This window comes from Klebsiella sp. GG_Kp173 (assembly GCF_040062415.1).
Classification (GTDB): Bacteria; Pseudomonadota; Gammaproteobacteria; order Enterobacterales; family Enterobacteriaceae; genus Klebsiella; species Klebsiella quasipneumoniae.
Genome location: NZ_JBEAFZ010000077.1, coordinates 1 through 53,952 on the forward strand (window position 1 = coordinate 1; position 53,952 = coordinate 53,952).

The 53,952-nt window shown below is 55.2% G+C and carries 61 protein-coding genes, 1 tRNA gene and 4 pseudogenes (1 of these 66 only partly in view); 34 read left to right on the top strand and 32 right to left on the bottom strand.

Annotated elements, in window-relative coordinates; genetic code table 11:
• Positions 1-185: 185 nt before the first annotated feature.
• On the bottom strand, positions 186-1,169 hold the full coding sequence (gene ebgR / locus ABLU50_RS16245) for a transcriptional regulator EbgR (protein WP_009485173.1): 984 nt from the start codon (positions 1,167-1,169) through the stop codon (positions 186-188).
• A gap of 207 nt (positions 1,170-1,376) precedes the next feature.
• Here ebgR and ABLU50_RS16250 point away from each other — a divergent pair, with 207 nt between their 5' ends.
• Complete coding sequence (locus tag ABLU50_RS16250; protein WP_087833160.1) at positions 1,377-1,709, top strand: tRNA-binding protein; 333 nt, start codon at positions 1,377-1,379, stop codon at positions 1,707-1,709.
• Between the two features lie 41 nt (positions 1,710-1,750).
• Here ABLU50_RS16250 and ygjG read toward each other — a convergent pair whose 3' ends face one another.
• Both ygjG and ABLU50_RS16260 read right to left on the bottom strand, forming a co-directional pair.
• Positions 1,751-3,130, bottom strand: a complete 1,380-nt coding sequence (ygjG, locus tag ABLU50_RS16255) for a putrescine aminotransferase (protein ID WP_323083823.1) — start codon at positions 3,128-3,130, stop codon at positions 1,751-1,753.
• Positions 3,131-3,387: 257 nt separating this feature from the next.
• Positions 3,388-3,942, bottom strand: coding sequence for a PadR family transcriptional regulator (locus tag ABLU50_RS16260; protein WP_004206098.1), 555 nt, complete (start codon positions 3,940-3,942; stop codon positions 3,388-3,390).
• A gap of 238 nt (positions 3,943-4,180) precedes the next feature.
• Here ABLU50_RS16260 and ABLU50_RS16265 point away from each other — a divergent pair, with 238 nt between their 5' ends.
• Entirely contained in the window at positions 4,181-4,957 is a 777-nt protein-coding gene (locus tag ABLU50_RS16265; RefSeq protein ID WP_072140370.1) for a siderophore-interacting protein, read from the top strand.
• Between the two features lie 154 nt (positions 4,958-5,111).
• Here ABLU50_RS16265 and ABLU50_RS16270 read toward each other — a convergent pair whose 3' ends face one another.
• The 5 genes from ABLU50_RS16270 to ABLU50_RS16290 all read right to left on the bottom strand — a co-directional run bounded on the left by ABLU50_RS16270 (position 5,112) and on the right by ABLU50_RS16290 (position 10,340).
• Positions 5,112-6,761 (bottom strand): glycerone kinase, encoded by a 1,650-nt coding sequence (locus ABLU50_RS16270; protein ID WP_087833159.1) that lies wholly within the window; start codon positions 6,759-6,761, stop codon positions 5,112-5,114.
• Between the two features lie 74 nt (positions 6,762-6,835).
• On the bottom strand, positions 6,836-8,257 hold the full coding sequence (gene dhaM / locus ABLU50_RS16275; protein WP_080841430.1) for a dihydroxyacetone kinase phosphoryl donor subunit DhaM: 1,422 nt from the start codon (positions 8,255-8,257) through the stop codon (positions 6,836-6,838).
• Between the two features lie 10 nt (positions 8,258-8,267).
• Entirely contained in the window at positions 8,268-8,900 is a 633-nt protein-coding gene (gene dhaL / locus ABLU50_RS16280) for a dihydroxyacetone kinase subunit DhaL (protein WP_017899726.1), read from the bottom strand.
• 10 nt (positions 8,901-8,910) lie between these two features.
• A complete protein-coding gene (gene dhaK / locus ABLU50_RS16285; RefSeq protein WP_004206091.1) occupies positions 8,911-9,981 on the bottom strand; it encodes a dihydroxyacetone kinase subunit DhaK in 1,071 nt (356 codons plus the stop codon).
• A gap of 173 nt (positions 9,982-10,154) precedes the next feature.
• Positions 10,155-10,340 (bottom strand): hypothetical protein, encoded by a 186-nt coding sequence (locus tag ABLU50_RS16290; protein ID WP_087833158.1) that lies wholly within the window; start codon positions 10,338-10,340, stop codon positions 10,155-10,157.
• Positions 10,341-10,591: 251 nt separating this feature from the next.
• Between ABLU50_RS16290 and ABLU50_RS16295 the strand changes: the two genes are divergently transcribed.
• Both ABLU50_RS16295 and dhaR read left to right on the top strand, forming a co-directional pair.
• Positions 10,592-11,689 (top strand): glycerol dehydrogenase, encoded by a 1,098-nt coding sequence (locus ABLU50_RS16295; RefSeq protein WP_087833157.1) that lies wholly within the window; start codon positions 10,592-10,594, stop codon positions 11,687-11,689.
• Between the two features lie 101 nt (positions 11,690-11,790).
• Positions 11,791-13,716, top strand: a complete 1,926-nt coding sequence (dhaR, locus tag ABLU50_RS16300; RefSeq protein WP_087833156.1) for a dihydroxyacetone kinase operon transcriptional regulator DhaR — start codon at positions 11,791-11,793, stop codon at positions 13,714-13,716.
• Here the strand turns inward: dhaR and ABLU50_RS16305 are convergent.
• From ABLU50_RS16305 to ABLU50_RS16315, 3 genes and pseudogenes are all read right to left on the bottom strand, one after another.
• Positions 13,694-13,792 (bottom strand): annotated as a pseudogene (locus ABLU50_RS16305) (cobalamin adenosyltransferase); the annotation flags it as partial. The gene dhaR and the pseudogene ABLU50_RS16305 overlap by 23 nt on opposite strands.
• Positions 13,793-13,905: 113 nt before the next feature.
• Positions 13,906-14,211 (bottom strand): acid-activated periplasmic chaperone HdeB, encoded by a 306-nt coding sequence (hdeB, locus tag ABLU50_RS16310; RefSeq protein WP_004206087.1) that lies wholly within the window; start codon positions 14,209-14,211, stop codon positions 13,906-13,908.
• Positions 14,212-14,237: 26 nt separating this feature from the next.
• Entirely contained in the window at positions 14,238-14,813 is a 576-nt protein-coding gene (locus ABLU50_RS16315; RefSeq protein WP_004206086.1) for an HdeD family acid-resistance protein, read from the bottom strand.
• 239 nt (positions 14,814-15,052) lie between these two features.
• Here ABLU50_RS16315 and ABLU50_RS16320 point away from each other — a divergent pair, with 239 nt between their 5' ends.
• Complete coding sequence (locus tag ABLU50_RS16320) at positions 15,053-15,715, top strand: YfdX family protein (protein WP_072140371.1); 663 nt, start codon at positions 15,053-15,055, stop codon at positions 15,713-15,715.
• An 89-nt stretch (positions 15,716-15,804) separates the two neighbouring features.
• Here the strand turns inward: ABLU50_RS16320 and ABLU50_RS16325 are convergent, their stop codons facing one another.
• Positions 15,805-19,047, bottom strand: a complete 3,243-nt coding sequence (locus ABLU50_RS16325; RefSeq protein WP_087833155.1) for a transporter substrate-binding domain-containing protein — start codon at positions 19,045-19,047, stop codon at positions 15,805-15,807.
• Between the two features lie 4 nt (positions 19,048-19,051).
• On the bottom strand, positions 19,052-19,666 hold the full coding sequence (gene evgA / locus ABLU50_RS16330) for an acid-sensing system DNA-binding response regulator EvgA (protein WP_004205283.1): 615 nt from the start codon (positions 19,664-19,666) through the stop codon (positions 19,052-19,054).
• A 300-nt stretch (positions 19,667-19,966) separates the two neighbouring features.
• On the opposite strand from evgA, the gene ABLU50_RS16335 reads away from it, so the two are divergent.
• A complete protein-coding gene (locus ABLU50_RS16335) occupies positions 19,967-20,332 on the top strand; it encodes an HdeA/HdeB family chaperone (RefSeq protein WP_165453231.1) in 366 nt (121 codons plus the stop codon).
• A 68-nt stretch (positions 20,333-20,400) separates the two neighbouring features.
• Here the strand turns inward: ABLU50_RS16335 and ABLU50_RS16340 are convergent, their stop codons facing one another.
• Complete coding sequence (locus ABLU50_RS16340; protein WP_004205279.1) at positions 20,401-20,673, bottom strand: hypothetical protein; 273 nt, start codon at positions 20,671-20,673, stop codon at positions 20,401-20,403.
• A gap of 761 nt (positions 20,674-21,434) precedes the next feature.
• Between ABLU50_RS16340 and ABLU50_RS16345 the strand changes: the two genes are divergently transcribed.
• From ABLU50_RS16345 to ABLU50_RS16360, 4 genes are all read left to right on the top strand, one after another.
• On the top strand, positions 21,435-22,856 hold the full coding sequence (locus ABLU50_RS16345) for an integrase family protein (RefSeq protein WP_064157973.1): 1,422 nt from the start codon (positions 21,435-21,437) through the stop codon (positions 22,854-22,856).
• Entirely contained in the window at positions 22,843-23,439 is a 597-nt protein-coding gene (locus ABLU50_RS16350) for a hypothetical protein (protein ID WP_139988936.1), read from the top strand. The genes ABLU50_RS16345 and ABLU50_RS16350 overlap by 14 nt, the downstream gene beginning before the upstream one ends.
• Positions 23,440-23,531: 92 nt before the next feature.
• The gene (locus ABLU50_RS16355; RefSeq protein ID WP_040968888.1) at positions 23,532-23,732 is read left to right on the top strand and encodes a helix-turn-helix domain-containing protein; all 201 of its coding nucleotides are present in this window, start codon (positions 23,532-23,534) and stop codon (positions 23,730-23,732) included.
• Positions 23,733-24,032: 300 nt separating this feature from the next.
• Entirely contained in the window at positions 24,033-24,845 is an 813-nt protein-coding gene (locus ABLU50_RS16360; RefSeq protein ID WP_348864864.1) for an antA/AntB antirepressor family protein, read from the top strand.
• A gap of 133 nt (positions 24,846-24,978) precedes the next feature.
• On the opposite strand, the gene ABLU50_RS16365 is transcribed toward ABLU50_RS16360, so the two are convergent.
• Entirely contained in the window at positions 24,979-25,320 is a 342-nt protein-coding gene (locus ABLU50_RS16365; protein ID WP_106925473.1) for a hypothetical protein, read from the bottom strand.
• A 42-nt stretch (positions 25,321-25,362) separates the two neighbouring features.
• Entirely contained in the window at positions 25,363-25,545 is a 183-nt protein-coding gene (locus tag ABLU50_RS16370) for a YlcI/YnfO family protein (protein WP_331432932.1), read from the bottom strand.
• Positions 25,546-25,681: 136 nt separating this feature from the next.
• On the opposite strand from ABLU50_RS16370, the gene ABLU50_RS16375 reads away from it, so the two are divergent.
• From ABLU50_RS16375 to ABLU50_RS16430, 12 genes and pseudogenes are all read left to right on the top strand, one after another.
• The gene (locus ABLU50_RS16375; RefSeq protein WP_072061051.1) at positions 25,682-25,894 is read left to right on the top strand and encodes a host cell division inhibitor Icd-like protein; all 213 of its coding nucleotides are present in this window, start codon (positions 25,682-25,684) and stop codon (positions 25,892-25,894) included.
• Complete coding sequence (locus ABLU50_RS16380) at positions 25,887-26,336, top strand: hypothetical protein (RefSeq protein ID WP_228136723.1); 450 nt, start codon at positions 25,887-25,889, stop codon at positions 26,334-26,336. Before ABLU50_RS16375 ends, ABLU50_RS16380 begins: the two co-directional genes overlap by 8 nt.
• The gene (locus tag ABLU50_RS16385) at positions 26,329-26,535 is read left to right on the top strand and encodes a hypothetical protein (protein WP_072061010.1); all 207 of its coding nucleotides are present in this window, start codon (positions 26,329-26,331) and stop codon (positions 26,533-26,535) included. The genes ABLU50_RS16380 and ABLU50_RS16385 overlap by 8 nt, the downstream gene beginning before the upstream one ends.
• Entirely contained in the window at positions 26,528-26,728 is a 201-nt protein-coding gene (locus tag ABLU50_RS16390) for a hypothetical protein (RefSeq protein ID WP_048294170.1), read from the top strand. The genes ABLU50_RS16385 and ABLU50_RS16390 overlap by 8 nt, the downstream gene beginning before the upstream one ends.
• Positions 26,721-26,999, top strand: coding sequence for a host cell division inhibitor Icd-like protein (locus ABLU50_RS16395; RefSeq protein WP_048294171.1), 279 nt, complete (start codon positions 26,721-26,723; stop codon positions 26,997-26,999). The genes ABLU50_RS16390 and ABLU50_RS16395 overlap by 8 nt, the downstream gene beginning before the upstream one ends.
• Positions 26,992-27,189 carry a hypothetical protein gene (locus ABLU50_RS16400; RefSeq protein WP_048294172.1) on the top strand — a complete coding sequence of 66 codons (198 nt, stop codon included), beginning with the start codon at positions 26,992-26,994 and terminating at the stop codon, positions 27,187-27,189. Before ABLU50_RS16395 ends, ABLU50_RS16400 begins: the two co-directional genes overlap by 8 nt.
• Positions 27,182-27,553 (top strand): hypothetical protein, encoded by a 372-nt coding sequence (locus ABLU50_RS16405; protein WP_040968884.1) that lies wholly within the window; start codon positions 27,182-27,184, stop codon positions 27,551-27,553. Before ABLU50_RS16400 ends, ABLU50_RS16405 begins: the two co-directional genes overlap by 8 nt.
• Positions 27,550-29,298: a DUF5906 domain-containing protein gene (locus ABLU50_RS16410; RefSeq protein WP_048294173.1), complete on the top strand. Its 1,749-nt coding sequence runs from the start codon at positions 27,550-27,552 to the stop codon at positions 29,296-29,298. Before ABLU50_RS16405 ends, ABLU50_RS16410 begins: the two co-directional genes overlap by 4 nt.
• Positions 29,299-29,627: 329 nt before the next feature.
• Positions 29,628-29,834, top strand: a complete 207-nt coding sequence (locus ABLU50_RS16415) for a hypothetical protein (RefSeq protein WP_041165486.1) — start codon at positions 29,628-29,630, stop codon at positions 29,832-29,834.
• A 190-nt stretch (positions 29,835-30,024) separates the two neighbouring features.
• Positions 30,025-30,240 (top strand): excisionase family protein, encoded by a 216-nt coding sequence (gene xisR, locus ABLU50_RS16420; protein ID WP_048294174.1) that lies wholly within the window; start codon positions 30,025-30,027, stop codon positions 30,238-30,240.
• A gap of 57 nt (positions 30,241-30,297) precedes the next feature.
• Positions 30,298-30,435, top strand: a pseudogene (locus tag ABLU50_RS16425) (single-stranded DNA-binding protein); the annotation flags it as partial.
• Positions 30,431-30,598 (top strand): annotated as a pseudogene (locus tag ABLU50_RS16430) (capsid portal protein); the annotation flags it as partial. The pseudogenes ABLU50_RS16425 and ABLU50_RS16430, both read left to right, overlap by 5 nt.
• 62 nt (positions 30,599-30,660) lie before the next feature.
• Here ABLU50_RS16430 and ABLU50_RS16435 read toward each other — a convergent pair.
• Entirely contained in the window at positions 30,661-32,094 is a 1,434-nt protein-coding gene (locus tag ABLU50_RS16435) for a TIR domain-containing protein (RefSeq protein ID WP_048294175.1), read from the bottom strand.
• A 416-nt stretch (positions 32,095-32,510) separates the two neighbouring features.
• Here ABLU50_RS16435 and ABLU50_RS16440 point away from each other — a divergent pair, with 416 nt between their 5' ends.
• The 6 genes from ABLU50_RS16440 (at position 32,511) to ABLU50_RS16465 (ending at position 37,377) form a co-directional block, all read left to right on the top strand.
• The gene (locus ABLU50_RS16440; protein WP_162921943.1) at positions 32,511-32,687 is read left to right on the top strand and encodes a hypothetical protein; all 177 of its coding nucleotides are present in this window, start codon (positions 32,511-32,513) and stop codon (positions 32,685-32,687) included.
• Positions 32,688-32,713: 26 nt separating this feature from the next.
• Positions 32,714-33,490: a hypothetical protein gene (locus ABLU50_RS16445; protein ID WP_348864867.1), complete on the top strand. Its 777-nt coding sequence runs from the start codon at positions 32,714-32,716 to the stop codon at positions 33,488-33,490.
• Between the two features lie 20 nt (positions 33,491-33,510).
• The gene (locus tag ABLU50_RS16450) at positions 33,511-33,993 is read left to right on the top strand and encodes a hypothetical protein (protein WP_114444012.1); all 483 of its coding nucleotides are present in this window, start codon (positions 33,511-33,513) and stop codon (positions 33,991-33,993) included.
• The gene (locus ABLU50_RS16455; RefSeq protein WP_348864869.1) at positions 33,990-35,864 is read left to right on the top strand and encodes a hypothetical protein; all 1,875 of its coding nucleotides are present in this window, start codon (positions 33,990-33,992) and stop codon (positions 35,862-35,864) included. The genes ABLU50_RS16450 and ABLU50_RS16455 overlap by 4 nt, the downstream gene beginning before the upstream one ends.
• 301 nt (positions 35,865-36,165) lie before the next feature.
• Positions 36,166-36,750: a hypothetical protein gene (locus ABLU50_RS16460; RefSeq protein ID WP_064180721.1), complete on the top strand. Its 585-nt coding sequence runs from the start codon at positions 36,166-36,168 to the stop codon at positions 36,748-36,750.
• Positions 36,751-37,188: 438 nt separating this feature from the next.
• Entirely contained in the window at positions 37,189-37,377 is a 189-nt protein-coding gene (locus ABLU50_RS16465) for a hypothetical protein (RefSeq protein ID WP_012540057.1), read from the top strand.
• Between the two features lie 296 nt (positions 37,378-37,673).
• On the opposite strand, the gene ABLU50_RS16470 is transcribed toward ABLU50_RS16465, so the two are convergent.
• Entirely contained in the window at positions 37,674-37,961 is a 288-nt protein-coding gene (locus tag ABLU50_RS16470) for a DUF3892 domain-containing protein (RefSeq protein WP_071891521.1), read from the bottom strand.
• Positions 37,962-38,298: 337 nt separating this feature from the next.
• Here ABLU50_RS16470 and ABLU50_RS16475 point away from each other — a divergent pair, with 337 nt between their 5' ends.
• Positions 38,299-38,577: a hypothetical protein gene (locus ABLU50_RS16475; protein ID WP_048965094.1), complete on the top strand. Its 279-nt coding sequence runs from the start codon at positions 38,299-38,301 to the stop codon at positions 38,575-38,577.
• Positions 38,578-38,686: 109 nt separating this feature from the next.
• Here the strand turns inward: ABLU50_RS16475 and ABLU50_RS16480 are convergent.
• A tRNA-Ile gene (locus ABLU50_RS16480) sits at positions 38,687-38,762 on the bottom strand.
• A 124-nt stretch (positions 38,763-38,886) separates the two neighbouring features.
• On the opposite strand from ABLU50_RS16480, the gene mug reads away from it, so the two are divergent.
• Positions 38,887-39,393: a G/U mismatch-specific DNA glycosylase gene (gene mug / locus ABLU50_RS16485; RefSeq protein WP_004205266.1), complete on the top strand. Its 507-nt coding sequence runs from the start codon at positions 38,887-38,889 to the stop codon at positions 39,391-39,393.
• Positions 39,394-39,492: 99 nt separating this feature from the next.
• Here the strand turns inward: mug and rpoD are convergent, their stop codons facing one another.
• The 3 genes from rpoD to rpsU form a co-directional block, all read right to left on the bottom strand.
• Positions 39,493-41,334 (bottom strand): RNA polymerase sigma factor RpoD, encoded by a 1,842-nt coding sequence (rpoD, locus tag ABLU50_RS16490; protein WP_004174339.1) that lies wholly within the window; start codon positions 41,332-41,334, stop codon positions 39,493-39,495.
• Positions 41,335-41,553: 219 nt separating this feature from the next.
• Positions 41,554-43,299 (bottom strand): DNA primase, encoded by a 1,746-nt coding sequence (gene dnaG, locus ABLU50_RS16495; RefSeq protein ID WP_017899733.1) that lies wholly within the window; start codon positions 43,297-43,299, stop codon positions 41,554-41,556.
• A gap of 111 nt (positions 43,300-43,410) precedes the next feature.
• Positions 43,411-43,626 carry a 30S ribosomal protein S21 gene (gene rpsU, locus ABLU50_RS16500; protein WP_001144069.1) on the bottom strand — a complete coding sequence of 72 codons (216 nt, stop codon included), beginning with the start codon at positions 43,624-43,626 and terminating at the stop codon, positions 43,411-43,413.
• A gap of 237 nt (positions 43,627-43,863) precedes the next feature.
• Between rpsU and tsaD the strand changes: the two genes are divergently transcribed.
• Positions 43,864-44,877, top strand: coding sequence for a tRNA (adenosine(37)-N6)-threonylcarbamoyltransferase complex transferase subunit TsaD (gene tsaD / locus ABLU50_RS16505; RefSeq protein ID WP_002916879.1), 1,014 nt, complete (start codon positions 43,864-43,866; stop codon positions 44,875-44,877).
• Between the two features lie 44 nt (positions 44,878-44,921).
• Here tsaD and ABLU50_RS16510 read toward each other — a convergent pair whose 3' ends face one another.
• The 8 genes from ABLU50_RS16510 to ABLU50_RS16545 form a co-directional block, all read right to left on the bottom strand.
• Positions 44,922-46,529: a cytosine permease gene (locus ABLU50_RS16510; RefSeq protein ID WP_004205264.1), complete on the bottom strand. Its 1,608-nt coding sequence runs from the start codon at positions 46,527-46,529 to the stop codon at positions 44,922-44,924.
• A gap of 152 nt (positions 46,530-46,681) precedes the next feature.
• On the bottom strand, positions 46,682-47,299 hold the full coding sequence (gene ureG / locus ABLU50_RS16515) for an urease accessory protein UreG (protein WP_002916877.1): 618 nt from the start codon (positions 47,297-47,299) through the stop codon (positions 46,682-46,684).
• A gap of 8 nt (positions 47,300-47,307) precedes the next feature.
• A complete protein-coding gene (locus ABLU50_RS16520; protein WP_017899735.1) occupies positions 47,308-47,982 on the bottom strand; it encodes an urease accessory protein UreF in 675 nt (224 codons plus the stop codon).
• A 1-nt stretch (position 47,983) separates the two neighbouring features.
• Complete coding sequence (gene ureE, locus ABLU50_RS16525) at positions 47,984-48,460, bottom strand: urease accessory protein UreE (protein ID WP_017899736.1); 477 nt, start codon at positions 48,458-48,460, stop codon at positions 47,984-47,986.
• 9 nt (positions 48,461-48,469) lie between these two features.
• Positions 48,470-50,173: an urease subunit alpha gene (gene ureC, locus ABLU50_RS16530; RefSeq protein WP_087833154.1), complete on the bottom strand. Its 1,704-nt coding sequence runs from the start codon at positions 50,171-50,173 to the stop codon at positions 48,470-48,472.
• A complete protein-coding gene (locus ABLU50_RS16535; protein ID WP_022064951.1) occupies positions 50,166-50,486 on the bottom strand; it encodes an urease subunit beta in 321 nt (106 codons plus the stop codon). Before ABLU50_RS16535 ends, ureC begins: the two co-directional genes overlap by 8 nt.
• A 9-nt stretch (positions 50,487-50,495) precedes the next feature.
• Positions 50,496-50,798: an urease subunit gamma gene (locus tag ABLU50_RS16540; RefSeq protein WP_002916871.1), complete on the bottom strand. Its 303-nt coding sequence runs from the start codon at positions 50,796-50,798 to the stop codon at positions 50,496-50,498.
• Positions 50,799-50,807: 9 nt separating this feature from the next.
• Positions 50,808-51,632 (bottom strand): urease accessory protein UreD, encoded by an 825-nt coding sequence (locus ABLU50_RS16545; RefSeq protein WP_065802860.1) that lies wholly within the window; start codon positions 51,630-51,632, stop codon positions 50,808-50,810.
• On the opposite strand from ABLU50_RS16545, the gene ABLU50_RS16550 reads away from it, so the two are divergent.
• On the top strand, positions 51,622-51,768 hold the full coding sequence (locus ABLU50_RS16550) for a hypothetical protein (protein ID WP_032426100.1): 147 nt from the start codon (positions 51,622-51,624) through the stop codon (positions 51,766-51,768). The genes ABLU50_RS16545 and ABLU50_RS16550 overlap by 11 nt on opposite strands.
• 10 nt (positions 51,769-51,778) lie before the next feature.
• Here ABLU50_RS16550 and ABLU50_RS16555 read toward each other — a convergent pair.
• Positions 51,779-51,880: pseudogene (locus ABLU50_RS16555) on the bottom strand (hypothetical protein); the annotation flags it as partial.
• 149 nt (positions 51,881-52,029) lie between these two features.
• Positions 52,030-52,647 carry a glycerol-3-phosphate 1-O-acyltransferase PlsY gene (gene plsY / locus ABLU50_RS16560; RefSeq protein ID WP_004205257.1) on the bottom strand — a complete coding sequence of 206 codons (618 nt, stop codon included), beginning with the start codon at positions 52,645-52,647 and terminating at the stop codon, positions 52,030-52,032.
• A 107-nt stretch (positions 52,648-52,754) separates the two neighbouring features.
• On the opposite strand from plsY, the gene folB reads away from it, so the two are divergent.
• Positions 52,755-53,138 carry a bifunctional dihydroneopterin aldolase/7,8-dihydroneopterin epimerase gene (gene folB / locus ABLU50_RS16565; protein ID WP_004150923.1) on the top strand — a complete coding sequence of 128 codons (384 nt, stop codon included), beginning with the start codon at positions 52,755-52,757 and terminating at the stop codon, positions 53,136-53,138.
• Between the two features lie 198 nt (positions 53,139-53,336).
• On the top strand, positions 53,337-53,952 hold the 5' portion of the coding sequence (gene bacA, locus ABLU50_RS16570; RefSeq protein ID WP_004205255.1) for an undecaprenyl-diphosphate phosphatase. 206 nt of this gene lie beyond the right edge of the window; only the first 616 of its 822 coding nucleotides appear in the window; the start codon lies at positions 53,337-53,339; the stop codon falls past the right edge of the window.

The window sequence follows — 53,952 nt, forward strand, 5'->3', positions numbered from 1 at the left end:
GGCCTACAGAGTGGCGTTCCGGCCAGGACCGGTAGCCCGGCTAAGCGTAGCGCCGTCGGGGAAGTGGATGGGGGATGAAGCCGCTTTGTGCCGGGTGGCGGTTTCGCATTACCCGGCCTACAGAGTGGCGTTCCGGCCAGGACCGGTAGCCCGGCTAAGCGTAGCGCCGCCGGGATGTGATTGGATTAACGGGTGGTTCCGCGCAGCTTCAACACGCTGGGAACAAAAACGTTAAGCGGCAGGGCGCGGCCATCGCGGGCCTTCTCGATAAGCAGGTTCACCCCCTGGCTGCCCATCATTTCGGAGTGGATCCGCACCGTCGACAGCGGCGGGAAGGTAAAGCGCGCGGTGGGGATATCGTTGACGCTAATCAGCGAAATATCTTCCGGGATCGCCAGCCCGCGTTCGTGAATGGCGCGCAGCACGCCGATGGCGATGGAGTCCGAGGCGACAAACAGCGCCCGTGGAAACTCCGCTTGCGCCAGCATCTGCTTCGCCAGCTCATAACCGGACGAGCTGGAAAAACCGCCGCGCCAGATATCATCGGCTGAAACCACGCCCTTCAACTGGCCGTACTCCACAAACGCCACTTCACGAATATCGGCCTTGCCGGGCTGGTCCTGGCCGCCGATAAATCCAATACGCGACGCGCCTTGCTGGATAAAGAAGTCGACCACCTCTTTAGCGATACGTACCAGGTCGATATCCACCGCATCGTACGGGCTACCGGCTTCGTGGAAATCAATAAAGCAAATATTGTCGGTCAGCGCGCTGGCGGTCTCGCGCAGCTCGCGCGTCGGCTGGCCAATAATCAATACGCCGGTGACCTTTTTCAGCTCGGGCAGGGTGTTATTGAGATAGCAGTTGGTGAGCTCGATGGCGAGCTTTTCGCATTGGGTTTCAATACCGTGGCGAATGGCGAGATAGTAAGGGTCGTTAATTTCCAGCTCTTGCTGGTAGCTATACAGCGCCAGGATATGATGATGGCCGACAGGTAGGACCTGAGTTTTACGCGCGCTGCTGCTTTTATACTCCAGCTTCTCCGCAATCTCCAGAATACGATGCTTGGTCTCTTCTTTTACATTCAGGGTGGGATCGTCGTTTAACACCCGGGAAACCGTCGCCAGCGAAACACCCGCTTCGGTCGCAATGTCTTTTAGCGTTGCCATCTTTTTCCTTTATCGGACGTTGCCCATGTTTGCTCATCCATTGTAAAGCAAGCGTCGCGTCCTGCACCTTATTTCAGTAAAAAACGCCTGCGTGGGAGGGCTATTTTCCCCGGCGATAGCGTGACAGAAGTAGCATTATTCTCAGTATCATGCAGACGAACGGCAAAAATTTGCTATCTTTTAGTAAAAATTTACTGGAGGTGAGAGATGGATACCGTAGCTTACGCTGATTTTGCCAAACTGGAGATGCGCGTCGGCAAGATTGTCGAGGTGAAGCGCCATGACAATGCTGACAAACTGTACATTGCGCGGATTGATGTCGGCGGCCGCACGCTGCAGACGGTCACCAGCCTGCTGCCCTACTACAGCGAAGAGGAGCTGCTGGGGAAAACGGTGGTGGTGCTGTGTAATCTGGCGAAAGCCAAAATGCGTGGTGAAACTTCTGAGTGCATGCTGTTATGCGCAGAAACCGAAGACGAAAGCGAAAGCGTGCTGTTGACGCCGGAGCGCGTCATGCCGGCAGGCGTGCGGGTGGTATAACGAAAATACCCTCTCCCGACCGGGAGAGGGTTGTGTGTGAATTACGCCTCTGCAACCGAGACGCGCAGAGCCGCCAGCGCCTTACGCGCCGCCTTCAGCACCAGCTCGCACTGCTCAAGGGTGAGCGTCAGCGGCGGTTCAACGCGGATCGTCTTGGCGTTGTTTAACGTCCCGGCGACCAGCACCCGCTGCCTGAACATCTCGCTGGCAAAGTCGTAGCCAATCTCGTTATCGACAAACTCGATGGCCATCAGCATGCCTTTCCCGCGCACATCATTCACCAGGTCCGGATACTCCTGCGCCAGCAGGCGGAAACCGTCCAGCAGTATATCGCCTTTCTGCGCCGCCTGCGCCGGCAGGTTTTGCGTCAACAGCACGTTGATGGTCGCCAGCGCCGCCGCACAGGCCAGCGGGTTGCCGCCGAAGGTGGTGGTGTGCAGGAACGGGTTGTCGAACAGCACCGAGAAGACCTCCTCCGTCGCCACCGTCGCGCCGATCGGCATCACGCCGCCGCCGAGCGCTTTCGCCAGACACAGGATGTCAGGCTGAACGTTCCCATGCTCGCAGGCGAACATCTTGCCGGTGCGGCCCATACCGGTCTGCACTTCGTCGAGGATCAGCAGGGCGCCAAACTCGTCGCACAGTTTGCGCACCGCCGGCAAATACCCCGTCGGCGGCAGGATCACCCCCCCTTCGCCCTGAATCGGCTCAAGGATCACCGCCGCGACGTCGTCACCGGTTTTCTTGCACTCGCTCAGCATGGTGCGCATGGCGTTGATATCGCCGAACGGCACATGGCGGAAGCCCGGCAGCAGCGGCATAAACGGTTTGCGGAAAGTCGACTTGGCGGTGGCCGACAGCGCCCCCAGCGATTTGCCATGGAAGGCGCCGCTGGTGGCGATGAAGGTGAATTTACCTCGCGGCGACTGATAGGCTTTCGCCAGCTTGATGGCCGCCTCTACCGATTCGGTACCGCTGTTGCAGAAGAAGCTGTACTTCAGTTTGCCGGGCGTTAAGGCCGCCAGGGTTTTCGCCAGCATCGCGCGTAGCGGGTCCAGCAGTTCCTGACTGTGAAGCGGTTGTTTCGCGAGTTGATTCTCGACGGCGGATACCACAACTGGATTACGGTGCCCTACATTGAAGATGCCAAACCCGCCAAGGCAGTCGATAAACTCCTGTCCCTGGGTGTCGACAAGCGTATTTAACCCTCCCGCTTGCCACTCTACGGCTCCGTAATCCCCGCCGGCTGTGACCGATTTTCGATACTCTAAAAACCCCGGATTCACATGCTCTTTAAAGTATTCTCTAACCTCCTGGTTAAGTGCTTTCATTTCCTCATGGTCAAGCGTGCGCTTTTCAATGAGATTCAGTGCGTGTGCGCTGCAGGCCAGAGCCGATGCGCTGGAAGGTAACCTGTTCAAAATGTGCTCCTGGGGCGGACGTATCACACGATACTGGATTAAGTATTGCAGGGATTACGCCAGTTCGGCAGAAGCGGTGAAAATCGGGATAAATGCAAAGTAAAAGACGAAATGTGTAAAATTTAATCTCATGGCGCCATTATTGGCACGTTTTATTCCTGAGCTGGCGAGATTTTCTGCCTTGCGGCCTTTAGCGGCACGATCCGTCGTGGTGCGGGCTGCCCCAGCGCGGGGCAACCGATGGTGAGAAAAGAGGCTTAGTCTAGCTGGGAGATCTCCATCGCCGCTCGGTCGATAATGCCAATGATCTGCTTGAGCTGGGCGGCGCTGCTGGCCTGCTGGTTCACTTTCAGGTCGAGGACCGCTTTGAAATTCTCCAGTGCGCGCTTCATCTGCGGATCTCTGCGCAGCTCGCAGCCGACCATCCGCGCCTGCAAACGCGCCTGGATATGGGCCAGGTGCTCCTGGTTCTCCGCGTGCAGCTGTTTCCCCTCTTCGCTGATGACGATTTTTTTGCGTCCGTTGTCGTCTTCCACGCTGATAAGGCCCTGGTCCTGGAGCAGATCCAGCGTCGGGTAGATCACCCCCGGGCTGGGGCTGTAGTTCCCCTGGGTGAGGGTTTCGATCTCTTTGATCAGCTCATAGCCGTGGCTGGCGCTGCGGCTGAGGATGTCCAGAATAATCAGCCGCAGTTCGCCGTGGCCAAAGAAACGCTGGCGACGTCCGCCGCCGCGGCGGCCATGTTCGCCGTGTTCGCTGGGATCGCTGTGGCGCCCGCGTGGCCCACGCCCCTCTTCATGATGATGTCGCATGGTTACCTCCTGCTGTGTTTTGATATATCTAATTTATATCTAAAAAGTGAAAGTTCGCAATTCTGGTTGCTATTTATTTTTTAATGTATTGATATATATGTAATTATTTTCTGGTTGTGGATTTTGATGCGGTTTGTTTTGACTATATCAAAAAAAGACTTGCATTCTTTTTAGTTGGCAATCATTATCATTTGCATTGAGTTTAGATATATCTATTTACCGTTCACGAAGGCGATCGATGATGACAAAAACCAAAGCAGACAAGTACCCGCAGCGTGTCCGCAATGAGCTGCGTTTCCGTGAGCTGACGGTGCTGCGCGTGGAGCGCGCAGGCGCGGCCTTCCAGCGCATCGTGCTGGGAGGCGAGGCGCTGGAAGGTTTCGTTTCCCGCGGCTTTGACGACCACACCAAGCTTTTCTTCCCGGAGCCGGGCGCGGCGTTTGCGCCCCCGCAGGTGACCGAGGAGGGGATCGACTGGGGTGAGGGCGTGCGGCCTGCTACCCGCGACTATACGCCGCTGTACGATGCCGAACGCCATGAGCTGGCGTATGACTTCTTTATCCACGATGGCGGAATTGCCAGCCGCTGGGCGCTGGAGGCAAAAGTGGGCGATAAGCTGGTGATCGGCGGTCCGCGCGGCTCGCTGGTGGTGCCGGAGGATTACGCCTGGCAGTTATATGTCTGCGATGAGTCCGGTATGCCGGCGCTGCGTCGTCGTCTGCTGGGATTGCGTCAGCTGGCGGTGACGCCGCAGGTGACGGCCATCGTCACTATCGCTGATGCGTCATATAAAGATTATTTGGCGGATCTCGACGGCTTTAACATCGAGTGGGTGGTGGGCCACAATCCGGCGTTCGTCGCCGAGCGTCTGGCGCAGGTGAAGGTGCCGGCGGAGGATTATTTCATCTGGCTGACCGGCGAAGGCGCGGTGGTGAAATCACTGCTGGCGCGCTTTGAAGATGAGAGCATCGATCAGCAGCTGGTGCGTTCGCAGGCGTACTGGCACAGCAAGTAAAAAGCCATCGTGGTAAAACCCGGATAGCGGCGCGTAGCGCCTTATCCGGGCTAACCGCGGTGCCGTTTTTTGTCGGGTGTCGGCTAACGCCTTACCCGACCTACCCTTCGGCGCTGTGACGTTGCCCCGGTAAGCGCAGCGCCACCGGGGAGGCTTATCGTTCCGCCAGCGCCTTAAACACCATCGCCACCGCGTGGGCGCCGGGGTCCATGTTGCCGAGCAGGCTGTCGCTGTTGAGATAGGACGCTCGTCCGGCGCCGGCTTTGCTCGACTGGCAGGTGCGATCCGCGCCGGCCTGCGCCGCGGCAAAAGCGGCCTGCAGGTTCTCCGGTTCGGCCAGCAGCGCCGTCAGCGCCGGCTGCAGAGCATCGATCATTGTCCGGTCGCCTTCATCGGCGCCGCCGTAAAATTTCATCTGCTCCAGACCGGCGTTCAGCGCCTCGGCCACGCTGGCGCCTTGCTCCAGCTTCTGCCCGGCAGCGGTGAAGAAGATCGACATCAATACCCCGCTGGAGCCGCCCATCACCACCGTCAGGCGTTCGCCCGTGAGCGCGAACAGCGTGGGTAGATCGTTGAGCGGCAGCTGCTGGCGCTGCAGCAGGTCGGCAATCTCACGCGCCCCGGCGGCGAAGGTGGAGCCGGTATCGCCATCGCCCACTTTGGCATCCAGCGCGTTGAGATGATCTTCAAGCCCGACGAGGGTGCTGGTCACCTGCGCGACGTAATCGCCCACCTGCGGGTTGGCAGAGGGCGTAAAGTCGACGCGTGCGCTGGCGAGAGTGGAGGGCATGATGTTAACTGTCCGCGGCTGCACCGGCCGTGGCCAGCCGGCGGTTTCCACATCCGCCAGCAGCGCTTTCTCAATACTCTCTTCCAGCACGATGGCGCTCAGCGAGAAACCCTTCATATCCAGGGCCGTCACCAGCGAGGCCGGGCCAATCAGCCAGTCAACGCGCGCCTGCAGCGGCGTGTTAGCCAGTTCGCGGGTCAGGATCGCCATTTCGGCCACCGACACGCCGCCGAGGTTATTGAGCATCACCGCCAGACGGCCGGTTTCCGGCAGGGCGGCGGTCAGTTTTTCCACCATCAGGTTGATGATGTCCGCACTGTTTTGCGTGGCGATGGTGGAGGCGCCAGGCTCGCCGTGGATGCCCATTCCCAGCTCGGCGTGACCGGCCTGATGGCGCGGCGCGCTGTCGACCTCCTGTGGCAGATGGCAGCTGGCCAGCGCCACCCCGATGCTGGCGGTGTGGTTGGCGGCGTACTGCGCTTCGCGCAGAACGGTGGCGAGGTTGTAGCCGCGTTCGGCAAAATAGCCCGCCACCTTATGGACGAACAGCGTACCGGCGATGCCCCGCGGCTGTTTGTTATCCGGCAGTGAAATGTCGTCGCCCACGATCAGCATTTCCACGTTGTAGCCAAGACGGCGCGCTTTCTCCGCCGCCAGGCCGAAGTTCAGTCGGTCGCCGGTATAGTTTTTTACGATCAGCAGGCAGCCCGCCTCGCCGGTCACCGCCTGAATGGCGGTAAGCACCGCGTCGACGCTCGGCGAGGCGAACAGATCGCCACAGACTGCGGCGGTCAGCATGCCTTTACCAATAAAGCCGACGTGCGCCGGTTCGTGGCCGGCGCCGCCGCCGGAGATCACCGCCACGTTGTTTTTATTCAGGTCGCGACGGACCACCACCCGGATCGCCGGGTCGCTCTCCAGCCGGGCGAGGTTATTCCACGGACTGGCGATGATGGTTCCCTCAATCACGTCGTTGACGAGGCTGGCGCGCTGGTTAAAAAAGAATTGAGACATAGTGGTTCCTGAAGAGTAAGCGAAAACTCACCCTCCGGAGGCAGACCTCCGGAGCGGTAACGGTCAAAGTGGATTTAGTGGCGGATAAGGCGCTGGTGGCGCATATCGAGCGTGATGGGCTCGCCGGGCTGCACGCTGTTCAGCGCCTCGCCCTGCTGGCACAGCCAGGCGATCCCCGCCGCGCGGGCGATAATCGCGCCGTGGGCCTGTTCGCTGCCGTCGCGCAGGCACAGACCTTTGACGCGACTGGCATCCAGTTGCAGGACGGTCGACGGGAACATGTTGTCGGCGATAATAATGGTCGGCTCGCCGGGCGTCGGCAGCGTCTCCTGAACGTCCTGCAGATGGCGCAGGGTGCGCTGCAGAATATCTTCGATATCGATATAGCGCGCCTGCAGATAGGGATCATCCAGCTGGCGATACTGCTGGCTGAGCTCCATCAGCACCTGATGCCACGCCCATTCCGCCGAGCACGGCTCGGTGAGCAGACGATCGTTGGCGGCATCAAACAGATCCTCATCGTCGAGCAGGGTGTGGTGCCCGGCGAAAATCGCCGCGATGTCGGCGTTAAATTTATTCTCCGCCAGCTCGGTCAGGGCGGTGAGCTCCGCCAGCGTCTGGTCGATGGCCCGGCGCAGTCGCTGCTGCTCGCGGGCGACATCGGCGGCGGCCGGACGCACCGGTTGGATCAGGGCCAGCGAATAGCGCAGCGCGATGCCTTCGACGCGCCCGGAGGCGGCCGGGGCCGCTGCCGGTTGCGCCGCAGGCGATTCGCCGAAGTTATCGGCGGCCAGCGCCTGAAACGCCGCCAGCGCCGCATCGGCCTCTGGCCCACGGGCCAGCAGGCGCAGCTTGTCGTTGCGTCGCACCTGCAACAGGGCGATTTGGTTGAGGCTGTCCGGTTTGACGCACTTCCCGTTTTTCTCCAGCAGCAGATCGGCGTTAAAGCCTGCCAGCGCGGCGACCAGCTTCGACGCCGGACGCACGTGCAGGCCGTTGTGGTTCTGTATGACCACCGCAAGCGATTTGCTGTCGCCATCGTCGGCAAGCGTCGGCGTCGGGGCGGCGTCAGGGGTTGGCGAAGGTAAACCCAGCTGGATCCGTTTGGCCTCCAGGGCGTTCATGGCGTCGGCGATCACTTTGTCGATCCCGGCGCCGGAGGCGGCGCTGACGGTGGCCGCCAGCGTCCCCTCCACCAGCGGCGCGGCGCACAGCCGCACCTTCGCGGCAATCGCCGGATCGAGCAGATCGAGAGCGGTCTCGGCGCTGAGCAACGCGCTGCCGATATCCATCATCACCAGCACGTGGTCGGTGTCGGCGACGGATTCGATCGCTTCCATGACCTTGATCGGGTCGGTGCCGATCGGGCTGTCGGGGTCGTCGATCCCGGCGGCGATCGCCAGCTTGCAGCCGTCGTTGATTAACATCTGCCGGGCCAGTTCTCCGACACCTTCGCCCAGCCGGGCGCTATGAGAAACAATAACCAGGTTTACCATCGCGATTTCCTTACTCTTTGGCCGCGGCGGCCAACATCTGCATCATAAACATCACTGACGTGGCGCCCGGATCCTGATGGCCGATGCTGCGTTCGCCAAGGTAGCTGGCGCGGCCTTTGCGCGCCTGCATGGTGATGGTACTGTGGGCGCCGGCTTCCGCTGCTTTGCAGGCGGCATCCAGCGCGGCGGCGATCGACAGGTGCTGCTCGCTGGACTGGCGCAGGGAGTCCACCACCGGCAGCCAGACGTCGCACATGGTTTTATCCCCCGGCTCCGCTTTGCCGCGGTTGACGACGCCGTCCGCGCCTTCGCGGATCATCAGGTACAGTTCGTCGAGCGTCAGGCTCTGGTGAGCCTGAGTGACCTGCGCGGCGCGAATGAAGAAGGTGCCGAACAGCGGGCCGCTGGCACCGCCGACGTTGGAGAGCAGCGTCATGCCGGTGTTTTTGAGGATAAAGCCAATATCTTTATCGGCAATCGACGGCAGCTTTTCTACCACCTTGCTGAAGCCGCGGTGCATGTTCAGGCCGTGATCGGCATCGCCGATCTCTTTATCGAGGCCGGTGAGAAAATCGCTCTCTTTGGTGAAGATATCGCCGCAGCGGTACAGCCAGTCGACGATTTGCGTTCTGTTCAGTGACATGTCGTGCTCCTTAGTTTCCCCAGTTCAGCGCCGGGGTATGAACCGGGGCGTCCCATAGCGCCAGCGTCTCATCATCCACTTTCAGCAGAGTGATGGAGAAGCCCGCCATATCCAGCGAGGTGCAGTAGCTACCGACGAGGTTGCGTTCGATGATGATGCCGGACGCTTCGCAGCGCTGGGCGAGACGGTGATACACGCCGTACAGTTCGGACAGCGGGGTGGCGCCGAGGTTATTGACCAGCGCGATGACCCGGTCGCCGTTTTGCAGCGCGGTTTTGCTCTGCTTCACTTCCTGCCACGCGCCCTTGACGGTATCCCACTGGCGCAGCGTGCGGCTGTAGGCGCCATTCTCCAGCAGGGTATCGAACATCTCATCGACGGTTTGGTCCAGCGAGCTGAAGCGACGGCGGTCGATGCCCGGCTCGCCGTGAATGCCGACGCCGAACTCCATTTCATCGTCCTGCAGGGTAAAGGAAGGTTGTCCGGCGGCCGGTACGGTGCAGGCGCCGAGGGCGATGCCAATGGAGTGACCGAGATTATTCAGGCGGCGCCCCAGTTCAGCGCAGGCCTCCAGCGAATCGCCGCGCTCGGCGGCGGCGCCGACCAGTTTTTCGATCAGTACGGTATTGGCAACGCCGCGGCGGCCTGCGGTATAGAGACTGTCCTTCACCGCCACGTCGTCGTCGACCACCACGGTGGTGACTTTAATGCCGCTCTCATGCAGCAGCTCGGTGGCGGTTTCGAAGTTCAGGATGTCGCCGGTGTAGTTTTTGATAATCAGCAGGACGCCTTCGCCGCCGTCAATCTGCATCGCGCATTCGAACATTTTATCTGGCGTCGGCGAGGTGAAGATTTCCCCCGGGCAGGCGCCAGAAAGCATCCCCTGGCCGATATAGCCGCAGTGCATTGGCTCATGGCCGCTGCCGCCGCCGGAGAGGAGGGCGACCTTGCCGGCCACCGGCGCATCGGCGCGGGTGACGTACAGCGGGTCCTGATGCAGGGTCAGCTGCGGGTGGGCTTTAGCCAGCCCCTGTAATTGTTCATTCAGTACATCTTCAACACGGTTAATCAGCTTTTTCATTATTCAGTGCTCCGTTGGAGAAGGTTCGATGCGGCCTCTCTGCTGGCGGAGGCGGTCATCGCGTAGGGGTATCGTCTGACGGTGCAGCGTGCCTGGCGATATGATGATTCTGGCTGAGCGGACGAAAAAAAGAATGCCCCGGCGATCGGGTTTCATTACGAAACATCGCCTGCTTATTTTGTTTCTTTATGGAACGTTTTTGCTGAGAAAACGGTGAAAATGCGAGCTGGCGCGCTTTTTTTCACCTGCTTTAAGCCCCGGGTCATCGCAGCCGGCACAGTAGGCGGAAAAAATTTTTCGCTGATTTTCACGCAGCTGCGCGGGAAAAGCCTGCCGCTAAAGGGGGATGGTAGGGGAATTATGCGGCAGAGGAGCGGATCGGGATCGCAATCCTGACGGAGAACAGGGCTTTTTGTTCCAATATGGAACGTAAAAATTTAACCTGTGTTTCATATCAGAACAAAAAGGCGAAAGATTTTTTTGTTCCCTGCCGGCCCTACAGTGATCGCACTGCTCCGGTACATTCCGTTGAGGCCGCGCTTTACCGGCCGGCGCGGATAACGCCAGGGCTCATCATGTCTACATGCGCACTTATTTGAGGGTGAAAGGAATGCTAAAAGTTATTCAATCTCCAGCCAAATATCTTCAGGGTCCTGATGCTGCTGTTCTGTTCGGTCAATATGCCAAAAACCTGGCGGAGAGCTTCTTCGTCATCGCTGACGACTTCGTGATGAAGCTGGCGGGGGAGAAAGTGGTGAATGGCCTGCAGAGTCACGATATTCGCTGCCATGCGGAACGGTTTAACGGCGAATGCAGCCATGCGGAAATTAACCGCCTGATGGCGATTTTGCAAAAACAGGGATGCCGCGGCGTGGTCGGCATCGGCGGCGGTAAGACCCTCGATACCGCGAAGGCGATCGGGTACTACCAGAAGCTGCCGGTGGTGGTGATCCCGACCATCGCTTCGACCGATGCGCCGACCAGCGCGCTGTCGGTGATCTACACCGAAGCGGGCGAGTTTGAAGAGTATCTGATCTATCCGAAAAACCCGGATATGGTGGTGATGGACACGGCGATTATCGCCAAAGCGCCGGTACGCCTGCTGGTCTCCGGCATGGGCGATGCGCTCTCCACCTGGTTCGAGGCTAAAGCCTGCTACGATGCGCGCGCCACCAGCATGGCCGGGGGACAGTCCACCGAGGCGGCGCTGAGCCTGGCCCGCCTGTGCTATGATACGCTGCTGGCGGAGGGCGAAAAGGCCCGTCTGGCGGCGCAGGCCGGGGTGGTGACCGAAGCGCTGGAGCGCATCATCGAGGCAAACACCTACCTCAGCGGCATTGGCTTTGAAAGTAGCGGCCTGGCTGCCGCCCACGCGATCCACAACGGTTTCACCATTCTGGAAGAGTGTCACCACCTGTATCACGGCGAGAAAGTGGCCTTCGGCACCCTGGCGCAGCTGGTGCTGCAGAACAGCCCGATGGAAGAGATTGAAACCGTGCTGGGCTTCTGCCAGCGCGTCGGCCTGCCGGTGACCCTCGCGCAGATGGGCGTCAAAGAGGGGATCGACGCGAAAATCGCCGCGGTGGCGAAAGCCACCTGCGCGGAAGGGGAGACCATCCACAATATGCCGTTCGCGGTGACCCCGGAAAGCGTGCACGCCGCTATCCTCACCGCCGATCTGTTAGGCCAGCAGTGGCTGGCGCGTTAATTCGCGGTGGCTAAACCGCTGGCGCCGGTCAGCGGTTTTTCTTTCTCCCCTCTGGCAGTGGCTGCCGGAGGGGTTCTCTATGGTAAAACGCGGAAAACAGTATGACTGTTCAGACTCAGGATACCGGGAAGGCGGTCTCTGCCGTCATCGCCCAGTCATGGCATCGCTGCAGCAAGTTTATGCAGCGTGAAACCTGGCAAACGCCGCACCAGGCCCAGGGCCTGACTTTTGACTCTATCTGTCGGCGTAAAACCGCGCTGCTGACCATCGGTCAGGCGGCGCTGGAGGACGCCTGGGAGTTTATGGACGGTCGCCCCTGCGCGCTGTTTATTCTTGATGAGACCGCCTGCATCCTGAGCCGCTGCGGCGAACCGCAAACGCTGGCGCAGTTGGCTGACCTGGGATTTCGCGACGGCAGCTACTGCGCGGAGAGCATTATCGGCACCTGCGCGCTGTCGCTGGCCGCGATGCAGGGGCAGCCGATCAACACCGCCGGCGATCAGCATTTTAAGCAGGCCCTGCAGCCATGGAGCTTTTGTTCGACGCCAGTGTTCGATAACCACGGGCGCCTGTTCGGCTCTATCTCGCTTTGCTGTCTGGTGGAGCACCAGTCCAGCGCCGACCTTTCCCTGACGCTGGCCATCGCCCGCGAGGTGGGCAATTCCCTGCTCACCGACAGCCTGCTGGCGGAATCCAACCGCCACCTTAATCAGATGTACGGCCTGCTGGAGAGCATGGACGACGGGGTGATGGCGTGGAACGAACAGGGGGTGCTGCAATTTCTCAATGTTCAGGCGGCGAGACTGCTGCATCTTGATGCCCAGGCCAGCCAGGGGAAAAATATCGCCGATCTGGTGACCCTTCCGGCGCTGCTGCGCCGGGCCATCAAACACGCCCGCGGCCTGAATCACGTTGAAGTTACCTTTGAAAGCCAGCACCAGTTTATCGACGCGGTGATCACCTTAAAACCGATCGTCGAGGCGCAAGGCAACAGCTTTATTCTGCTGCTGCACCCGGTGGAGCAGATGCGGCAGCTGATGACCAGCCAGCTGGGCAAAGTCAGCCACACCTTTGAGCAGATGTCAGCCGACGATCCGGAAACCCGGCGGCTGATCCACTTTGGCCGCCAGGCGGCGCGCGGCGGCTTCCCGGTGCTGCTGTGCGGTGAAGAAGGGGTGGGGAAAGAGCTGCTGAGCCAGGCCATCCACAATGAAAGCGAGCGGGCGGGCGGCCCCTATATCGCCGTCAACTGCCAGCTGTATGCCGACAGCGTGCTGGGCCAGGACTTTATGGGCAGCGCCCCCACTGACGATGAAAATGGCCGCCTGAGCCGCCTTGAGCTGGCCAATGGCGGCACCCTGTTTCTGGAAAAAATTGAGTATCTGGCGCCGGAGCTGCAGTCGGCCCTGCTGCAGGTGATTAAGCAGGGAGTGCTTACCCGCCTCGACGCCCGCCGCCTGATCCCGGTGGATGTGAAGGTGATCGCCACCACCACCGTCGATCTGGCCAACCTGGTGGAACAGAACCGCTTTAGCCGCCAGCTGTACTATGCGCTGCACTCCTTCGAGATTGTCATCCCCCCGCTGCGCGCCCGGCGCAACAGCATCCCGTCGCTGGTGCATAACCGGCTGAAGAGCCTGGAGAAGCGTTTCTCTTCGCGGCTGAAAGTGGACGATGACGCGCTGGCCCAACTGGTGGCCTACTCGTGGCCGGGAAATGATTTTGAGCTTAACAGCGTGATAGAGAACATTGCCATCAGCAGCGGCAACGGCCACATTCGGCTAAGCAACCTGCCGGAATATCTCTTTTCCGATCGGCCGGGGGTCGATAGCGGCTCATCGCTGCTGCCGGCCAGCCTGACCTTTAGCGCCATCGAAAAAGAGGCCATCATTCACGCTGCCCGGGTGACCAGCGGGCGGGTGCAGGAGATGTCGCAACTGCTGAATATTGGCCGCACCACCCTGTGGCGCAAAATGAAGCAGTACGATATCGACGCCAGCCAGTTCAAGCGCAAGCATCAGGCCTAGTCTTCTCGATACGCGCCATGGAGAACAGGGCGTCCGACAGACGATTGCTGTAGCGTTTGAGCGCGTCGCGCAGTGGGCCAAATTGGCCATCCTCTGCCGTGCGAATGCGCTAGCGATGAGTGTGACGGGGCCCGCCGCATAACGGCGGGTAACGAGGTTAACTTTCCCCGGCGAGCGCCGGGGGAAGGCTTATTTTTTAATAACCGAGTTGAGGTCGCCGAGTTTAGCGGCGGGGTTCTTGTGGCACTGCTGCAGCATTTTCGGCACCGAGACGGTCTCGACTTCATGCCAGTCGACATAGTCCCCGCCGCTGAAGTCGGTGTTGCGATTCACTACCCAGAAGGCCACCGGGGTCATGCTTTTCGGGTTCATATCCATAAATTCCTGACAGGTCATATTCTGCGGTGTGGTTTCCTGTACCGCGAATGCCGGGCTGGTCATCAGACAGAATGTGGTCGCCGCCACGGTCAATACGAGTGCTTTAGGTAAATTCATTTTCTTCTCCAGTCATAAAATACGGCTTAAGCCCGAGCATGCTTCATCTTATTTCTCAGGACCAGAAAGCCGATGGCGCTAAATATCATTTCAACGCCGATAAATGCGGTAATAAATAACCAGCTTTGCTGCGGGTTCATTGCCAGCCACAGGCAGGCGATAATTAAATCCAGCAGACCGATAAAAATATTCCAGCCAGCGCCGCTTTGTTTTCGGGTTTTACATCCGCTGACGATGCGGGAAATACCGCCGAGAACAAATAAAAAGCCGAATAAAAAGGCCAGACTGCTCATGCCGTTGAGGGGATTAACGACAAAACTCAGGCCGAGCACGATCCAGGCGATGGCGAAGATCAGTGCCACCAGGCGTGATTTCCAGTGCTGCTGACGGAAAACAATCAGGCTGTATAGCGAATAGAAGCCGCAGATCATGAACAACATGCCGGTCACCGTGGCGAGATACCAGCCGGCGACCAATGGCCAGGCCAGACAACAGGCTCCGCAGATAAACAGCAGGGCGGCCATCATGCCGGCATGCCGTTTATATCGAATGAAGACGCGTGGGCTAAACGCATTTAAGGTGTAATTGCTAAACATAAACATAATTGCTCCGCAGATCCGGTTGGCGGCCTGACGCTGAATAAAATACGTTATGATATATTCAGCGGGCCAAAAGAAAGGTCTGAGGAAAATAGTAGGACGTGCCATCGCCAGGCGTAAATAAGAGTGCTGAGGTCACTTTATACGCCTTGTCTGACAGCTGTCAGACAAGGCCCGCAATATCGATTCCGGGCTCTGATTCTCAATAACTACGATATTTTTTAAGCTGGCTGCGTTTGGTGATGCTTACCGATTTTAATCAGGAGTTAACGATGAAAAAAGTCATTCTGGCGAGCCTGCTGGCAACCATGATGGGTACCTCTCCGGTGTGGGCAGCAGATAACGCGACGGCAGCGCCTGCCGCGGCAGCCACAGCGCAGGTGCAGAAAGAAGCCGCCGATGTGTTACAGGTGGCGGTTCAGGGCGCGAACGCGATGCGCGACGTCCAGTTCGCCCGTCTGGCGCTGTTTCACGGCCAGCCGGAGAGCGCCAAAAAACTGACAGACGACGCCGCCGCGCTGCTGGCCGCCGATGACGCCAGCTGGGCGAAGTTCGTGAAAACCGACGCGACAGCCAAAATGATCGCCGATCGCTATGTGGTGATCAATGCGACCATCGCCTTGTCTGAAGACTATGTGGCCACCCCGGAAAAAGAGAGTGCCATTAAATCTGCCAACGAAAAACTGGCGAAAGGCGATCAGAAAGGGGCTATCGATACCCTGCGCCTGGCCGGTATTGGCGTGATTGAGAACCAGTATCTGATGCCGCTTAACCAGACCCGTAAGGCGGTGGCGCAGGCGCAAAAACTGCTGAAAGCCGGGAAGTATTACGAAGCGAATCTGGTGCTGAAAGGCGCTGAAGAGGGCATCGTGGTGGACAGCGAGATGCTGGTGGCGGGTAACTGATACCTGTTCCACCCTGAGAGAGCGCAGAGGAAGAGACTGACAAGGATGTCCCCTTAACGGTCGGGCAGCGGACTGCCCGACCGGAACGGCTAGCGGCCGATGAGGGCGTCGATTTCGCCATCGATCTCGCGCATGACGCCGGTGATGCGCTGTACCACCTCCAGACAGCTTGCCGGCGTCAGCGAATCAGGCCGCTTAGCCTCAAAAGGGGAGCACAGTTGTTGTAGCGCAGTAATCCCCAGGATTTGTGCTGAACCGTGCAGACGGTGCAGCGCCCGCAGAAAGGTCTGCGGTTCATGCCGGGCGATAGCCTGTCCGGCGGCCTGTAAATCTGTGGCCGACGCATCGCGGAACGTCTCCAGCATCTCAGCCATCAGCGCCTGGTCTCCCCCCGTATTTTCGGTCAGCACGCTGAGCTTCAGATGCCGGGCGGCGTTAGGTGATGCGTGGCCCACCGCTAAGCGGCTGAGCTCATGGCTCAGCGTCTGAACCGACACTGGCTTAAACAGACACATATTCATGCCGCTGGCCAGACATGCCTCCCGCGACTGCGGCAGCGCACTGGCGGTCACTCCCCAAATCACCAGGCTCGGGTAGCGTCGGCGTAACGACGCCGCCAGCGCCAGGCCATCTTTCTTCGGCATATTGAGGTCCGTGATCAGCAGATCATAATGTTTGCCGGCGAGCTTATTCTCCGCTTCTTCACCGTCGCAGGCTTCATCGACACTGTAGCCGATAGTGTTGAGCTGGCGTTTGAGCAACAGCCGGTTGGTGGGGTGGTCGTCCGCTATCAATATCGACAGCCCGGGCAGGGCCTGCGGCCTGGCGGGCAACGCCTGTGGCGCGTGAATCGCGCAGCGACTCACCCTGACCGGCAGCGTGATGGTGAAAGTGGTCCCCACGCCCGGACGGCTGACCATCTCCAGCCGGCCCTGCATCAGCGTAACCAGCTCCTGGCAAATGACCAGCCCCAGCCCGGAGCCGGTCTGCTGGCGTCCCTGGCGCGCCTGGGCATAGCGATGAAAGAGGGTGGCCTGCTCAGCTTCACTGATCCCGCAGCCGCTGTCGCTAACGATGAGGGTCAGCTCTCCCTGTTTCTCATCCGCCTGCGCCAGCCGGCAGGAGATCTGAATCGCGCCCTCGGCGGTAAACTTCAGCGCATTGCCGATGAGATTATTGAGAATTTGCCGCAGCGCCTGAGGGTCGACCCACAGCGCGATCCCCTCCTGCAGAGGGAGATGGCTATGCAGCGCGATCCCCTTCTGCTGCGCCAGCGCGCCGAAGGTGTGGCACTGCTGCGACACCACCTGCGCCACATCGCTCCACTGTGGGGTGATCTGGTATTTTCCCGACTCAATCTTGTCGATATCGAGAATATTGCCGATAAGTCCCAGCAGGGTTTGCGCCGTCGACCCCGCCAGCTCGATTGCCTCTTTACGCTGACCGACGTTCAGCTCCGGTTTCGCCAGCAGTTCCAGAAAGCCGACGATGGCGCTCACCGGCGTGCGCAGCTCGTGGCTCATGCTGGCCAGAAAGCGACTCTTGGCTTTTGTCGCTTGAATCGCTTTGTCTTTTTCCCGCTCCAGCGCGCAGGAGAGGGCTTCCTTCTGCGCCAGCTCCTCTTCCAGCCGCTGCTGAGAGTCTTTGCGTTTGCGTACTTCCCGGCACAGGGAGAGTCCCCAGCCGAGGCTGATGGCGATCAGCACCAGCGCGAAGGCGATCAGCTGGTAAAACTGGCGGCTGTACTGGCTCCAGTTCTCTATTTGCTGGCTGGAGATTTTCGACCACTTCTCGGTCATCTGCAGAATGTCCCGCGGCGGAATGGCCTGCAGCGCTTTGTTGAGCACGGCGGCCAGCACCGGTTCATCGCGTGGGATCGCCAGCCGAATGGCGGCGACCGGGAGTCCATCGATGCGGGTGTAGTGAAGATCTTGCGGATAGTAGTGATCGATCATATAGCGGGCGGAAAGCTCCGAGGCCACGGCGGCATCCACCTCGCCTTCCTCCACCATCTTCATGGCGACACCAACGTTATCCGTCTCCACCCAGTTAACCTGCGGAAAGCGCGCTTTCAGGTCGTGGGCGGCGATCGGCCCCACCGGCAGGGCGATCCGTGCCGGGCGCGTCAGCAGATGCGGGTCGGGCGCGCTGCCGCGGGCGACCAGCACAAAGGCCACGTTAATGAGCGGCTCGCTGAGGGTGACGTAGGCCTGCGGCTGCTGGGTCAGGGTCGCGGCGGGCATGATCGCCCAGTCTTCTTTTTCCATGCGCTTTGCCAGATCCTGACGATTGCGCACCAGAATAGGGTCAAACTGCAGCCCGGTCTGTAGTGAGAAAATATTCAGCATATCGGCCATGATGCCGCGCAGCTCATCTTCGTCATCCACCAGGGTAAAAGGTGGAAAGTAGGGGTTAACCAGCAGACGGATGTGACGATGCTTCCGCAGCCAGCGCTGCTCCTCAGCGGTAAAAGGCAACGGGGTATTAAGAAACGACAGATCGCCGCGGTTGAGCCAGTTTTGCATGATCCGCATCGCGGTATCGCTGTCGATGGCGTGGATAAAACGGTCAAGGAGCTGGTGCAGCGCCGGTCGATCTTCACGGGTGACAAAGCGGTTGTGCTGCTCCTGCTGACGAAAATAGTGCGTGATGACCAGCGATTGCGAGAAATATTTCGAGATGCAGTGGCCGGTGGTGATGTTGTTGCCGATGAAATACTGATTCTCGCCGCTGACCACCGAGGCGAGGGCCTGATAGTCGCTATCATAAAGGGTGATTTTGGCGTTGGGAAACGCCTGTTGAATAATATCGAAAAAGGCGCAATCGCGGGTGCAGGCTAGCTTGACGCGGCGGTCGGTGGTTAGCGGCGGCAGGGGGGATTTTAGCGAGGTGACCAGCGTCGGCCAGGTTTTGATCAGCGGTGCGGATTGAACCAGGCCCGGGGCGAGCGCATCCCGGTGCGCCACCTGAGTGAGCAGGGTATCGACCTGGCGGTCGGCCAGGGCGGCCAGCGCCTGCTGCTCGGTGTCATATTGGCGGATAACCACCTTTAGCCCGAGGCTGTGCGCCATCAGCGCCAGATAGTCGGCGTTAATCCCCTGATAGCTTTCTTCGTCGCTGTCGTAGACGACGGGCGTCATCTCAGGGAGCCAGGTGCCGACGATCAGCGTTGGCTGGGCGGCCAGCCAGGCCTTTGCCTTATCGTTGAGCGGAATATCGATCGCCGCAATGTGGGCATGGCTTTTCAGCTCCAGTTGCCTCATGGCAAACGCGGTGGGAGAGAGACTCAGCGCCAGCCCGACAATCAGGGATAAAATAAGACGAACGACCATGCCATCACCCTATTTTATTGCGTTGCGCAAAGTCATAAAGCTCAAGCAGGGAGCTGCAGCCTAATTTATCCATCAGACGGACCTTATAGGTGCTTACCGTCTTATTGCTGATATTCATTTTGCTGCCGATGGTGGTGTAGTCGATGCCGCTGAGAATATAGCGGAAGACCTTCATCTCCTGCGTTGACAGCGTATCCAGTCGGTCCTGATCGGTGATGCCGTGGGTGCAGAAGCGCTCCAGTGAAAAAGGGAAATAGCTGTAGCCATTATTGGCCGCGTCGATCGCGGCGAGGATATTATTCATTCCCTCTTTTTTACTCACAAAACCATTGGCCCCGCAGTCGGCGCTACGTTTGCCGTAAAACAGTTCATTCTTGGCGGAAATGACGATGATTTTTCCCCGGTAGCGGCGTTTTCGCAGCTGCTCCAGAACGTCTATGCCGCTGAGTTCCGGAATATCAACGTCGACGATCAGCAGGTCAGGCTGCATGGTTTCGGCGGTCTGTACCGCATGGGCGCCGCTGTCGAGCTCCGCTGCGACGGTAATGCCGTTGCTGTCGAGAAGGTTGCGAATGGCGATACGTGCCAATGGATGATCGTCAATGATTATCGCATTCATGGGGGCGTAAATCCTGATATGAAAAAAGAGGGCGATGCCTGATGCAGGTGCGGCGGGGGTTATTTTTATCGGTGCCGTAATAAGGCGCAATTGTAACACAAATCGTTTTCGGCCGGGAAAATATTGTGGATGTGTGCCTGCCGAATATATTTGCATATCGGGATGACAGCTGTAGGAAAAGGCGTTCGCTTGCTTCAGCGCTGTCTGCTGTTAAAAAAAATGCAAACGATTAATCTGCGCTTTTTAAGGTGAGTTGCCGGGAATACCATCCGGTGACAACTGGCAGGTAAAATAATAACAATGGTAAAAGTAAAGCGCTCCCTCTGGCGAAAATGGGCTTGGAAACGTCTGATGGCAGGAATAATCGTCCTGGCAATAAGTAACGCCGCGGTGGGAAAGGACGTGACGACCACTGAGGCGCGGACGCGCGATATGATGCGCTGTCAGGATTATCTGCAGCTGGATCCGCGCACCTGGACGCCGATGGTGATCTGGCTGATGAACGATCCTTTTTCCCTGCAGCCGCCGGAGTGGACCGACTTCCATGAAGCCGAGCTGGTGCTGACGCCGATCCTCACCGAAATCTGCCGTCAGGAGCCAGATGCCTGGCTGACTTCGCTGCGGGAACGGCTCAATTCTTATCAGCAGGTGCGGTCGCTGAACTAAGCGACCGCGGTAAAGCGGCAGAAAAAGTGACTAAACGTGCAGTTAGCGGCCAATTTCTGCGCCGAAGATCAGCAGCGGCCCGCTTTTTTCGACAGGGCGTCGCAGGTTTTGCTCGCTGGCGTCGGGTTGGCGCCGGCACAGATGGCATCCGAGACGGTGCTACTGCCGCCCAGCGGGATCAGTCCATACAGTTTCGGCTCGGCGGCTTTAGTCACATAGCAGCGATGGCGGGTGTTGCCGATGGTCGCCACAAAGTTGGTTTTCACATCCTGCTGCTTCGCATCGGAAATGGTCACCTGCGAAACATCGACATTAAAGGCAAAAGCGGCGGCTTCTTTCATTTCGCTTTCCGTCGCCATCGGTGGTTTAGCTACGCAACCCGTTAATAACAGTGCCAGACAGGTACTGACTGATATATCCCGTATTTTCATATTTTCATCCTTTTGTGTGAGTCAGCGGGTTGTATATATGAGCGACGGGAGGGTGGCGTTGATTTTGATCAGCTGGTACAGGGAAGGGGTATTTTTCGGAAATTGGCCTGAATTGTTAAAGTTATCGTGAGCAGTATGAATTCCAGCGTTGCGGGAATGAAAGGTGTTTTATGCCGACCTTGCGTAGTAAGACAGAGTAAACAGGAACGCGGCAATGATGGACTGGCTTCGGGAGGTGGACAACGCAGATGGCCTGCGCAAACTTTTGCCAGGATAGAGCACTGTCTATTTTAGCGTAAGCGTAAATTTTCCTTTTCGCGATAACGGATTTTTTTATCCTCTTAGCGGAATGGCAAGAAAATGCTGACCACGCGCATTGCTCAACGGCTTATGTTGCCATTTTATCGCTGTTCTAAAATTTAGAAACAAAAAAGCCACTCTTTCGAGTGGCCTAACTGTATGTATTTACTGCTAAAATTTGGTGGCCCCTGTTGGGTTTGAACCAACGACCAAGCGATTATGAGTTATAGGATTGATTTATAACCATTATTCATTTTCGTTGAAAAACAGGTATTTAATCGTATGCATACCCCGCCATAATGCACTAATATTACCCAATATTACCTATCTGAAATATCCCCGGCATATCCCCGGGATTGCGAGAGGGAAGATTGGAAACCATCAAGTTCACCAAAGCTGCCATCATTGCGATCGCTTCTGATTCAGGGAAAAGGCTTGAGTTTGCTGACAGTGTTTTGCCCGGTCTACGCCTGCGAGTTACCCCTACAGGGTCGAAATCATTTTGTGTTACCCGGTACCGGGAAGGCAAATTCATCCGTGTCACTTTGGGTAAGTTTCCCGATCTCACTGTAGACCAGGCCCGTGACATGGCCTCACGCATCCTCGGTGAGGTGGCGACGACCCGCAGGAATCCAAACGACCAGCGGCGGGAAGATAAAAACAAATCCATCACCCTGGCTGAAGCGCTAGCGGAGTACATCAAATCCCGCGCTGGGCGTATCAAGCCGACAACTATAGAGCAGTATAAGGGCGTGCTGACTAACTTCTCTGGAGACTGGCTTAAAACACCGCTGGCGGCCATTGACCGTGAGAGAGTTGAAGTTAGGCATAAAGCCATTACTGATGGCGGTATATGGTTTGGCGATAAACCGCAGCGTGCTGGAGTAGCAGCAGGCAGTAAAGCCCAGGCTGATTTATGGGCGCGGGTTTTGCGTGCGGTCTACCGGTATTCGCATGATCATTATCGCGACAACGATGGCAACCGTCTGTTACCTGATCCGCCCACGATGGTACTGAGCACCAAACGAAAATGGCACGGCACAGCGCGTAAAACATCCCGTATCCGCAATAATGAGCTTTCCCGTTGGCTGGCCTCTGTTGATGCCGTTCGGCAACATGGAGCCAGTATCAGGGATGATTTTGCCGTATCGGTCTGCGATGCGCTGGATGTGGCTTTATTTACGGGCTTGCGCCGTGCGGAGGTGTTCGGGCTGGAGTGGGTCAGGGTGAATATGTCCGGCCGTTACTTCTGGATTGACCAGACGAAGAACGGAGACCCGCTTGAACTTCCGATTACCGATACACTGTTGGCTATCTTCCAACGCCGAAAAGAATTACGTCGTGATAATAACCCGTATGTATTTCCGGCGGAGAAAGGCGGAATAGTTACGGATCCCCGAAGGGTGATAGGCCAGATAAGCGAAGCTACCACGCAGGGCGGTACAGAGAGCGCCATTGGTTTCACCTGTCATGATGCTAGGCGTACTTTCGGCAGTGTGGCGGAGTTGGTAGGCGTTGGTTCATACATTCTTAAACGCCTAATGAACCACCGCACTTTCCGTAGTGCTGACGTCACACAGGGCTACTTGCACTATTCCGCCGATGAGTTGATGGAACCAGCGCAGAAAGTCGAGCGGGCAATACTGGAGCATGCTGGGTTAATTGAAAAAACTGGTGGGTTAGATAGCCAGTTGCTGGCCGTTATGGGGGCAATGACCGATGAAGAAAAACGCAGGATTCTTTTTGATATTCTTAATATTGAAATTAGGAACATAAATCATGGAAAAATTTAACGTGCCGGATAAATTATATTATCCAATTCATGAGGTTGCGGAAAAGTTAGGAGTCACTGTAAGGGACTTGTATCATTTTGAGGCTGTTTGTGCATTGGAACTTTGTGTGTATATAAAACACCATAGATATGATGAGAATCATAGTTTGAGTGGCACCTATAAAATTCTCCATGGCAATTTTTCAGAGGCTCAATTTGATGATGTGGATATAATCATCTACAGTGTTAAAGACGAGAGTTTAGATATTGATGGTGATATAGGTGAAATAGATTTTGGCGATGCACCGTTAGTTGTTGATTCAAAGTTTTTATATATAGAAAGAGATAGCCTGCATAAATTCCATCAATTATCCATCGATTATTTTAAAAGTACTCAGTCTGGAGAACATCCCCGAACAGCGAATAGAAAGGGAGAAGTAATTCCTGCATTATTGAAAATGATTCCAGAATTTGATGATGTTGATTTGGAAGGTGAAAGTATAAGTAAAATAGCTTCAATTTTAGAAGCAATTGCAGCAGCTAAAGGAATTGAGTTGAATCTTCCAGATAAAAATACTTGGGCGCGTTACTTGGGGAGAAAGTGAATTCACTTCTTACCTAAGTGAATTCACCCAAAATCTAGCCCGAGATACCAATAATCCTCACCGTTGTTACCCATTAACCACGGTGAGGCATCATGACTACCAACACCATGCAAGACAAAAAACTTACCCGCCCGGAAGCTGCCGCATACATTGGGGTTGCTCCGCGCACTATGGCTAACTGGCACAGTACAGGCCGGGTAAAAATCCCCTTCTACAAAGTAGGCCGCAAAAAAACTATCTACCTGCAATCAGATCTTGATACGTATCTGGCATCGGTTCGCCAGTCTGCGTAATAGGGGGGGGGAGAATATGGCACAAAGAAAACGTACCTCGTATACGAAATCCCACTCTGAAGAAAGGCAAAACTCTCGCATCAGCATGGGCACCAGAGACGAGTTTCACTCCAGCTGCTGTACCTGAGGTCAATAACCCCTACAGCCTAAAATCGGCCTAACAGAAAACCAATGCAACCACACGCAACTTCGTCTGATCAGCGAAAAGAAATTTTGTTGCGTGGCGTTGCGTTAAAAATATTGCAGCATACCTAACGCTGTCGCGGCGGCTCTGAATAACAACTTTTTGGAGCGATAGAAATGACTCGGAAAAAATTAACTGCCTTAACTGGCAGCGGCCAGACTCACCCTGAAGCCAGCAAGAAGGATAATTCCGGCAATAACTTTGCGGCGCGAATCCCTGTAACGCTTAGCAATATTGGCGGGAAAGAAATCCAGTCAGTTCGTGGGCGAAAACTTCACTCTTTTTTGGAGGTAGGCCGAGATTTCACCACCTGGATCAAAGCCCGCATTACCCAATACGAATTTGTTGAAGGCGTCGATTATGTGATTGTCGAAGATTTGACCTCCCCGAAACGGGGGAGCTCAAAATCTCGTCAACGCATTGAGCACGATTACATTCTCTCTCTGAATATGGGTAAAGAGCTTTCGATGGTTGAGCGCAATGCGCAAGGCAAGATGGCGCGCCAGTATTTCATCGACTGTGAAGAACGCCTTCGCAGTGTGGCGCCCGAGGAGCATGAGGCTGCGTTGCTGACATGGCGTAAAAATCGTGTAGCAGCTTGCGAAGATCACAAAAGCATGGCCGAGGCGATGAAGGGCTATATCGAACGCACTGGAGATAAGCAGCACGGCTTTGCCTACAGCAATGAATGCACCTTCCTCAATAGCCTTGCGCTGGGTATGCACCCGCGAGCATGGGCGAAGCAGAAAGAAATCCCGGTAAAGCAGGTGCGCGACCACATGAACACTGAACAACTGGCGCTACTGGCCTATCTGGAAAGCCGTAACTGCGCTCTGCTGGATCTGGATACCAGTACGGCAACCCGCAAGACGAAACTCACTGAACTGGCGCAACGTTGGCTGGTTAAAAGAGTGGGAGGAACAGCATGATCGCGGATAAAACAAAGGCAGCTTTGCAGAGCTGCCAATGTCACTACGAAAAACCGAAACAGATTAAGCATACCAGGGTTAATGCTGATGGTCAAAGAATGAGCCAGCGCAATTCTGCGACCGCTGTTTTTATTCAGGATTTTGGAATGCAGAGGTTATACATTCTGCTTTTTATGTTTTTTTCTCGCTTCTTGAATTCTTTTTTAAGTTCATCAAGTTCCGAATTTAATGCATTATATTTTTCGGGAATCCCGTGTAGATTTATTGCCGAGATGGCTAATTGCAACTCTTTTGCATCATTGAGGTCTGGCGGGAAAATTGAATCTGGACTGCCAATTATTAGTGCTGAGGCATGCTTACAAAGCACTGTTGCCGGGCAATCGCATGTAATTCCTATTTGTCCTTCAGTCTCAAAAACTACTACTTCATATCGATCTGTTTTATTGCTGCTGAGTGCTAAAAATTTGTATTCCATAGTTTTTCCACTCTCCGATGCATGTGTGTTAGTTGCTTCTGTTCAGCCTTTTGGCTCGATACCGCCCTGTTGTAGTTTTTCCCGGCAGGCTTCTTTAACCCATGAACTAAATTGGCCTTTTCCGGCAGCAGCGCTGATCTGTTCTAATAAATCATCTTCAAATCGAATGTGTTTCATTGTGCTGCCTGAGCGATCAAAGTTTTTTTTTGTTTTGGATGGTTGCATTGGTAGTTACCACTGGTGTAAGGTTAACCTAGATGGTAACTACCATCTGAATGTAAAGCAACTAAAAATAACGAAGCCCGCCGGTGCTACCAACACCAACGGGCCTCTAACCAAACCGTTAGTCGAGGTAACAGTTATGGCTGGATCACAGCATACCCAAACTCACCCTAAATTTACATGGCGTTTTCTTTCTACTTCTGAGCATTTCCCTGCCGCCAAACCGTTGGTGATCTATGTCAACGCATCCAGCGAACAGGAAGCCCGCGACGCTATGCCGGGAGCAAGCCTTATTTTTGCCGCCCGCCTCCCGTTTCATGCCTTTCAGGTTATGGAGGTGCGCCATGTTTAAAATCATCGTGACCCACACCAACCACGTAACAGGCATCGTCACCACCCGTACTGAGCCTAAGCGCTATAAGACTCGCCGGAACGCCGAGAAGGCAGCGGAGAAGATCGGCTATGTTTGTTCGCCTGACGGCAAGACCACAACCATGAGTATTAGCGCTGTAGTTGAGGAGGTGAATGCCGAGCCACACCACAACACAACCCTGCCTGTTTTATCCGGTAATACGTCATTGCAGTCCAGTGGTGATGCGGCCGCTGCGGTGCTTCTTGCGGCGGAATTGCAGGAGTTATGGGAGCTCCATCTTGATGCTCGCTTGCGGGAAGCCAATCCCAGTGCCGGCGCCAGATTCTGGACGCTCATCAATGAGCTGAACCGTGCAACCCGATGTACTGAACGCAGGTACAACAGCCTGTTGTTAAAGCTGGAGGGGGTCAATCATGCGTAAATCAACAAAAATGCTTGTCGTTCATTTATCTCTACCTGCCCCTCAAAACTTCACAGGCAAAGTGCTTGTGAATGTCGAAAAAGGCATAGCTGTTGGCGGGTTTCCGTTAAGACCAGATGAGTTCGTTGGTTCCGTCGATAGCTTTATTGAATGTTGCCGCCTGACAGGGCTCCAGATTGTAGAGGTGCACCATGAGTGAGCTAACCGTCCGACAGTTTGCTGATAAAGCATATCAGGCAGAAATCATTCTCGCTCTGATGCAGGAAAAATCGGCTGTACACATGGAAGATAGCGAAATTGACGCGCTGATCGTGATGGTTAAAGAGTTGATCGGCGATGTAGGTAGTTTTCTTGGTGAAGAAGCATCACGTGAGGAGGTGGAAAATGCATAACCCTCAGCCTAAAAACTTTACCTGGCTTTTTCTGGCAACTTACGCCGATGCTAAAGCGCTCCCTGTCGTTCTGCGTACTCAGGCTAATACCGAAGATGAAGCCCGTTCACAGCTTAGTGGCGATTTTTCTCTGACATTCGCGGCAAAAATCCGTTCCGATTGTCCTCTCACTTGTCATTGGTTGGATCGGGATAGTTCTGTTTTGTGGTCTGTCATGGGCTGCAATGCTGACGCCTCACTTCAGCAAATGAAGGGGGCTCGCAATGTCTAATCTCGAAATATTGACCCCGAAGAAGGCGAAATCGCGAGCTTTACAGCTTTCAACTCTGCTTATGGTGATTTCAGAGAACTCGCTGCAGGAGCACGAAAGACAGCATCTGGTCGAGCTTGCGTACGACATTTCGTGTGAGCTTGCTTCCTTCATGCTTGATCAAGAATTGCCGGAGGTAGGCCATGCATAACCCGGCAGAGTTAAACGAATCGCTTGAAAGGCGTATAGACCTGCTGACTGAAAAGGTGCTGTTCCTTGAGCAGCAGGTTAAATCACTGACTGACAGCCAGGGGGGAGAAATACCCCCGGGTATGGCGCCGGTATCTACTCTGGCCGCTGAGTTCGGTATTTCCACCAAAAAGGCGGAAGAGCTGGCGAAAAACACCGGCGTGATGATGGTGAAGTTAAAAGCGGGTGGCTTTGTTGCGCCGGAAGAGAAATTCAGAGAAGTGGCCAGGCAGGTGTTACGTAGCGCTAAACGTAAATACGGATCGGCATACTGGTATCATCCGTTGTTAGGCAAATTCCAGATGAGTGGAGGGATCCCGAAGTGACAGACACCGTAATCAAACCAGAAGAAATTTCCGACGCGCTCTTTTCCTGCGTGTATTCCTGGGTCAATGGCCATGCCATCGACAAGAAAGGGGCAGATGCTGCCGTAGCACGCCACCGTGACAGTACTTCGCCTTATGGTGTTCTGGCGCGTCGTCTGTGTGAATTTGTTGCCGGTAGTGGCCCAACTTACGAAGAATTATGTGATTTGGGTCTGGTATTGACCGATGCCAGCAGACAAAAAGAAAACCGTATTGCGCTGGTGGCAGAGGTTATCGGCGATGAGGTTAAACAGCTTCTCTGTGATGCAGAGCGGATTAACCGGATATTCCCGCAACCGAAGCCGGAGAAAAAGAAGCGTGTCACTGATGCGGCCACGTCCTCACTCAACCAGATGGGCCCAAGTCAGCGCGGGGAGGTGCTTCTTGATCACTATGGTGGATTACTGGCGCTTCACCAGGAATCGGACACAGTACACCACTATAACGGGGTGATATGGACGCCGATCAGCGATAAGGCGCTTGCCCGCCAGATGGCGGCAATATTTATTGAGGCTGATGCGCCATATTCCATGACGGCCATGAAGAATGCGGTCGATACGATGAAGTTGAGCCTGCCGCCGATGGGAGCCACAGAACGTAACCTGATTGGCTTCTCTAATGGTGTTTTTGATACCCGGAAGGGGGTATTCCGTCCCCATCAGAGAGAGGACTGGTTACTGGTCGCCAGTGAGGTTGAATTCGGGAAGGTGACTCAGGGGGAGACACTTGAATCCCATGCGCCTAACTTCTGGCGCTGGCTGCAGCATGCTACCGCAAGAAATGACAGAAAAGCGTCACGACTGCTTGCCGCGCTTTATATGGTGATGGCTAATCGCTACGACTGGCAGTTGTTTCTTGAAGTAACGGGCCCTGCCGGCAGTGGTAAAAGCGTTATGGCTGAAATCTGTACCATGCTGGCGGGTAAGGGCAATACGCAGTCGGCCAGCATGTCAGCGCTGGAGAATCCCAAGGAACGTGAATTGCTGGTGGGATACTCGCTTATCGTCATGCCGGATATGACGCGCTACGTAGGCGATGGCGCAGGGCTGAAAGCGATAACCGGCGGGGATAAGGTATCAATCAACCCGAAGTACAGACAGCCCTACTCGATGCGTATACCGGCTGTCATTCTGGCGGTTAACAATGATGCCATGCGGTTCAGTGATATTGGTGGCGGGATATCAAGACGGCGGGTGATTTTTAATTTTTCAGATGTGGTCAGTGAGGATCAGCGTGATCCAATGCTGGTGGAAAAAATCGAGTCGGAACTACCTGTGATTATCCGCCACCTGTTAACCCGTTTCGTGAAACAGGACGAAGTGAAACAGCTTTTGCGTGAACAGCAACGTTCTGATGAGGCGATGGAGGTTAAACGGGGTACAGACCCGATCATAGACCTTTGCGCAGCGCTGTTTTTTATGGATGAGGCCAAAGGACTGATGATGGGTGGTGGTCATTATTCTGCGCTGGAGCCGAGGAAGTATCTTTATCACCTCTATCTGGCTTTTGCTGAATATCACGGTATTAAGCCGCTGGCGGTCACTAATTTTGGCAAGGCGATAACAGCCGCAGCGCGGGAATATGGCCAGGAATATCTCACCAGAACGATTAAGGGGAGGCGTCAGACCAATGTCGGTATAAGTGAGCTGGCTGATGAATTTATGCCCAGAGCATACGGCTCTGAACAGCCAAGGGACGAACAATAGAATTTTTAAAACTCATTACTATCTACCCAATGGTTGAGAAAGGATGATTAAGTGATATAAAACAGTAGGTTAAGTTAGGTAGATAGCATGAAAATTACTATCTACCTACTGTCTACCTGCTATCTACCTTGTCTACCCAATGGGTAGAGAGAAAACCCCTCTGGGTAGACAGAGGGTAGGCAGTAAATTAATGCTATCTACCCGCCTGAAACCCGCGCCATTACTGGGCTGACAGCAATCAGGTAGACAGGGTAGAGAGAAAAACTCGAAACTTTTAATTTTTATATCTCATTAGAGAAAACTGAGGTGAAAAAATGCTGGAAGCCGGAATGGTTGAGAAGAAATCAGCAGGAAGCGCAGCCCTCTGGATGCGTGAGGCTGCAGAGGTAATAGATAAACAGTTTGGCGATGGCTATGCCAGTGCGCACCCTGAGCTGGTGGCGGGGTTCATGCAGGCAGCAGCTATTGATCAGGCGGGAATGTATATCCGGTCACTGGTGGAAACTCTGGATTTATGGCCCGGTTCGTTGACATAACGCACAGAGCGAACCGTTGAGTCTCTAAATGTGGAGACTCCGGAAATGACAGCACAATTATCAGCATATGGGCGGCTGGTGGCTGGACAAGTTTGTCGGTAGCCCACCAGTCAATTTGCTCTACTCAGCCACCAGCGGAACCGCCCGTTCGCGGCGAGCTAACCAGTCAAAATAAGAAGTGAGGTTAATTATGGCCAATATTACTCAAGATGATGAATGGATGATGGAAGCGGGAATTATAGCAAGGATGTATATGACCCCCCGGCAAATAAGAGCTTACCGTAGCGGGCGGTGGGTAGAAGGTATTCATTATAAGAAGCATTCCCCCGATCCGTTCGCTACAGAAGGGAGAGCGACACTTCTTTATAACTACACAAAAATCAATAAGCTTGTTGGAGATGCTTAATGATTATGCTGGTTGGTGGCCGACCCTGAGACCCGGACAACGGGAAAAGGTACGAACATGGCTATGGCCCGACTGGCGGTATCGCTGCCGTGCAATGCCGCAGAGGACGGGCAGGCAACCTTCTGGCTGGGCGTTATTGCCTTTGGTAAACAGGCTGATGCGCTGGCCAGACACAGTAAAGGCGATCCTATCGCACCGAGTACCGCCGCGGATGATGGGCATCATTCCCAACAATACTGGCGGTTTTGGTGACGTAGAAAAGGACTGCCGCGTCTTTGTCCGCAACAAACTGATACCGCTACAAAAGCGTTTACAAGAGTTGAATAAATGGCTAGGTGAAGAAGGGAACTGTTTTTAAAAATACACCTTAGACATTGATTATTAGGAATTAGGCGCTTAAAAAAGCGCCTTTTAATTCTTCTAATTAATGCTGTCTAAACGGCTGACATTCATTTTCTCAAGGAAGTTTCTACTAAAACTGAACTGGTGCCAGTTATTAGTATTTTTCTTAGTATCACCTTCAGTCAGTTTTTGAATCAATAGCTTACTATCGTTAATCCCAGTTATAGTCGCAATGTTTTTGAACCCTCTATGCTGTATTGCTCTGGTAAAAAGAGGATATTTATCATAATGCCCAGAATACAATAATAATTGTGGGTACCAATGAATCTCTGGATTAACGAAGGATATCATAAGAGCAACGAGATCAGCCTGTTTCAAATCATCAAAGGACACATCTTCTCTAGTTGCGCTTAGTTTAACCAACTCTGCCACAGGTGAATGAAGACGATAATTTTCAGGTGCCAATTTACTTTGAAGGAAGTCAGAACTTACAAATAATTCACTATAATTAGCAAATTCCATTCCTGGACTAGTTAGATGATCAGGTAAAAGATAAGATGTATGTAGTAAAATATACACCTGCTGAAATGCTTCAATTTTTATTAATGCCGCCAGTATGTATAAAAATGTTTCGTAAGCAAAAACACGATGAGAAAGGAGCCATAAATCATTCCATGAGTTGACATTCTTTGGCCGATTTCTAATCGCTAACAGTACTTCCATAAATTGTAGAAGTGCTTTAGAGAAATCCTCGCTCTGAGTATCTCCCTCAAGAAAAATCCAATCAGTAATGGCATCCCTTACCGGGATAAGCTCCCTATGAATTTGTAATATTTCTGCTCCAAAATCATCCGCAGTTGGTTCCGTTGCTACCTGTAACGACACACAATAACTTCGACATATCTCAATAAATTGTCTTCTGCATTCTTTAATGTTTTGCTTTTGGTTTACTATCGCTGATTTTAATGTCTGTAATTTAGCATGGATTTCATATGTGGGAGTTGATGAATCCTGCTGCAAATAAACGGGCGGCTTACCTAATGGCGGTTTTGTAAACTCAGGCTTTCCATAAAGTAACCTAATTAGTCGTTCCCAATTATCATTTTCTTTTTCAGGTGTTGAGAAATCAATATAAATTCTAGACTTCAGAAATATCGGTGTATAAGGCTCCCCACTTTCTCTATACTCAAATATCAACGGTATAAACTTTGATTGAGAAACAGATGAATATATTTCCTGCGAAATTATCATAGACTCTACACCGACACCATCTTTTCTAAGGTCGGCCTTTTCAGAATATTTCTTATCACAAATCACCAAAACATGCGTAACAGTTTTATCCTGAATCATACGTTCCATATAATAATTTTTATCATCCCCCTCTTTCAAATCATAGATATCTATGACAGTTTCAACCCCATCAGCCGCCAATCGTTCAGCTATATCCTTGATATGTTGCTGATGAGTTTTACTGGACCAACTATAGGATATAAATACTTTCGGCTGGATCATTCTCTGACTCCCTTAGATTTGACAGTAGATTTATAAGACAAATGTTTTATCAAGTCTAGGTCTGCACCCACTGTGCCCACTAGTATCCCCGTCATGCCTATATCTTATTTATAGGCAGAAGTGACGTGTTCTGGCTATGTATGGCAGGAATGATGTGTTCTGCCTATAAGGGCTGATTTGTGGTCCATCAGGCAAGGAAAAGGGCCCAACTCGCCCTCATCTCCACACATCTTTTCTTCAGCTCCCTTGAAGGCTACTTAACTTCCCCCTCCATTCGGTAACTCATCCAGTACCTCTCAAGGAATCCGTAATTTTCATGATTAAAATTATTTGTCTTGACGATTCAATTTATTGATCATAAGTTAAGCGCATGCAGAAGAAGTCTGTATGTTTAACCAGTATCAGGAGGTCAGGAAATGGCAGTAACCAGCAAAAAGCCGATTCTTGTCGATCAGCCTATTCTCGAAGGGTTACAGCGCCTGCGGGATGATGAATGCCGACGTTCTACCGTAGGCGCAGCCCCGAGCATTCAGGAGCTGGCGCGTCACCTTTTGCGCCAGGGCATCCACCGGCATGAGACGGGCAAGAAGTAACGCTACCGCCCGGAAAGGAGAAACCAATGCCGTTAATGAAATTACCCACATGGGCGCTAACAGCGTTCGGTACGAAAGGTAAGAAAAAACAGTCCCAACTCTCTGAGGAAAAACCATCCATGTTCGATTTCTCGCATCTTTCAGGAAAAACCAAAACGAAGAGTGAATCTGATAACGGGAATGTGCCACTGAAACTGGACAGTGACGACACCCGGATCGCCAGACCTAAGCAGCACAGTCGCGGCCACAATGTCGCGGTTTCCCCGGAGGCAAAAAATAACCCGGTTCTGGCGGTTCGTTTGTTGAAGGAAACGGAGCTTTCTTCGAAGAAAATAAAGCTGCAGCTGGCATCGTCGCCGATGGCGCTTTCTGTGTTTACCCAAAAGTTTATGGAAGAGAACGACCCGACCTGGGAATTTCAGGATGAAGAAGAGAAAGCTCGATCGGCGCTAACGTTTTCAACGCAGAACCGTGATGCAAATGGTTACTCTGCTGCCCAGAGTAGCGCTCTGAAGGCGCTGAAGAAGATGGAAGAGCCTCTGACAGACGACGAGATTAAAGCATTAGCCAGCAAGGCATCTAAGATGCAAAACGACTATGACCCTATGTCACCTCAGAATGTGAATGCTCGCCGTAAGGCTGACGAAGAGTACCGGGAAGAGGTCGCGCAGGCTGCTGCACGCCGTAACGATCGTATCCGGGCATCTGGTGTGAGCCTGCCGGGAGATACCCGTCGCGTGAATGGCAAGATTGAAGGGCCAGCAGGAGAAGCCGAACGCCTTAAATCACAGGTTCCTCTCTGAGAGCTGCGGAGATGAGCGTTATGAACTTTCAGCACCTCAACAAGCCGCAATCTGATGCGCAGGCATATGGCTTTTCCGGGCGCCGTATGCAGCGCATGCGCCAGCTTCAGCAATCGGTTGAAGAAGAGGAACTCCCTGAATGCGCCCATTCTGATGCTCATCTGATAGCGGTGAGCAAAGAGGCAAAACAAAATCCGATACAGGCATTTCATCTTATCGCGGAAGGGATCTCACATCAGCAGGCTATTGCCAGACTAAAAGGCAGCGCTCGCCAGCTCAGTCGTTTTACCCGTCGGGCTATGGAGAAAATTTATCCTGGCTGGGAGTTCCTTGATGCCGAAGACCAGAACATGGCGGCATTCCAGCACAGCATGATTAACGGTGACACAAACGGCTATCGTGCAGGTTTTAATGCTGCCCTGTCGGCGCTGGAGAAGTTTGTAGAGCCCATTACGTTTGATGACATCACCAATAGCGTTAATTCGCTGGTGGAGGAAGCATGAGTAATTCATTCGATTTTGAACTGGTTGCCGGTGATCATGTCAGCGAAGCAATAGCACATATCGACGAGGCTGTTCGCAATCTTGAACCTCAACTGGAGAAGACCCGGAAAGGGTTACAGTTGGGTGGACAGGAGACGCTTGATGGGCTGAATGGGTATAACTCCAGACTGGACATCATGGCCAGCACGGCTCGCGATAACGTTCAGTTTATCGGAGACATGATCCCCCCATTAAAAATAGTGGGGGAGATGTCGTCTAAAATTGCCGGAATGGGGCTGGCAGGTGGAGTTGTTGGGGCCGTCGGTGGCGTGGCTTACGCAACGGGTAAACTTGCCGAGAGTTACAAGGAGGCAGCTCGGGGCGCTTATGACCTGGACACCCATGCGAAAAATACTGCGATGAGCGTTCAGGATTTTTCCCGCCTTTCAGGTGCCCTTCAGCTTGTGGGAGCCGATAGCGAAAGCGCTGCTTCTTCCATTGAGGGAATCTTTAAATCACTCAACGAGGCGAACAGTGCGGGTAATGCTGTTGTCATGTCTGCTATGGCGCAGATAGGCGCACAAATTGAGAAAAACAAAGATGGTTCGGTTAATACGCTAAAGACGCTTGAATCCATCGCAAGGATTTTCCCTAAAATTCGTCCTGACCAGCAGAAGTCGTTCGCTAATGCCATGGGGTTAACCCCTGAAATGTTGACACTGTTGCGCGAAGGCTCGAAGTATGCAGGGTTTCTGGCAAAAGCGGATAAGGTAGGATTGACGGTGGATCCCGCCCTTAACCAGCAACTGACAAGCTTCGATGTTGCAGTTAAGGAAGCGAGCGCTTCCTGGGACGGATTCAAATCAAAGCTTGAACGTAAGGTTTATGCCTCTATTGATACCAATGGCCTTACCGATATGGTGAATGGCTTTACGGATATGCTGGCGAATAATTTCGACAACATTTCCATGGGGCGGTTTGCCGGACAAAACAAAGGCGACGACTCAGAGCTGATGCGCAGAGCGCTGGCAGATCCTGAATTCCAGAAAAGACTTAATGGGAATGAAAAAAACCAGCTAACTGCTGGCGTTATGACCGATGAAGCAAGGAAGAAATATCACCAGTATTTTTATAACCAGGATCGATCCCGGCAACTACTGAGGGATGTCAACGCTATTACCCGACCCGCTCCTGTACGCGGTCAGATCCCCTATAGCCCGGCCAGTAAAAACACACCGGGATTTCGAAATCATAACCCCGGAAACCTGAAAGCTGCACCTAACTCAACCGGGAAGAGGGGCAAATTTTCCACATTTGCCAGCGATGATGATGGTCTGTCGGCTATGGCTCGCCAACTGATGCTTTATGGCGATCGTGGAAATAATACTCCCGGTGGAATTATTCATACGTATGCTCCGAGTTCTGAAAACAACACGCGTGCATATATTGACGATGTGACCTCAAGAACCAGGTATGGAGCCGATCAACGGCTTGACCTTCATAACCCGGAAGTTCTTAAGACGCTGATGGCCTCAATGATTCAGCACGAACAGGGCTCACAGCCCTACACTGAAGAGCAACTGAAAAAGGCGATACAGTCAGCCATTATGGATGATCAGTGGTCTGGACAGAGAAACCCCGAAAGGTTGACGCAGCAGCGTCGGGATATCATTTCTGGCGCCGGAGGTGGAGGACGATCCTCTTCCATACTGTCTCCTGAGGACGGAGACGGTAATGTTAACGTAATTACCGAGAATATAACCCGCTCCCTTACGGACGCTCTTGCAGAACAACCATTGAGACTGGAAATAACGATGATTAACGATAAAGGCGAGCGGAAAACGTACAACGTTGAAAATAATGGGAAAATCATTACGCCCATGAACTATTGATGCGGCCTTCCACCGTCGCCTTACAAAAATGGGTCCTTCCTGAGACTTTTGTAAGGCACGGGCATTGCGCGCCGCAGTGTTTTCCTAGCTACAAGTTTTCAATTTGATTCACACTTTCACACTTGTCACTTTTTGTTATGGGTTTGTTAATCGTGAGTGGTGGCAAGGGATTGCGGGAAGTTTCGGTAATTTTTGATTCACAGTTTGATTTACACATTCAGTCTAAAAAGTGTGAACCCTTCACACTTTGTGTGCACAGTCGGTGTGAAGGCTTCACACTCCGTCAGCGAGGTAGGTTGTTATGTTAATGTCAGTAAGTCAGTACGCCGAGCATAGCGGCATGAGTCGCCGGTCATTTTACAACTGGGAAAGTAAGCAGGGATTCCCTGCGCGGGTTGACGGGAAGATCGACCAGGAGGCTTGCGACGCTTATCTGGCCCGTTACCGTGACAGCCATGATCCGCGCGCTCAGAACGCGAAAAGCAAAGCGGTGGTATCCGATGGCCGCACTGTTGCTGGTAGCGCTCTGGTAGAGATGAGTGTTGCGGAGATTAAACGCATCATAGCGTCAGGCGTCACCAAGGTGGCCGGGGTGGACCCGGACGAACGAGCCCAGGTTGCTGCAAAGGCCGTAGAGCTGTTTGTAAGCGAAGGCCCCTATAACCCGCCTGTGACGTTCGGCGGCTACCGGCTGTCGATTGTTGAAACGCCAGATGATGAAATTGGGCAGATCATCGCGGGCGGCGCGTTTGGCCTGTCTGCGTATGATGTGGTTTATGAGTGCCGGGATTACACCCTGACTCTCATGAGTGATGAAACCGAAGAAACAGCCATGCGGAGGGTTATACCTTCGTTGCTGTATGCCCTGGCCGACGATACCGACTAAAGCAAAGTGTGCCAGCGGGCTCCTGTTATTCCAGCCCTATGGGGCTGGTTTTTTAAGCTTTATGGCTGCGAAGCATCGTACAGAAAGGACAGTTACAGCCACTTACTGGGCTGGCAGTACAGGTTCCGATATTGGCTGCCTGAGATGTTCCGGTCTGTTGTCGACTGTAAAAATTGTTGGTGATGTTGTTGGCGAGGGTTTCAGCCTGCATTGAACTCGCTTCGTTTGTAGCGACAGGTTGTGATACGAAAGCGAGTGCGTTGTATGAAGTGAGGACGAGAGATACAGCCATAATACTTTTTATTTTCATGTTACAGATCTCAAGCGATGGGTGAAGTGGCGTTGCTCATATTATAGGCTTTATCAAAGTATGCAAAATCTCGGGTTAAATATTTCGTCAACCCATAACAAAAAATTTCCTTCTGAGAGATTAATCTCATGTTAAATCATAATGATATAGAAGTGACGCTCATCAACCTCGCCAAAAAACAGGGACTGAGCCTGAATGGAAAAGATTTATTAGATATTCGCACGCAGGTAGCGACCGCTCTGGCCGCCAAAGACCGACATCGCCAGCGGATGACATCCCCAGAATATCACTGGCGCAAGCCACCACCTCGGCGATAGCCTCCTGAACATTGAGTCGCTGAAATGTTTTAAACGTGCCATATACTGGAAAAGTTCACCAGTAACATAAGGTTGAATTCACTAAAGCAGGATGACAAAGTGCCGGTCTCGCATAAATCAATTGCTTACAGCGAATGCAGGCTTAATTTCGCCTGCTTAGTACCTGTGTGGCCGCAGCGCTGTCGTTCAGGAAACAGCAAAAGCACCGAATTAACTCTGAGACATTCCAGTGGCTAAAGCCGAAACCACCCAGGTAATTTTCTATCTTATAAAATGTTGTCTAAAAGCCGTAAAGATTAGCAGCTTGGCAGGGAGAGTAAATTGTCACTCCACTTACCATCGGCGTAAGTCCTAATGTATTTAGCCCCGCCATTCCCCGGGTCTACAACACCTACATACGCAACATTGCCTGCTGAATCCTGGACATAGAAAGTATGTTCTTTATTTTCAATCGCACGAACAACCTGAGCGACAGTCCATTTTGAACCAGCTGGTTGAAACTGGTCGCTACCTACATGAGTAATATGTTGGTGAGATTTCACGGTTCCTGACAAGGTAATGCACTTAATTCTTACATTTGCCATACAAACAATCCTCATTTTTTATCGAACTGAGTTGGAATGCTGTGTGCGCGATTACGCAAAAACAAGTGTAAGATATCATTGCAAAAAGTGTGTATATGTTTTTTGGGTTTTATTCTTTGTTTACATCTTTTGGGGGGCTCTTAGAGCCTGCTTTCACGGCTAGTGAATTGAATTTAATAATGAAAATTTTTGGCTGGCCATTATCACCAGATGGACTGGAAGCGATGTGAAGCGACGTGTGAAAATTCACCTGCCTTAGCCTAACTAGCGCCTGCAGAACGTCACTGCGGATTGAATAAGGAGGGGGGGCTATGCTCGATATTTTGCTGTTTGCTGTTTGCTGTTTGCTGTTGGATGGGATGGAGACGCATGGCTGGTAGAACAAGTTGATTTGGACAAGGGAGTGTTAGGTTTATATGAATATCCGCAAATGTGGCTTTTAGATGATTCAGATGTAGCTAAGTGGCGGCTACCTATTCAGTTTTGCATTGACCGATATGCTGTTTTCGGTGGAATGAACCTGATTGGGGATGCAGGCGTAAAACCATCAGAGATGGAAATCATGCGCACGATAGCTAAAAGCTGTTCAAAGGCTGTCGAATGCTGTGAGTTTTAAACGGTCATTAAATAACCATAAATCACTATTGATACCTCTCAGCAATATCCCCGGCATATCCCCAAAAAACAAAAGGAGCTACGTTTTTAGCGTAACTCCTTGTTTTGTCTGGTGGCCCCTGTTGGGTTTGAACCAACGACCAAGCGATTATGAGTCGCCTGCTCTAACCACTGAGCTAAGGGGCCGTGGCGAGGGATTATAAAGTAACTGACGGTTGCAATCCAGCGTAAAGCGCGCAGCTGCTGTTTTTATAAACAATGCATTTTCAATCCTTTATAATCATGTTTTAGCCATACAGCCGGAGAAAACATGATTAGCGATATCCTTGCGCCGGGCCTGCGCGTCGTCTTTTGCGGTATCAACCCGGGGAAGTCTTCCGCCCATACCGGCTTTCATTTTGCCCATCCTGGCAACCGCTTCTGGAAGGTCATCCATCAGGCCGGCTTTACCGATCGGCAGCTCAGGCCGGAAGAGGAGCTGCAGCTGCTGGATACGCGCTGCGGCATCACCATGCTGGTTGAGCGTCCGACGGTGCAGGCCAGCGAGGTTGCCCTGCAGGAGCTGCGCAGCGGCGGCCGCGAGCTGGTGAAGAAGATTGAGGAGTATCAGCCGCAGGCCCTGGCGGTGCTCGGCAAGCAGGCCTTCGAGCTGGCCTTTAACCAGCGCGGGGCGAAGTGGGGGAAACAGGCGATGACCATTGGCACGACCCAGGTGTGGGTGCTGCCCAATCCCAGCGGTTTAAACCGGGCGACGCTCGATAAGCTGGTGGCGGCCTATCGTGAACTGGATGATGCCCTGGCGACCCGCGGTCAGTAGCGGAGAGCGGCGGCTTTCCCCGAGCGGCCAGCGAAACGCCATAAAAAAAGCTCCCCGCAGGGAGCTTTTTAACCGGCTTTGGACGCTGTCCCGCGACGATTAATCGTCGAGGAAGCTACGCAGCACTTCAGAACGGCTCGGGTGGCGCAGTTTACGCAGCGCCTTCGCTTCGATCTGACGGATACGTTCGCGAGTAACGTCGAACTGTTTACCCACTTCTTCCAGCGTGTGGTCGGTGTTCATGTCGATACCGAAACGCATACGCAGGACTTTCGCTTCACGAGCGGTAAGGCCGGCCAGCACGTCGTGCGTTGCCGCACGCAGGCTCTCGGTGGTCGCGGAATCCAGCGGCAGCTCGAGGGTGGTATCCTCGATGAAATCCCCCAGATGCGAATCTTCATCGTCGCCGATCGGCGTTTCCATGGAGATAGGCTCTTTGGCGATCTTCAGCACTTTACGGATTTTGTCTTCCGGCATCAGCATGCGCTCAGCCAGCTCTTCCGGGGTCGGTTCACGGCCCATCTCCTGCAGCATCTGACGGGAGATACGGTTGAGCTTGTTAATGGTCTCAATCATATGCACCGGAATACGGATGGTGCGCGCCTGATCCGCGATGGAGCGGGTGATCGCCTGACGGATCCACCAGGTAGCGTAGGTCGAGAACTTGTAGCCGCGACGGTATTCGAACTTATCCACCGCTTTCATCAGACCGATGTTGCCTTCCTGAATCAGATCGAGGAACTGCAGACCGCGGTTGGTGTATTTCTTGGCGATCGAGATAACCAGACGCAGGTTCGCTTCCACCATCTCTTTCTTCGCACGGCGGGCTTTCGCTTCACCGATGGACATGCGACGGTTGATATCCTTCACCTGCTCGATGGTCAGGCCGGTCTCTTCTTCGATCTGCTGGAGCTTCTGCAGGCCGCGCTGCACGTCTTCTTTCACTTCCAGCAGCTTCTCGGACCACGGCTTGTTCATCGCCACCGCGGCGTTGAACCAGGTTTCGCTGGTTTCGTTGCCGGTGAACAGGGTGATGAAGTTTTTCTTCGGCATTTTGCACTGCTCAACGCACAGCTTCATGATGATACGTTCCTGAGTACGAACGCGATCCATCATGCTACGCATGCTGTTGACCAGGTAATCGAACTGCTTCGGCACCAGGCGGAACTGCTTGAAGACTTCAGACAGCTTCAGGATCTCTTCCTGGGCGGCGGCATGGCTACGACCTTTGGCTTTGATAGTGTCGCGGGTCAGCTCGTACTGGGTACGCAGCTCGGCGAACTTCTCACGGGCCAGCTCAGGGTCGATGCTGTTGTCGTCATCGCTGTTGTCGTCGGCGTCTTCATCTTCGTCTTCGTCTTCGTCGTCATCCATCTCTTCCTGAGACAGCTCGGAGCCAACGTGGGTGGCGGTCGGCGCCATATCTTCTTCGGCGTTCGGATCGACGAAACCGGTGATCAGATCGGACAGACGGGCTTCTTCCGCTTCCACGCGGTCGTACTGCTCAAGCAGGTAGGTGATCGCTTCCGGGTATTCGGCAACGGAGCACTGCACCTGGTTGATGCCGTCTTCAATGCGTTTGGCGATGTCGATTTCGCCTTCACGGGTCAGCAGCTCTACGGTACCCATTTCACGCATGTACATGCGCACCGGGTCGGTCGTACGCCCGATTTCGGATTCCACGCTGGAGAGCACCTGCGCGGCGGCTTCGGCAGCATCTTCATCCGCGGTGTTTTCGGCAAGCATCAGATCATCGGCATCCGGTGCTTCTTCCATCACCTGAATGCCCATGTCGTTGATCATTTGGATGATGTCTTCGATCTGATCGGAATCGACGATATCTTCCGGCAGATGGTCATTGACCTCGGCATAGGTCAGATAGCCTTGCTCCTTACCACGTTGGACAAGAAGCTTCAGCTGTGACTGCGGGTTTTGCTCCATAAGACGGTATCCACACTTAATTCGTTTGATTGGTGTCGGCAGGCGGGCTGTCGACATTTAAAGCGAGGGCGTACTTATATTATTGCCGCTGCGCCTCTGCGCGGCTGTCGGGGGCTTCCCGATCGATACTCGGCACTTAAGCCGTTAAATACGGTGTCCTTCACGTTGCTCTGCGTTCTGCTGCTGCATCAATGCAACGTGAATGACTGAGTCTGTCATTTATTTTTTCGCCAGCTCCTGGCTGATGGTCCAGAGCTCCCGGCGTTCCTCACTGCTTAAACCGTGTGTGCGATCGCGAGCAATCAACTCTTCCTGTCGCAGTTCCAGCAGTGAATCAAACATATGGTTGAGCGAGTCGGTGAAGGTTTGTTCAGCGATATCTTTATCTGCTATATCGTCCCACATCGACAGTTTTTCAAGGGTTGCGGCCTCTTTTGTGCCGCGATATTGCTCTAAAAGTTGCCCGGTTGTCAGACCAGGCTGCGCCAGACAGCTCTTCACCAGCTCGCCGAACAGGCTCAGCCCCGGCATTTTGCGCGAGTCCAGCCCCTCCAGCGGTGGGACTAACGGCGCCAGATCCGGGTTTTGCACCAGCAGTCCTATCAGTATACGCATGGTCGTGCGTTTTAGCTGTGGTGCGGGGCGCGGGGCGCCATTTTCCGCCTGTTTTGGCATTAAACGTTCAAGCTGGGCGTCATCTAAAATGCCCAGCTTGTTGCCCAGCTCCTGACGCAAATAGATGCGCAGGGTTTCGCCCGGCACCTGGGTTATCAGCGGCAGCGCCAGCGTGCTCAGCTGCGCGCGCCCGTCCGGTGTGCTGAGGTCGACCTGCGGCAGCAGGCTGTTAAACAAGAACGTGGAGAGCGGCTGAGCCTGCTCCATCCGCGCCTCGAACGCCGCTTTGCCCTCTTTACGCACCAGCGTATCCGGGTCTTCGCCGTCAGGCAGAAACATAAAGCGCAGCTGGCGACCATCGGTCATGTACGGCAGCGCCGTCTCCAGCGCGCGCCAGGCAGCATCGCGGCCGGCCCGGTCGCCGTCGTAGCAGCAGATGACGTTATTGGTCACCCGGAACAGCAGCTGGATATGATCGGCCGTGGTCGAGGTACCCAGCGAGGCGACAGCATAATTGATGTCGTACTGCGCCAGCGCCACGACGTCCATATAGCCTTCGACAACCAGCAAACGCGGTGGTTCGGGGTTGTCCTGCTGCGCTTCATACAGGCCATATAGCTGACGGCCTTTATGGAATATGTCGGTTTCCGGGGAGTTGAGATACTTCGGCAGGGCATCGCCCAGCACCCGTCCGCCAAACCCAATCACCCGGCCTCGCTTATCGCGGATGGGGAACATCACCCGTTCGCGGAAGCGGTCGTAACTGCGTCCCTGATCGTTGGTGACCAGCATGCCGGCATCAATAAGCGACTGGCGGTTTTCCTGATTGCCGCCAAAACGTTTTAAAACGTTATCCCAACCTGGGGGAGCATAGCCGATGGCAAAGCGCGTAATCACCTCGCTGCTTAACCCCCGTTTTGCCAGGTACTGGCGCGCAGGGTCGGCGGCGGGCTGCATCAGAGACTGTTGATAAAACGTATTCAGACCATCCAGTAACTGGTAGAGGTTCTGCCGTTGATGGCGCTCTATCTGGCTGGGTCCGTTGCCTGCTTCATAAGGCACTTCGAGGTTGTGCATGGCGGCCAGCTCTTCGACCGTTTCCACGAACTCGAGTTTGTCGTAGTTCATCAGGAAATCGATAGCATTGCCGTGCGCCCCGCAGCCGAAGCAGTGGTAAAACTGTTTTTCACCGTTGACGGTGAAAGAGGGGGTTTTTTCGTTATGGAACGGACAGCACGCGTGAAAATTTTTGCCCTGCTTTTTCAGCTTTACCCGCGCATCGATCAGATCGACGATGTCGGTTCTGGCAAGCAGATCGCTAATAAATACACGTGGAATTCGTCCAGCCATAAGCCCCGTTATTTCTGATGACTATAAACGAAAATAAGCCGCGCATTCCTTTCGGAAGCACGGCCTTACAACTACAACTCGGTCTGAATTGAGAGCGTCGCTCTCAACAGATTAGTACAGACGAGTACGGCGTGCGTTTTCGCGAGCCAGTTTCTTCGCGTGACGTTTCACTGCAGAAGCTTTAGCGCGCTTACGTTCGGTAGTCGGTTTTTCATAGAACTCACGACGACGAACTTCCGCCAGAACACCTGCTTTTTCGCAGGAACGCTTGAAGCGACGCAGAGCTACGTCGAACGGCTCGTTTTCACGTACTTTAATTACCGGCATGTGCCTCTCACCTTTGATTAATTCGGTTTGCCGCTGGCCGCAATGCCAGCTTATTTCAAAATGGTGCGGAATTTTACTGCAACTACTGCTGCTTTGTAAAGCACCTGCGCCTTTTTTGAAAGGGACTTTTATAAGGGTGAGGAGTATACACGAAGAGAGCACCAGGGGTGAGCAAAGTTTTACATCGCCGGTCATTGGACCTACACTGCGCGGTATTGAAGCGAGGTAAAACAACTCATGCGTGTACTGGGCATTGAAACATCCTGCGATGAAACCGGCATCGCGATTTATGACGACCAGCAAGGTCTGTTAGCCAACCAATTGTATAGTCAGGTGAAACTGCATGCGGACTACGGCGGCGTGGTGCCGGAGCTGGCATCGCGCGACCACGTGCGCAAAACGGTGCCGCTGATCCAGGCGGCGCTGAAAGAGGCCGGCCTGACGGCGAAAGATATCGACGCCGTCGCCTATACGGCGGGTCCTGGCCTGGTCGGCGCGCTGCTGGTCGGGGCGACCGTTGGCCGGTCGCTGGCCTTCGCCTGGAACGTGCCGGCGATCCCGGTACACCATATGGAAGGGCACCTGCTGGCGCCGATGCTGGAAGATAACCCGCCGGCGTTCCCGTTCGTCGCGCTGCTGGTTTCCGGCGGCCATACGCAGCTGATCAGCGTCACCGGTATCGGCCAGTACGAACTGCTGGGCGAGTCGATTGACGATGCGGCGGGCGAAGCCTTTGATAAAACCGCGAAACTGCTGGGGCTGGATTATCCCGGCGGGCCGATGCTGTCGAAAATGGCGTCCCAGGGTACTGAAGGCCGCTTCGTCTTCCCGCGTCCGATGACCGACCGTCCGGGGCTGGACTTCAGCTTCTCCGGACTGAAGACCTTCGCCGCCAACACCATTCGCAGCAACGGCGACGATGAACAAACCCGCGCCGACATCGCCCGCGCGTTTGAGGATGCGGTTGTCGATACGCTGATGATTAAATGTCGCCGCGCGCTGGAGCAAACCGGCTTTAAGCGTCTGGTGATGGCGGGAGGCGTGAGCGCCAACCGCACCCTGCGGGCGAAGCTGGCGGAGATGATGCAAAAACGCGGCGGTGAGGTATTCTACGCCCGCCCTGAGTTCTGTACCGATAACGGCGCGATGATCGCCTACGCCGGCATGGTGCGTCTGCAAACCGGCGCCAAAGCTGAGCTCGGCGTGACGGTCCGCCCGCGCTGGCCGCTGGCCGAGCTGCCTGCCGCCTAACGCAACCTGAAACAGGCCGACGTCACGTCGGCCTGCCTTCCTGACTACTCCATACTTTTACACAGTGAGCAGATGGCACCCTGATGCTTATGCGAATGCATCACGTCCGGGCGCTCGTACTCTTCCTCACAGCTAACGCATTGATACACGGTGGTCGAGGCGTTCCCCGCCGCGTCATAGCGCGGTTCGGCGATCCCGTCATCCACCTGCTTAATATAGTAGCGCCCGCGGGTGAGGATCCCCATCAGCGGGGTCATGACAAAGGCGACGACCAGCGCGATCAGCGGCGAGAACGGCGCCAGCGTCGTCCCCAGCAGGCCGAAGAAAGCGCAGATCGACAGCCCGGCGGCCAGGCCAAAGGAAACCACGCCCACCGGGTTAACGTTGTAGATCATGCCGCGACGATATTCCGGCTGCGCCGGGGCCAGCTTGAGCAAGCCTTTATTAAAGGTGATGTCGGTCGCCACCACCACGACCCAGGCGATAGCGAAGTTGGAGTAAAAGCCGAGGATCCACGACAGGGCGCTGAACATATCGCCTTCCATCAGCGCCAGGGCAATCGCCAGATTGACCACCACAAAAATAATCCGCCCCGGATAGCGTTTGGTAGTGCGGGTCCAGGCACTGGTCCACGCCAGCGAGCCGGAGTAGGCATTGGTGACGTTAATTTTGATCTGCGAGATCACCACCAGCACCACCGCCAGCGTCAGGGCCAGCCAGCCGGGCACCAGATTATCGAAGACGCTGACGAACTGCTGCACCGGTTCGGTATTGTGCACCGCCGGAAAACGGGTCAACAGATAGAAGCCGAGGAAGGCGCCGATGATCTGTTTGATCGCGCCTAGCACCACCCAGCCCGGACCGGCGGAAAAGACCGCCAGCCACCAGCTTTTACGGTTCTCCGCGGTTTTAGGCGGCATAAAGCGCAGGTAATCAATTTGCTCGCCAATTTGCATGATCAGCGACAGGCATACCCCGGCGCCGAGCATGATGGCGGTGATATCCACCGTCGACGCGCTGTTTTTACCAGCGAAATGCAGGAAGCCGTCCACCAGCTGCGGATCTTTGACAATCAGCCACACCACCGGCACCACCATCAGCACCAGCCACAGTGGAGTGGTCCATACCTGCAGGCGGGTCAGGGCTTTCATGCCATAGACCACCAGCGGGAGCACCATCAGGGTGGCGATCAGATACCCCATCCACAGCGGTATCCCGAGGCCCACCAGCAGCCCCTGGGCCATGATCGAGCCTTCGAGGGCGAAGAAGATAAAGGTGAAGCCGGCAAAAATAATGCTGGTGATCACCGAGCCGAAATAGCCGAAGCCGGCGCTGCGGGTGATCAGGTCAAGGTCAATGTTGTAGCGCGCGGCAGTGATCGCCAGCGGAATGCCGGTGAGGAAGATCACCAGCGCCGCCACCAGGATCGAATAGATGGCGTTGCTGGTGCCCCAGGCCATACCGATGCTGGCGCCGATGGAAAAGTCCGCCAGATAGGCGATGCCGCCCAGCGCCGTGACCGCGACGACGCCCGGTCCCCAGCGGCGGAAGCTCAGCGGGGCGTAACGTAAGGTGTAATCTTCTAAGGTTTCCCGGGAGCCGGAAGTCCGCGCTGTCGCGGGTAATTCAGGGTTGAGATCCAGTGATGACATAGTCATTCCTTAATGGTTAGGCATGACTTGAATTAGCAAACCTTATGCCATATTGCAGGGCAGGCGTGGCGGGGAGGGGAGCGCAGGGTGATAGAAGAGAGAGCAGGGGTTGCACCATCCGGACGCGTCTGCGCCCGGCTGGTGCAACAGGCCTATTTGCCGAGCATGCCTTTGTCTTCGAGGAAGGCGATAATGGTGCTCAGGCCGTCTCCCTGCTTCAGATTGGTGAAGGTCCATGGGCGATCGCCGCGCATACGCTGGGTATCGCTGGCCATCACCTCCAGCGAAGCGCCGACATAGGGGGCAAGGTCGGTTTTATTGATCACCAGAAAATCGGATTTGGTGATCCCCGGCCCGCCTTTGCGCGGGATCTTCTCCCCTTCGGCCACGTCAATGACGTAGATGGTCAGATCCGCCAGCTCCGGGCTGAAGGTGGCGCTCAGGTTATCGCCGCCGCTTTCCACGAAGATAAGGTCGAGGTTACCGAACTTTTCACTCAGCGCTTCCACGGCGGCGAGGTTCATCGAGGCATCTTCGCGGATCGCTGTGTGCGGGCAGCCGCCGGTTTCTACACCCACAATGCGTTCAGGGGCCAGCGCGCCCGCTTCGGTGAGGATGCGCTGATCTTCTTTGGTATAAATGTCGTTAGTGACCACCGCCAACTGCCAGGTATCGCGCATCGCTTTGCACAGCGCTTCCAGCAGGGCGGTTTTACCGGAACCGACCGGGCCGCCGACGCCGACGCGCAGCGGGTGTTTATAAGAATTCATGGCTTCTCCTAGGAACGGAATAATCGGGAGTATTGGGTTTCATGCCGGGCAGAGGCGATGGCGGCGAGCGGCGTGGCCGATCCGATATCGCCGTCCGGCGCGGCCAGTGCGCGGGGCATCGCCGCTGCGTAGTGGTCGCAAAGACGTAAAATGAGCTGCTGGGCGGCCTGCTGGCCGAAGGGCACCAGCTTGACGCCGGCCATTACGGCGCTCTCAATCCAGCTGTAGCCCAGGCTTAAGGCCATCTCGGGCAGCGCGATGCGCCAGCGCACGCCGAGCCAGGCCATCCCGGCGAGCTGGCTTTGCTGGCACAGCGTGCGCCACGGCGGCGGACAGTCCGGCTGCCAGTCGCTCAGCAGGCGGGCAAACGCCGCGCCGCGGTTGCGCTCTTCCTCCCGCAGTTCACGGGTCTCCCGGCAGGCCAGCAGATAAGCCGTCCAGCGCCGGGCCGCGGCGATATCGCCTTGTTCGCAGGCGCGGTACAGGCGGGCGAACAGCGGCAGGTCAACGGTAAAAAAGCCTTCCGTCATCTGCCGTCGCTGCCAGCGCTCGAAGGCCGCGACGTCCGGCACCCAGCCGGCTTCCACAGCCCACTCCAGCCCCTGGGACCAGCTGTAACCTCCTACCGGCAGGTTGCTGCTGGCCAGCTGCATCAGCCGCAGGCGTTGTTCCGCTGTCGACATGCTAGTGGCTGTGAGCGTGGTGGTCATGATGAGCATGATGATGACCGTGGCTTTCGCTGGCGTAAGCGCCGGCTTCCGGCTCGAACGGCAGCTGGCCAAAGGTCACCGTCAGGCCGAACTGGCGCAGCATATCGTCCAGCACGTGATCGTGATGGTAGCGCAGCTCGCCCGGCATAATCTGCAGCGGTACGTGACGGTTGCCGAGGTGATAGCAGGCCTTCGCCAGCATAAACGGGTCGTCGCAGCGCACCACCGACACCCCTTCATCAGCGGCAATCACCTGCACAAATTCGGTGCCGTCTTCGTTACTTAGCACATCGCCGCCGCGCAGCAGCAGGCCGCGGGGCAGCAGCAGACCGGCTTCCCGGCCATCGTTGAGGGTAACTTTTACCCGGCTTTTGACGCGAACATCAATCGGCAGCGTAACGCTGGCGGTCGCGGCGGCGGGGGTCTCCAGACGTTGAGTTAAATAAAGCATCCGCACTCCTTAAAACAGAAAATAACGTTGCGCCATCGGCAGAACCTCTGCCGGCTCGCTGGTGATGAGTTCGCCATCCACCCGCACCTCATAGGTCTGCGCGTCGACGGTGATGTTAGGCTGCAGGCTGTTGTGCACCATGTCGGCTTTCTGCACCGTGCGGCAGCCTTTCACCACGGCGATAGCGCTGCGCAGGTTCAGCCGCTCGGCTACGCCATGGTCCGCCGCCGCCTGCGACAGGAAGGTGAGGCGGCAGTGATGGCGGGCGCTGCCCAGCGCGCCAAACATCGGGCGATAGTGCACTGGCTGCGGGGTCGGAATAGAGGCATTGATGTCGCCCATCGGCGCGATGGCGATCATGCCGCCTTTGATCACGGTGGCCGGTTTCACGCCGAAGAAGGCAGGCGACCAGAGCACCAGGTCCGCCAGCTTGCCCACCTCAATGGAGCCGACTTCGTGCGCGATGCCGTGGGTCAGCGCCGGGTTGATGGTGTATTTGGCGATGTAGCGCTTCACGCGGAAGTTGTCGTTATCCCCGGTCTCCTCCGCCAGCGCGCCGCGCTGCACCTTCATGCGGTGCGCCACCTGCCAGGTGCGGAGAACCACTTCCCCGACGCGGCCCATGGCCTGCGAATCGGAGGAGGTGAGCGAGAAGGCGCCAAGGTCGTGCAGCACGTCTTCTGCGGCGATGGTTTCCCGGCGAATGCGCGACTCGGCAAAGGCCACGTCCTCGGCGATGTCCGGGTCCAGATGGTGGCAGACCATCAGCATATCGAGATGTTCGTCGATGGTGTTGAGGGTGTAGGGCAGCGTTGGGTTGGTGGAGGACGGCAAAATGTTCGGGTGGGCGCAGGCGGTGATGATGTCCGGCGCATGGCCGCCGCCGGCCCCTTCGGTATGGAAGGTGTGGATGGTGCGCCCGCCGATGGCGGCGAGGGTATCTTCCACAAAACCGGACTCATTGAGGGTGTCGCTGTGCAGGGCGACCTGAATATCCATCTCATCGGCGACGGTTAACGCACAGTCGATCGCCGCCGGGGTGGCGCCCCAGTCTTCATGGATCTTCAGGCCAATAACGCCCGCCGCCACCTGCTCGCGTAGAGCGTCCGGCTGAGAAACGTTGCCCTTGCCCAACAGGCCGATATTAACCGGCAGGCTGTCGGCCGCCTGCAGCATGCGTGAGATATACCAAGGCCCCGGGGTGCAGGTGGTGGCATGGGTACCCGCCGCCGGGCCGGTGCCGCCGCCGACCATGGTGGTTACGCCTGAGACCAGCGCCTCTTCCGCCTGCTGCGGACAGATCCAGTGAATATGGGTATCGATCCCGCCGGCGGTGACGATTTTTCCTTCGGCGGCAATCACTTCCGTCGCGGCGCCGATGGGGATGGTGACGTTGGGCTGGATGTCGGGGTTGCCGGCTTTGCCGATGGCGAAGATCCGGCCGTCCTTCACGCCGATATCGGCCTTAACGATGCCCCAGTGATCGACGATCAGCGCGTTGGTGAGCACCAGGTCAACACAGTCGGCGGCCAGCATCTGTCCCTGGCCCATCCCGTCGCGGATCACTTTGCCGCCGCCGAATTTGACCTCTTCCCCGTAGGTGGTCAAATCGTCCTCCACCTCGATCCACAGCTCGGTATCGGCCAGGCGCACCTTATCGCCGACGGTGGGGCCGAACATGTCGGCATAGGCCTGGCGTGAAATATTACTCATCGTTTGCCTCCAGTGGGCCCATGACTTCGCCGCGGAAGCCGAAGACGGCGCGGTGACCGGCGAAGGCCACCAGCTCAACCTCGCGTTTCTGGCCAGGTTCAAAGCGTACCGCCGTGCCGGCCGGGATATTCAGGCGATAGCCGGTGGCCTGCTGACGGTCGAACTTCAGCGCCGGGTTGACCTCGGCGAAATGGTAGTGCGAACCGACCTGAATCGGCCGATCGCCGTGGTTTTCAACGACCACGCGACAGGTCGCCCGGCCGGTGTTGAGGGCTATCTGGCCGGGCTTAACGTGATATTCACCAGGGATCATGGCGCTGCCTCAGATAATCGGGTTGTGAACGGTGACCAGCTTCGAGCCGTCCGGGAAGGTGGCTTCGACCTGGATATCCGGGATCATTTCCGGGACGCCTTCCATCACCTGCTCGCGGGTCAGGACGTGACGACCTTCCTCCATCAGCGAGGCCACGCTTTTGCCGTCGCGGGCGCCTTCCATAATAAAGGCGCTGATCAGGGCCACGGATTCCGGATAGTTGAGCTTCAGGCCGCGGGCCAGGCGGCGTTCTGCCACCAGCGCGGCGGTAAACAGCAACAGCTTGTCTTTTTCTCGGGGGGTCAGTTCCATAACGTTCTCTTAAGTCAGCCAGATTCGGGGGAGTACGGGGGACTTGCCGGTGAGATGAGGGCGCAGAAACTGCCAGACGTCGCGCATCACCTGCTGGCAAATCAGATTATCGTCACTGAGGAAGCGCACCGTCAGCAGGCGGTCGGTCAGGCTGGCGCCGGCGTAGAGGCCGAGCGGCGCCAGCGCGTCGCGCACCCCGTCGAGCAGGGCATCGGTTGCCGGATAGCACAGCAGCGTGCCGACCCAGGGACGTCCAGCGATGCTGGAGAGCTCTCCCTCCTGCAGGTGCAGGCGCTCGACCAGCAGCGGCTCATCGTCCACCCATACCTCCAGCCGGTTGCTGAGGGTGCCGTGGCTGAAGGTTTCGCCGATCACCGGGCGGCCAAGGCAGAGCAGATCCCAGGCCAGCAGGGTGCTGGAGGCACACAGGTGAAAGGTGGTGGACAGTCGGGCGTTCGCCCCGGGAAAGAAGATGGCATCCTGCGGGAGCCACTCCAGGGTCGCCTGCGGGGCGAGGGTCAACTGCTGGCGCAAAAGCGCTTGCGCGCCGCTGCTGCGGTAAAACTTGCTGGCGCCAGGCATGGTTATCAGGGTATGGCAGCCGGGATCAAGGTGGGCGCTAATCGTCAGTTCATCACCGCCGACGATGCCGCCGGGGGGGTGAAGCAGATAGAGGTGACAGGTCTCTTCTTCCGGGTAAAACGGGCGCTGGACGGTCAGCGGGCCGACGTGTTGGGCGCTGGCGAGAACGGTCTTGCCGCCGGCCTGCTGAAAGCGCAGATCCAGCGTGGCCTGCCAGCCTTTTTTGAGTGGTGGTAACACGGTGCCGTGCAATGTTGCGCCCCTGCAAAATCAAGATAAAACAGCAGCAATGAGTATTGATCGGCGGGAGATTATCCCGGTCATACGAAACGCTTATGTCATCTGTTACCCGCAGCGTCGCATTGGGCGCGAGGGGAAAGCGGCATAACCGCTCCGGATTATTCACCCGGATAATCATTGCCGTCAATATCCTGATCCGCTGCCTGGCCGCGGCGGAAAAGGCGCCAGCGGGGGGGACGCCGCGCCGCTGGTCGCTGGCGTGATTTTTGCTGTGGGTCACCGCTAACGCATTGTTACAAAAGAGGGATGTGGTGAAGATCGCCAATCATGACGACGTAAGGCGAAAAGGCGGGTGAGACAGGTAAATAGAAGCGGGGATCCCTCCGGCTGGCGGGGCCGGGAGGGGAGATTACTTCTCTTCTGGCGTTTTTTTCTTCTTCACACGCGTCCAGATTTTGCTCTCCTGGCGGCGCCACAGACGCTGAATGTTGTCGTGATGGCGCAGGAGGATCAGGCAGGAGAGCATCGACACCGGGAAGGTGTACTGCGGTTTAAACCACCAGACGTAGAACGGAGCGATCAGCGCGCTGACGATAGCGCCAAGGGAAGAGTAACCGCTGAGCAGGATGGTCAGCAGCCAGGTCCCGGCCATCACGCCGGTCAGGTCGAGGCCGATGGGGGCGATAGCGCCGAAGGCCGTGGCGACGCCTTTACCGCCGCGGAAATGAAAGAAAACCGGCCAGATATGGCCCACGCAGGCGGCAATCGCCACTAAACCCAGCCAGAACGGCGTCAGGCCCAGCGCCCAGGCGCCCCATACCGGCAGCATGCCCTTCAGCACATCAAAAATAAGTACCGCTACGGCCGCCCCTTTTCCGCCAATTCGTAGTACGTTAGTGGCCCCGGGGTTGCCTGAGCCGCTGTCGCGTGGGTCGGGCAGGCCAGCAAGGCGACATACCAGAATGGCGCTGGAAATGGAGCCGCAGAGGTAGGCGAGGAGTACCAGTCCGGGCGCGATTGCACTCATAACGCTGTTCCGTTTTGAAAATGTCGTTGTATTCTCTGCATCTGTGGATAATACGCATAATTCGCCGGAAGTGGTATCCGGTTTAGCTAAAAAGCAGGCAGGGCGTGATGGATATTGTATTTATAGAGCAACTTTCGGTAATCACCACCATTGGTGTTTATGACTGGGAACAAACCATTGAGCAGAAGCTGGTGTTCGATATCGAAATTGCATGGGATAACCGCAAGGCGGCCGCCAGCGATGATGTCAGCGATTGCCTCAGCTATGCTGATATCAGCGAGCGCGTCATCGCGCATGTTGAGGGGGGAAAATTCGCGTTAGTGGAGCGGGTGGCGGAAGAGGTGGCCGACCTGCTGCTGGAGACATTCCAGTCGCCATGGGTGCGCATTAAAGTCAGCAAACCTGGCGCCGTGGCTCGCGCGGCAAACGTCGGGGTGATTATTGAACGTGGCCTTAATCTGAAACAAAACTTTTCAGGTCATACTTGTTAAACAAATTGCGTTTATACCGGTCATAGCATCCGGTCATCAGGCAATTTTACTGGCGATCTTCTACCAGAACGGCAGGCGAATCCTTGTGTACGCCGTGTATGCTGCTGATTGCGCGCCCTCTGGCAGTCGGGTTGTGCCTGTTGAACGATACCGTGTTCCTGGTTTTTTTCATTTTACTTTTTTAAAGGGTTTAATTGGATGAGCGATATACACTCGCTGCTGGTGGCGGCAATATTGGGTGTGGTTGAGGGGTTGACAGAGTTTTTACCTGTTTCCAGTACCGGTCATATGATTATTGTTGGTCACCTGCTGGGGTTTGAAGGTGATACGGCAAATACCTTTGAAGTGGTTATTCAGCTAGGCTCGATACTCGCCGTGGTGGTGATGTTCTGGCGTCGCCTGTTCGGCCTGATCGGCATCCATTTCGGCAGGCCGCCGGAGCACGAAGGTAAAGGCAGCGGTCGCTTGTCGCTTATCCATATCCTTCTCGGCATGATCCCCGCGGTGGTTATGGGGCTTATTTTCCACGACACCATTAAATCTTTGTTTAACCCGGTAAACGTGATGTACGCCCTGATTGTCGGCGGTGTGCTGTTAATTGCGGCGGAAGTGCTGAAGCCGAAACAGCCGCGCGCGGTCGGGATTGACGATATGACCTATCGTCAGGCGTTCGTTATCGGCTGCTTTCAGTGCCTGGCGCTGTGGCCGGGCTTCTCCCGCTCAGGGGCGACCATCTCCGGCGGCATGCTGATGGGCGTCAGCCGCTACGCGGCGTCGGAATTCTCATTCCTGCTGGCGGTACCGATGATGATGG

Excerpts from the sequence above, each read along its gene's own strand:
- ebgR (WP_009485173.1), bottom strand. The coding sequence starts at position 1,169 with ATGGCAACGCTAAAAGACATTGCGACCGAAGCGGGTGTTTCGCTGGCG.
- ABLU50_RS16250 (WP_087833160.1), top strand. The coding sequence starts at position 1,377 with ATGGATACCGTAGCTTACGCTGATTTTGCCAAACTGGAGATGCGCGTC.
- ABLU50_RS16260 (WP_004206098.1), bottom strand. The coding sequence starts at position 3,942 with ATGCGACATCATCATGAAGAGGGGCGTGGGCCACGCGGGCGCCACAGC.
- ABLU50_RS16265 (WP_072140370.1), top strand. The coding sequence starts at position 4,181 with ATGATGACAAAAACCAAAGCAGACAAGTACCCGCAGCGTGTCCGCAAT.
- ABLU50_RS16270 (WP_087833159.1), bottom strand. The coding sequence starts at position 6,761 with ATGTCTCAATTCTTTTTTAACCAGCGCGCCAGCCTCGTCAACGACGTG.
- dhaM (WP_080841430.1), bottom strand. The coding sequence starts at position 8,257 with ATGGTAAACCTGGTTATTGTTTCTCATAGCGCCCGGCTGGGCGAAGGT.
- dhaL (WP_017899726.1), bottom strand. The coding sequence starts at position 8,900 with ATGTCACTGAACAGAACGCAAATCGTCGACTGGCTGTACCGCTGCGGC.
- dhaK (WP_004206091.1), bottom strand. The coding sequence starts at position 9,981 with ATGAAAAAGCTGATTAACCGTGTTGAAGATGTACTGAATGAACAATTA.
- ABLU50_RS16295 (WP_087833157.1), top strand. The coding sequence starts at position 10,592 with ATGCTAAAAGTTATTCAATCTCCAGCCAAATATCTTCAGGGTCCTGAT.
- dhaR (WP_087833156.1), top strand. The coding sequence starts at position 11,791 with ATGACTGTTCAGACTCAGGATACCGGGAAGGCGGTCTCTGCCGTCATC.
- hdeB (WP_004206087.1), bottom strand. The coding sequence starts at position 14,211 with ATGAATTTACCTAAAGCACTCGTATTGACCGTGGCGGCGACCACATTC.
- ABLU50_RS16315 (WP_004206086.1), bottom strand. The coding sequence starts at position 14,813 with ATGTTTATGTTTAGCAATTACACCTTAAATGCGTTTAGCCCACGCGTC.
- ABLU50_RS16320 (WP_072140371.1), top strand. The coding sequence starts at position 15,053 with ATGCTTACCGATTTTAATCAGGAGTTAACGATGAAAAAAGTCATTCTG.
- ABLU50_RS16325 (WP_087833155.1), bottom strand. The coding sequence starts at position 19,047 with ATGGTCGTTCGTCTTATTTTATCCCTGATTGTCGGGCTGGCGCTGAGT.
- evgA (WP_004205283.1), bottom strand. The coding sequence starts at position 19,666 with ATGAATGCGATAATCATTGACGATCATCCATTGGCACGTATCGCCATT.
- ABLU50_RS16335 (WP_165453231.1), top strand. The coding sequence starts at position 19,967 with ATGGTAAAAGTAAAGCGCTCCCTCTGGCGAAAATGGGCTTGGAAACGT.
- ABLU50_RS16340 (WP_004205279.1), bottom strand. The coding sequence starts at position 20,673 with ATGAAAGAAGCCGCCGCTTTTGCCTTTAATGTCGATGTTTCGCAGGTG.
- ABLU50_RS16350 (WP_139988936.1), top strand. The coding sequence starts at position 22,843 with ATGGAAAAATTTAACGTGCCGGATAAATTATATTATCCAATTCATGAG.
- ABLU50_RS16355 (WP_040968888.1), top strand. The coding sequence starts at position 23,532 with ATGACTACCAACACCATGCAAGACAAAAAACTTACCCGCCCGGAAGCT.
- ABLU50_RS16360 (WP_348864864.1), top strand. The coding sequence starts at position 24,033 with ATGACTCGGAAAAAATTAACTGCCTTAACTGGCAGCGGCCAGACTCAC.
- ABLU50_RS16365 (WP_106925473.1), bottom strand. The coding sequence starts at position 25,320 with ATGGAATACAAATTTTTAGCACTCAGCAGCAATAAAACAGATCGATAT.
- ABLU50_RS16370 (WP_331432932.1), bottom strand. The coding sequence starts at position 25,545 with ATGCAACCATCCAAAACAAAAAAAAACTTTGATCGCTCAGGCAGCACA.
- ABLU50_RS16375 (WP_072061051.1), top strand. The coding sequence starts at position 25,682 with ATGGCTGGATCACAGCATACCCAAACTCACCCTAAATTTACATGGCGT.
- ABLU50_RS16380 (WP_228136723.1), top strand. The coding sequence starts at position 25,887 with ATGTTTAAAATCATCGTGACCCACACCAACCACGTAACAGGCATCGTC.
- ABLU50_RS16385 (WP_072061010.1), top strand. The coding sequence starts at position 26,329 with ATGCGTAAATCAACAAAAATGCTTGTCGTTCATTTATCTCTACCTGCC.
- ABLU50_RS16390 (WP_048294170.1), top strand. The coding sequence starts at position 26,528 with ATGAGTGAGCTAACCGTCCGACAGTTTGCTGATAAAGCATATCAGGCA.
- ABLU50_RS16395 (WP_048294171.1), top strand. The coding sequence starts at position 26,721 with ATGCATAACCCTCAGCCTAAAAACTTTACCTGGCTTTTTCTGGCAACT.
- ABLU50_RS16400 (WP_048294172.1), top strand. The coding sequence starts at position 26,992 with ATGTCTAATCTCGAAATATTGACCCCGAAGAAGGCGAAATCGCGAGCT.
- ABLU50_RS16405 (WP_040968884.1), top strand. The coding sequence starts at position 27,182 with ATGCATAACCCGGCAGAGTTAAACGAATCGCTTGAAAGGCGTATAGAC.
- ABLU50_RS16415 (WP_041165486.1), top strand. The coding sequence starts at position 29,628 with ATGGTTGAGAAGAAATCAGCAGGAAGCGCAGCCCTCTGGATGCGTGAG.
- xisR (WP_048294174.1), top strand. The coding sequence starts at position 30,025 with ATGGCCAATATTACTCAAGATGATGAATGGATGATGGAAGCGGGAATT.
- ABLU50_RS16435 (WP_048294175.1), bottom strand. The coding sequence starts at position 32,094 with ATGATCCAGCCGAAAGTATTTATATCCTATAGTTGGTCCAGTAAAACT.
- ABLU50_RS16440 (WP_162921943.1), top strand. The coding sequence starts at position 32,511 with ATGGCAGTAACCAGCAAAAAGCCGATTCTTGTCGATCAGCCTATTCTC.
- ABLU50_RS16445 (WP_348864867.1), top strand. The coding sequence starts at position 32,714 with ATGCCGTTAATGAAATTACCCACATGGGCGCTAACAGCGTTCGGTACG.
- ABLU50_RS16450 (WP_114444012.1), top strand. The coding sequence starts at position 33,511 with ATGAACTTTCAGCACCTCAACAAGCCGCAATCTGATGCGCAGGCATAT.
- ABLU50_RS16455 (WP_348864869.1), top strand. The coding sequence starts at position 33,990 with ATGAGTAATTCATTCGATTTTGAACTGGTTGCCGGTGATCATGTCAGC.
- ABLU50_RS16460 (WP_064180721.1), top strand. The coding sequence starts at position 36,166 with ATGTTAATGTCAGTAAGTCAGTACGCCGAGCATAGCGGCATGAGTCGC.
- ABLU50_RS16465 (WP_012540057.1), top strand. The coding sequence starts at position 37,189 with ATGTTAAATCATAATGATATAGAAGTGACGCTCATCAACCTCGCCAAA.
- ABLU50_RS16470 (WP_071891521.1), bottom strand. The coding sequence starts at position 37,961 with ATGGCAAATGTAAGAATTAAGTGCATTACCTTGTCAGGAACCGTGAAA.
- mug (WP_004205266.1), top strand. The coding sequence starts at position 38,887 with ATGATTAGCGATATCCTTGCGCCGGGCCTGCGCGTCGTCTTTTGCGGT.
- rpoD (WP_004174339.1), bottom strand. The coding sequence starts at position 41,334 with ATGGAGCAAAACCCGCAGTCACAGCTGAAGCTTCTTGTCCAACGTGGT.
- dnaG (WP_017899733.1), bottom strand. The coding sequence starts at position 43,299 with ATGGCTGGACGAATTCCACGTGTATTTATTAGCGATCTGCTTGCCAGA.
- rpsU (WP_001144069.1), bottom strand. The coding sequence starts at position 43,626 with ATGCCGGTAATTAAAGTACGTGAAAACGAGCCGTTCGACGTAGCTCTG.
- tsaD (WP_002916879.1), top strand. The coding sequence starts at position 43,864 with ATGCGTGTACTGGGCATTGAAACATCCTGCGATGAAACCGGCATCGCG.
- ABLU50_RS16510 (WP_004205264.1), bottom strand. The coding sequence starts at position 46,529 with ATGTCATCACTGGATCTCAACCCTGAATTACCCGCGACAGCGCGGACT.
- ureG (WP_002916877.1), bottom strand. The coding sequence starts at position 47,299 with ATGAATTCTTATAAACACCCGCTGCGCGTCGGCGTCGGCGGCCCGGTC.
- ABLU50_RS16520 (WP_017899735.1), bottom strand. The coding sequence starts at position 47,982 with ATGTCGACAGCGGAACAACGCCTGCGGCTGATGCAGCTGGCCAGCAGC.
- ureE (WP_017899736.1), bottom strand. The coding sequence starts at position 48,460 with ATGCTTTATTTAACTCAACGTCTGGAGACCCCCGCCGCCGCGACCGCC.
- ureC (WP_087833154.1), bottom strand. The coding sequence starts at position 50,173 with ATGAGTAATATTTCACGCCAGGCCTATGCCGACATGTTCGGCCCCACC.
- ABLU50_RS16535 (WP_022064951.1), bottom strand. The coding sequence starts at position 50,486 with ATGATCCCTGGTGAATATCACGTTAAGCCCGGCCAGATAGCCCTCAAC.
- ABLU50_RS16540 (WP_002916871.1), bottom strand. The coding sequence starts at position 50,798 with ATGGAACTGACCCCCCGAGAAAAAGACAAGCTGTTGCTGTTTACCGCC.
- plsY (WP_004205257.1), bottom strand. The coding sequence starts at position 52,647 with ATGAGTGCAATCGCGCCCGGACTGGTACTCCTCGCCTACCTCTGCGGC.
- folB (WP_004150923.1), top strand. The coding sequence starts at position 52,755 with ATGGATATTGTATTTATAGAGCAACTTTCGGTAATCACCACCATTGGT.